We start from the raw sequence: 57,671 nt of genomic DNA on the forward strand, positions 1-57,671 counted from the left end.
GAAAAATGTAATACCTCGGTAACACTGGGTACGCGTTACGCCAAAAAACCGATCGTCTTGGATATTCCGGTGACGATTGCCGGTATGAGTTTTGGTGCGTTGTCGGCCAATGCCAAAGAAGCGCTTGGCCGTGGTGCATCCTTGATGGGTACTTCTACAACGACCGGTGACGGCGGTATGACCCCGGAAGAGCGTGGCCAATCGACCAAACTGGTCTATCAGTATCTGCCATCCCGTTACGGTATGAACCCTGATGATCTGCGTAAAGCGGATGCGATTGAAGTGGTACTCGGTCAGGGCGCTAAACCTGGCGGCGGCGGTATGTTGTTAGGTCAGAAAATTACCGATCGCGTAGCGAAAATGCGGACCTTGCCAATGGGCGTGGATCAGCGTTCAGCTTGTCGTCACCCCGATTGGACCGGTCCTGACGATTTGGCGATTAAGATTCAGGAACTGCGTGAAATTACCGATTGGCAGGTGCCTATCTATATCAAAGTGGGTGCTACCCGTACTTACTATGACGTTAAGTTAGCGGTTAAAGCGGGCGCGGATGTGATCGTGGTCGATGGTATGCAAGGCGGTACGGCAGCTACTCAAGAAGTATTTATCGAGCATGTTGGTATTCCAACACTGGCGGCGATTCCTCAAGCGGTTCGCGCACTGCAAGAGATGGGTATGCACCGCAAGGTTCAGCTGATCGTGTCCGGTGGTATTCGCAACGGTGCCGATGTGGCTAAGTGTATGGCACTCGGTGCTGATGCGGTAGCGATCGGTACAGCGGCACTGGTCGCGTTGGGTTGTAACCATCCTAAGTATGAAGAAGAGTTTAAAAAGATCGGTTCTGCGGCTGGCTTTTATGATGACTATCATGAAGGCAAAGACCCTGCCGGTATCTCTACTCAAGATCCTGAGTTGATGAAGCGTTTAGACCCAGTGGCTGCCGGTCGTCATTTGGCTAACTACCTTAACGTGCTAACCCTTGAAGCTCAGACCCTGGCCCGCGCCTGTGGTAAGAACGACCTGCGCAACCTAGAACCTGAAGATTTGGTGGCCTTGACCGTTGAATCAGCAGCGATGGCCAACGTTCCGTTAGCCGGTACTAGCTGGATTCCTGGTAAGGGGTTCTAAGCAAGAGATAACTCACTAAATAATAATGGAGGCCTCACGGGTTACGAGCGTATCCCGTGATGGTTATCCATTAATCTGAATAAAATAAAACGGAGACTATGGAGTCGCCATCATGAGTAAACACGAAGCAGATAATGAGATTGTATTAAGAGCCAGTTGTGTCGCGGGAAGCGGCATTGTGGCTAAAGTTACCACCTTTCTGGCGGAACGTGGCTGTTATATCAGCGAACTGGCACAGTTTGATGATGAAGGCAGCGGCAACTTCTTTATGCGAGCCCGCTTCCATGTTGAAAGCGGCGGCTATTTGATCAGTGATTTGCAACAGGAGTTTCCTGAAGTCGCTGAGAGCTTCGGCATGACTTGGGAGATGGTTTCCGTTAAGGCGCCGATGAAAACCCTGATCATGGTGAGCAAGTTTGATCACTGTCTTGATGATCTGTTGTATCGGTTACATAAGGGTGAAATCAATATGGAAGTCACGGCGATCGTGTCTAACCATAAAGATTTACGGTCGATGGCTGAACGGGAAGGTATCCGCTTTGTCCACTTGCCAGTCACTAAAGATAACAAGTTAGAGCAGGAAGCGGCGCTGATGGATATCGTCGAAGAGACCGGCTCTGAGTTGATCGTGCTAGCACGTTACATGCAGATTCTCAGTGATGGACTGTGTAAGCAACTGAGTGGTCGTGCGATCAATATTCACCACTCATTCCTGCCAGGCTTTAAAGGCGCAAAACCTTACCATCAGGCCCATGCTCGTGGGGTTAAACTGATCGGTGCAACCGCCCACTACGTTACTTCAGATCTAGATGAAGGTCCTATCATCGAGCAGTCCGTACAGCCGGTTGATCATACCTTTAAAGCGGATGCGCTGGTGGCCATGGGTCGTGATACTGAAACTGTGGCACTGGCTCGGGCAGTTAAGCTGCACACCGAGCATCGTGTTTTCCAAGATGGTAACCGAACTGTTGTATTCAAATAGGTATTGATCATGAACCGTTTAATCGATGGCAAGAAAATTTCAGCCGCAGTGGTTGAACAGTTGGCACTCGATACCCGTGAATTTATTGCCACATCGGGTGTAACACCCGGTCTGGCAGTAGTACTGGTGGGGGAAGACCCTGCCAGTCAGGTATATGTGCGCAATAAAGTGAAACAGGCAACGGCGGCGGGTTTTAACTCCACCGAGCACCGTTTGTCAGCGGATACCACTCAGGCCGATCTGAACGCGCTAGTTGAACAACTGAATAACGACCCCTCTGTGCATGGCATCCTCGTGCAACTGCCATTACCGGCACAACTGAGTGAGCCGGATATCATCCGTTTAATCGCTCCTCACAAAGATGTTGATGGTTTCCATCCGCTCAATGTTGGCGCGCTGGCTTCCGGTGGTGCCGATCTTATTCCCTGCACACCGATGGGCTGCATGATCATGCTTGAGCAAACATTGGGTGATCTATCCGGTAAGCATGCGGTGGTCGTTGGCCGCTCTAATATCGTGGGTAAGCCGATGGCGGCATTGCTGTTACAGGCAAACTGTACGGTGACCATTGTCCATTCTCGTACGCAAGATATTGAAGCGATCTGTCGTGAGGCGGATATCTTAGTGGCGGCGGTTGGCCGGCCTGAGATGATCAAGGGTAGCTGGGTTAAGCCGGGTGCAACCGTGATCGATGTGGGTATCAATGCGGTTGAGAAAGAGGGTAAACGGCGACTCGTTGGCGATGTCGACTTTAGCGAAGCGGTCGATGTGGCCGGAGCCATCTCTCCAGTACCGGGTGGTGTTGGGCCGATGACAATAGCCTGCCTGATGAAGAATACCCTGACGGCTGCGCGCCAACAGATGTCTGTCTAATCCCTAGGACTCGTCTTAGGGTAATACAGAACATGTGACATTGAATGGAGGAGAGGTTAATGCCTTTCTCATTACTGAAATACGGTCTAAATAAAGACTACCCGTTTGAACAAAATGCGGATCTGCCATCGCCTTCGGCGCTGAAGCCTCACTACGATGTAGTGATTATCGGTGGTGGTGGTCACGGTGTAGCGACCGCGTATTATCTGGCGAAATACCACGGTATTACCAATGTCGCGGTGCTGGAAAAAGGTTATCTCGGCGGGGGTAACACCGCGCGGAACACCGCGGTTATCCGCTCTAACTATCTCACCTCTGAAGGGGTTAAGTTTTACAGCGAATCGGTAAAACTGTTTCAGGGTTTATCCAACGAATTTGATTTCAATATTATGTATTCCAGCCGTGGTCAGTTGACCTTGGCACACACGGATGCCGCGATTCGTGGCTTCCGTCAGCGTACTGAAGTGAATAAGCATTTCGGTGGCAAAACTGAACTGATCGACCCGCAACAGATTCGTGAATTAGTACCGAGTCTTAATATGAATCCCGCGGATCAGCCTGTCTTGGCGGGTCTGTGGCATATCGATGGCGCAACTGCACGCCATGATGCAGTCGCCTGGGGCTATGCGAAAGGCGCGACTCAGCGCGGCGTTGAACTGCATCAGTTGACTGAAGTGACCGGCGTTGATGTCGATAAAGGCAAAGTCACCGGTGTACAAACTAACCGTGGCAAGGTCAGTTGTGGTTGTGTGGTACAGGCGGTAGCTGGTCATAGTTCTATCGTCGGAGCGATGGCGGGCATTCGTATGCCTATCACGACTTATCCGCTACAGGCGATGGTCACGCAACCGGTTAAGCCGTTTCTTAATCCATTGGTTAGCTCACCGGCACTGCACTGTTATGTACAGCAGACGGGTCGTGGCGAACTGGTGTTCGGTGGCGGCTCGGATCCTTACCCCTTGTATAACACCCGTTCGACGATGGAGTTAAAAGAGAGTCTGTTAGCCCATGCGGTAGAGCTGTTTCCCTTTATGGCGAATATGCGCTTGATGCGCCAGTGGGCAGGGTTAACCGATATGACGACCGATTACAGTCCTGTTATGGGTCTTAGCCCCGTCGAAAATTACTACCTTGATGCTGGCTGGGGCACTTGGGGTTTCAAGGCGACACCGATCTGCGGCAAGACGATGGCTGAACTCGTGGCAACCGGTAAGGTGCCGGAACTCATCAAACCGTTCTCTATGGCGCGTTTCGATACCTTCCGCCAGGTTAATGAGATGGGCGCTACGGCGGCCAGTCACTGAGGAATCTGCAATGAAGATTATTAATTGTCCTCTGAATGGACCCCGAAATAGTAGTGAGTTTGTCCACGGTGGCGAGGTTCGGCAGATGCCAGACCCGAATAACTGTACTGATAAAGAGTGGGCAGACTACGTTTTTTATAGTGATAACCAGATCGGCGTGGTAACTGAATGGTGGTTACATGCACCTTCTGGCTATTGGTTTATCGCTGAACGGCATACCGGCAGTGATGAGATTTTACGCACCTATGACCCCTCTGAGATATATACCAGCCGGGTCGAGTTTAAGGCAAAAGTAGAGCCGAGTGCGTCTGAGGAGGTAACCGTATGAACAGCGAGAAGCGCCTTAATGCCCCCGCAGGGCTGCTGATCGACCGGGAAAAACCCCTCTCGTTCAGTTTTGAAGGGCAGCAGTATAGCGGCTTTGAAGGCGATAGCATTGCCAGCGCATTACTGTCTAACCAGCAATGGCTAATGTCCCGTTCGTTTAAATATCACCGTCCTCGTGCGCCATTAACCATGGCCGGTCAGGATGCCAATACCTTAGTGCAGCTTGGTGGTGAGCCCAATGTGTTGGCTGACCGACAGATGGCCGCAGAAGGTATGCGGATCGAAGGGCAAAACTATAAAGGCACCTTGGAAGGGGATAAAGATGCCTATCTGGGTAACTTTGGTCGCTTTATGCCGGTGGGCTTCTACTACCGTAGTTTCTTCAAACCGATGGGTGTGTGGGATAAGTGGGAAGGCTATATCCGTAAGAAAGCCGGATTAGGCAAGATCGATCTGGATTTTAAACCGGAATATTACGATAAAAAATATCTGTTCACCGATGTGGTTGTGATCGGTTCGGGGCCTGCAGGGTTAAGTGCTGCGTTAAAAGCGGCCGATGCCGGCGCCCAGGTGTTGTTGGTTGAAGAGATGCCCCTGTTGGGCGGCGCGCTGACCTATAACCGTTTCGATATCGAGGGCGTTCAGGCCGATAGCCTGCGTCATGAACTGATTGAGAAAGTGACCGCTCACGCCAAGATTGAGGTGATGACGGATACCGTTTGTAACGCGTGGTTTACCGATAATTATCTGCCGCTGATCAAAGGTAAGCGGTTGTATAAGTTACGGGCGAAGGAGTGCATCGTCGCCTCCGGTGCCTATGAGCAGCATGTCGTTTTCCGTAACAATGACCTGCCGGGCATTATGCTCTGTAGTGCAGTCACCCGCTTGATGAAGCTGTATGCGGTTAAGCCGGGCAGTAAAGCGGTGGTGTTGACCGGTAATGATGATGGTTATTTGACCGCGTTGGAACTACTGGATAATGGTGTTGAAGTCTCCGCCATTGTCGATCTGCGCCCACAACATCCTTGGCCTGAACTGCTAGGGATGGTGAAACAGAAGGGTATCAAGGTCATACAGAACAGCACTGTCTATGAAGCGATCCCGAGTAAAGGTAATAAGCATATTTGTGGCGTTGATATTCGCACCATCGTTGCTGAAGGCGAGGTGAGTGCGGCGGGTAGTACGCTCGACTGCGATCTACTCTGTATGTCGGCCGGTTATATGCCAGCTTATCAACTGCTCTGTCAGGCAGGCGCGCAGCTAAGCTATAAAGATGAGTTGGCTGAGTTTCAGCTGTCTGGGATACCTCAAGGGGTTCATATCGCCGGTTCCGTGAATGGTCTGCATACACTGGATGCGGTTGTGACGGATGGTGCCAATGCGGCGCTTCGGGCACTCCGTAATCTGGAACTCAGTGATGAGGCTGAACAGCCGGTGAGCTGTCAGGCGAAACCGAACTTTAGCTGGCCCATCTTTAGCCATCCGAAAGGTAAAGATTTTGTCGATTACGATGAAGATCTACAGGCGAAAGATATTGTTAACGCCACCCGATTGGGCTATCGCGATGTTCAGTTGGTTAAACGTTTCTCTACGGTTGGGATGGGACCCTCACAGGGGCGTCACTCAGCCTTGCCGACCGCGCGTTTAGTTGCAAAATCAACCGATCGTACCGTGACTCAAACCGGTGTGACCACCGCACGACCACCGTTTGCACCGGAAAAACTCGCCCATGTGGCTGGCCGGATCTTTGATCCTCGTCGTCATACGGCGATGCATCATCGTCACCTAGAACTGGGGGCGAAAATGATTGCCGCCGGTAACTGGCGTCGTCCAGCCTATTATGGTGATGCGGCGCAGCGGGATCGCTGGATTCGTGAAGAAGCGGAGCATGTTCGTGCTAAAGTGGGCTTGATCGACGTGAGCACACTCGGTGGCATCGAACTACGTGGCCCCGATGCGGCAGAGTTTATGAATCGCATCTATACCTTTGTGTTCCTTAAACAGCCGGTGGGACGAACCCGTTACGCGGTGCTGACGAACGAGCATGGGGTGGTGATTGACGATGGTGTTGCTTGCCGGATCGCAGAAGATCACTTCTATGTGACTGCGACGACCAGTGGTGTCGATCGTGTCTATCGTGAGATGACTAAGTGGAATGCGCAGTGGCGTTTAGATGTTGATATCTTACATGTAACCTCCGCCTTTGCAGCGGTGAACTTAGCGGGCCCCGATTCCCGTAAAGTGCTTGAACAGTTGGTGAGTGATGTTGATCTGAGCCCTGAAGGCTTTCCCTATCTTGCTTATCGGGAAGGTAAGGTGGCCGATATTCCGGCACGCTTATTACGGGTGGGTTTTGTGGGTGAACTGGGTTATGAGATACATGTGCCTGCTCGCTATGGTGAAGCCCTTTGGGATGCGTTAATGGCGGCCGGCAAGGCGTTTGATATTAAGCCGTTCGGCGTTGAAACACAGCGCCTGTTACGACTGGAAAAAGGCCATGTGATTGTCAGTCAGGACACTGATGGGATGAGTCATCCCGGTGAGCTGGATATGACCTGGGCGGTGAATCGTAAAAAGCCCTTCTTCATCGGTTGTCGTTCAGTGGATATTGTGATGGCGCAACCACAAACCCGTAAGCTGGTGGGCTTTACCTTACCGACGGGTAGTACCAAGCCTGAAGAGGGACATCTGGTATTAAAAGGGGATCGCATTGCCGGCAACGTCACCTCCTGTGAATACTCGTCTGCGCGACAGGCGATTATCGGTTTGGCGTATGCGGATATTACCGATAGTGAACCCGGCTCGAAGATTAGCATTCGTGTAGACGGTGTAGAGATTATAGCCGATGTGGTGACATTGCCTTTCTATGATCCTGAAAACTTAAGGCAGGAGATGTAATCATGAGCCTAATAACCCCTGAACAGTTTGATAGCCGTAGTTTTATCTATCGCAAACATCAGCAGGCTGAGTTTATCGAAGTGGCCGGTGCTGCACAGGTGCTAAGTTATAAAGAACAGAGCCTACAAGGGCAGAGCGGTCCAGACATGGGCTTGACCGATCTGTCCGTTCTACCGCGGTTTGGCTTGCGAGGCCCAGCGGCCGGTGATGCGCTGGTCGCGGCGGGGCTGCTGCAGCCTGAGAAACCCAATACACTGACCCTGTCGGATGAAGGTCTGATGGTGTTGCGTTTGGGTTACAACGAGTACTGGCTGCTTGCAGTGCCCGGTGCCACCGTTGATCTACAGGCGCTCGAGCAGCAACTCACCAGCCCCGGTATTTATCCGGTGTACTGTCATGACAGCTACGCTTGGTTAGTGATGTCCGGTGATCATCTGGCCGATGTGATGGCGAAAGTCTGCGCGGTCGATCTGCGGGAACAAAGCTTTGCCTCGGGTGATTTAGTCATGACGTCACTGGCACGTGTCAGTGGGATTATCTGTCATCATCAAATGGCGGGTAAGAGCGTTTTCTCGATTTTCAGTGATAGTGCTTCAGCCGGCTATCTTTGGGATGCACTGTTGGATGCGATGGGTGAGTTCAATGGCGCTCCCAGCGGTCAACATAGTTTAATTAAATAACCAGTTCCATCACCTAAAAACCGGCTGGTATCTCCTCCGATACCGCTGGTTTTTCTTTATCCCCTATCATATTTAAGCCGCGCTTAAATCATCCCCTCTTTTTTTGGTTTGAAACCCTTCCTATCGTCCGGCTTTCAGGTACAGTGAGCGTTTTGATCGGTGTATCAAAACCTTTAACTGATTCTAGGACCTCCTATGCAGCAGGCAGACACTCAAGCGGCCGCTCAGACATTACTCACGCGACGGTTGAACCGCCGTATCACTGGGCCACTGGCGGCTCAATATCGTCCTGATTCTGTATCTGACGCGTTGGCTATCCAGCGGTGTTTGATTGAATTGATGGCAGAGCAAGGGGATGCTGTTGGTGGCTGGAAATGTGCACTGCCGATCGCCGTGGACGGATTGACCGATGCGCCGGTGGTGGCGCCAATTTTTAGCCGTAGTCTCCATGCTGATTCACCTTGCCCGATACAGTTGGACAAGGGCCTCTGCAAGATCGAACCGGAGATTGCGTTTTGTTTTGGCCAGGATCTACCGCATCGCGAGGCGCCTTATACTGAGTCTGAGATCGTGGCGGCCCTATCGGGTGCGCACTTAGCGTTGGAGTTGATTCTTAGCCGTTACCTGAATCCCGGATCGATTAGCTATATTGAGCATTTGGCGGACTGTTTGTTTAATCAGGGGCTATTTATTGGGCCTGCGATCCCCTTAGAGCAAGCATTTAAGGCAAGCGCGATTGAGTTTAAGTTGACCACCTCACAAGGCACGCAAAGCATTGCCGGTAAACATCCTTGTGGCCTGCCGCAGGCACCACTATTCTGGTTGGTTAATTTTCTCAGCCAGCAGGGTGTCGATATCAAAGCGGGGCAGCAGGTGATTACCAGTTCCTATGCGGGTGTGCTCGATATCGCACCGACAGAGGAGGTTAGCTTAACCTATGAAAAGCTCGGCGAAATCAGATTGCAGTTCAAGAGTGACTGAGTGGTCATTCACCAACGGTAAGATTAATAACAACATAAAAGAGGTGTCACCATGGGTATTTTATCTTGGATTATTTTAGGATTGATCGCCGGTATATTGGCAAAATGGATCATGCCGGGTAAAGATGGCGGTGGTTTTGTTATCACCACGTTACTGGGTATAGCGGGTGCTTTTGTCGGAGGATTTCTGGGCAATCTAATCGGTTTTGGTAGTCTTGATGGCTTGAGTCTCGGCAGCATCGTCACGGCCACCGTTGGGGCGTTTATTCTACTGTTTGCCTATAACAAGCTGAAATAAATCGGCCATCCCTATAGACGATGGCATACAGGCTTAATCAAGATAATGAAGGATAGATCTATGCGACCACTAATCCCTTTCGTACATCAATCGAGCAGTAGCGAGGCACAACAGTGGTGTACCACGCTGAGTGAGCTGCTACCTCAGTGTGATGTGCGTCTCTTTGAGCAACTGAGCGATGAGGATAAGGCTCGGGTAACGATGGCGGTCGTCGCTAACCCTGAGCCGTCTGATGTGGCCCAATTGAGTCAATTGAAATGGGTGCATTCCGTCTGGGCTGGGGTTGAAGGGATGATGGCTAACCTCGCAGAGATGCCGTTTGGAATCGTCCGATTAACCGATCCACACTTAGCGCAGACCATGTCTGAAGCGGTGCTGGCCTGGGCTCTATATCTGCACCGTGAGATGCCCCAATACCGTCAACAGCAATCGAGCGGGCAGTGGCAGTCTCGTGACTATACGGATGCCTGCGATCGGCATATCGTTATTTTGGGGCTGGGGTTACTGGGACAAAAGAGCGCCCTCAGGTTAGTGGATAATGGTTTTAAGGTGTCGGGCTGGAGTCGCTCAGAAAAACAATTGGCCAACGTTGATTGTTATTCTGGTGATGAGGCTTTAACTGAGGTGATAGGAGACGCGGATATTATCGTCAACTTACTTCCCTTGACGCCAGCGACTGAAGGCTTGATGGATCAAGCTTTTTTCCGACAGTTGAAGGGCGCTTCGTTGATCAATTTTGGCCGGGGAGCCACCATTGTGGATGCTGATCTGCTGCAGGCATTAGAGCAAGGGCAAGTGAGCCACGCGGTCCTAGATGTCTTTACGGAGGAGCCGTTGCCGTCGAGCCACGCTTTCTGGCAGCATCCCGATATCACAGTTCTACCTCATATTTCAGCCCCGACCAGTGTGTCGACGGCGAGCCGCATTGTGGCCGACAATATCAGTCGTTTTCTGTTAGAGGGTGTGATCCCGCCGACGGTGGATAAAACTCTCGGTTATTGAACGGTTCGCCACCGTTATATTAATAGGTGGCGAGCGTACTTTTTTGTTAACCCATAGATGACGGATTAGGGGGGGGCACTGGGCCTTAGGCTTACAGTCTTACGATGGTGATTCATTAAAGAATCCAAGATGACGATCGTCTAATTGTGGTAAAGTGCCAGCCTTATTCTTTTCTGTCCGGATTTGTTTGTGACCAATAATGATATTTTGCGCCGTCTGCGCTACACCTTTGATTTCACTGATACCAAAATGATTGGCATCTTTCGTCATGCGAACCTCGCGGTGACTCGGGTACAGCTGAGCGGCTGGCTGAAAAAAGAGGAAGACGCTGAGTTTGTGCGCATCACCGATCAAGAGATGGCAACCTTTCTCAATGGTCTTATCATCGAAAAACGTGGCCGTAAGGAGGGTGATCAGCCAGAGCCGGAAAGGCAGCTGAATAACAATATTATCTTCCGTAAATTGAAGATTGCGCTCAACCTGACCGCCGATGATATTCTTCACCTGTTAAAGCTAGCGGGCGTTAGCCTGAGTAAGCATGAATTGAGTGCGCTGTTCCGTAAGCAGGGACACCAGAACTACCGTGAATGTAAAGATCAGGTATTGCGTAACTTTTTAACCGGTTTGCAGCATCAGTGGCGCGATAAAGAGCCAACGGTTAACACCGATAAGCCACAGCGTGTGACTGCGACGGCAACCGCTACCGCCGATAAGCCGGTGCGCAAACCTGCAGAACGACGGGCTGCTAAAGATGTTCAGTTTGTTGTTGATAAGCCAGCGACTGTGAAATCCGCCTCAAAACCGGTGACAGAGAAACCAAGGTCTAAACCGGCGGCAAAGGCGGCTGATCAGGCAGCAGCAGAGCACGATTCCGTATGGGCCAAAGCGTTGGCTAAAAGTAGCAAAAAGAGCTGATCAGCGATGAAAGAGAAACGGCTGCCACCGACGCGGGAGGAGATCGCTCAGTTTCCACCTTTTCCTGCGATGACGCTGGAACATATCTGTCTGCCCGTCGGCGCTGAAGCATTGGCTGCTGCGTTGGAAGACCTGCTAAGTAGCCCCTTTGTTGGTTTCGATACTGAATCTAAACCGGTGTTTCGTAAAGAACAGGCGTCAACCGGCCCCCATGTGATTCAGCTGTGCACCGCCGATACAGGCTACATTTTTCAGTTACATGATCAAGCTGTCTATCCGGTTATTTGTCAGGTATTACAAGCCAAAAAGGTGGTCAAAGTAGGCTTTGGTTTGCAGTCGGATCGAAGTCATATCCGCCGTAAGTTTGGTGTTGAAATCACCGCTATACTGGATCTCGACGCGGTGTACCGTCAGCTTGGCTATCGTCGTCAACTCGGGGTTAAAGCCGCGATCGCGGTACAGTTTGGGCAAAAGTTTACTAAATCAAAACGGGTTTCCACCTCGAACTGGGCGTTACCGACGCTAAGTGATGCGCAGTTACTCTACGCCGCTAATGATGCCTATGCTGCGTTAAAAATACTTCAGGGCTTACAGCAAGCGGGCCATGAGCGGATGATCAAAGAATTGGTGTTGATGTGATGCCCTTAGGCTCATATCAGGTTGCCTTTATTGTTTACAGGATATCGATAAGATGATTTTAAAACGTTTTGCTGAACTGCCAGCACTGGAAACCGAACCGGGTACCGATTGCTCTTTTATTAGTCATAGCCCCTTTGGTGAGCCATTGCTGACGGTTGTGTATGCCACTAAACGGGATTTTCTGTCGGTGCCTAAAACCTATACCGCCGTCCAGTTTAAAGGTAGCGAGGCGGTTCCTCTGGAGTTTCATTCGGTTTCCCGCAAAGACTATCTAGAACAGATGGAAATGGCGACGAGCTGGTTTAAATCTGGGGTCTATGAAATAGAACAAACCAAAGACTACTCGATCGTGATGTTACTCACCAATGATCGGGCGCTGGAGGTTATTTTTACAGAGTTTAAGCTGTTAGAAGAGGGTTATCATTCGGTGGATTCTCAGGCAGCGTTGATCGCTCGTATCACGGGTTAGAGGCGATGTTAGCCGTTATTTTTTTAGCAAGATGATGTTTGTAAGGCTAAGAATAAAAACGACTTTTGGGGATTTAAGTGGCAAAGGCGAGCGGTTTTTCTGTCGATTGCCTCACACCTAAATCAATAGGGCTGGACGGTTAATGCAATAGAGGATCTATTGTGACACGTAAAAATTATTTGTAACCCGTCGTTTTTTTTGTCATTATTACCCCGTTATTGAAACACGTTAGCCGAGGATGTACACCTAAGGCTGCTGTTGAACCATGATTTTACCGATGTTCAATGGGTGAGAATGAAGTTGCTGATCTTGCTTCTTTCTTAATTTAACCGATGCTCTGGAAGTGTCGCCACTGACAAGGTTGATAAGTTTATTGGACGATCGCTGTTTTTGTTGCGGATCGTTGCAAGGCGCACATAGCAGCAGATGCTATCGCTGTCAGAATAAAAAGTTAGGAACGATTAGCGCTTAATGTAATCCGACCTATTTATCGCGTTGTTAATTCTTATAAGGAAGTAAGATGAAATCATTAGCTATTATTTTAATGGGTCTATGGGCTTCAAGCCAATCAATCGACCTTTATTCCGACGATGCGTTATATAACATGATAGCCCCCGCGGGCCTCGTTATCTGTGTGATTGCATTAACATTTTGGTTAGTTTTGCATGCTGATCTTGTGCTTCATCGTCACCACTCTGATGGCTATCAAAGCGATAACGCTGATTTTAACCGCGACTCTCTAAGCAGTCATCGCGGTGATTAAGCGTACTTAACCAGCTTTTCCTTTTGATAACCCCTATCTTTGATAACACCCTATCTGAGACGACTCACGGGCTCGATAACGGGTGAGTCATGACGCTATTACCGTTATTCTTGTTCAAAATAACGTCCCGGCGTTTTTCCTAATGCTTTTCTAAACATGGTGATAAAAGCGCTCTGGCTGTTGTAACCGAGATCTTGTGCAATATTGGCGACGGCATCTCCCTGTGCAATACGGGTGAGTGCGGCTAATAATCTCGCTTGCTGTCGCCACTGACCAAAGGTCATCCCCGTTTCTTGCCGAAAATGACGCGCTAACGAACGGGCGCTGGTGCCGAGTTGGGCTCCCCAATCATCCATTGAGCGACTATCCGCAGGGTTATTCCTTAACTGATGGGCTATCTCTATCAGTGGTTTGCTCTTTGGATGTGGCAGGTACAAGGGGGCTTCCGGCGTCGCCTTGAGTTGATCAAGAAACACCTGTACTAAGCGTCCCTCGGCGCCAACTTCATCATACAGGGTATCGAAATTCACCATAGCTAATATCAGTTCGCGCAACAGTGGAGTGACATGGATTACCTGACAGTGATTCGGTAGATGTTGTGAGGCGGCCGGAGCGATATAGACGTTGCGCATCTGCACTGGATGGATGGTGCGGGTGTCATGCTCGATATAGGCGGGAATCCAGACCGCTCGTTGAGGCGGTACAACCCAGTAACCAATGTTTTTGGCCGAGACTTGAATCAAACCATCGGCGATAAATAAAAGCTGCCCCCAACCATGACTGTGAAAGGGGGTATAAAAGCCTGCCGTATGGTCTACTTGGCGAATAACTAATTGGCGGGGCACCTGTTCGAGCCGGTTACGGGGTTTCCTATCAGGGCTAAGCCAGTGATTCTGGATTTTAGGGTGTTTTGTCTGTTTTTCGTTATAAGTTGGCATGGTTTATTGTATACGACAGATAAGATGTTTTTTAAAGTAGAACATTAAACTTAATTGAGTAATCGGGTCGGGTAGTAGCCTATGGTTGTGCCCGATTCGCTGGAGTCACTGTGTTGAATTTTATCCGTCGTCCGGAAATGTTTCTGTTTTTACTCGCCGCGGCAATGCCGTTATCAATGGGCGTGTGGATGGCATTACTGAATAACTTTGCTATCGAACAAGCCGCCTTTACCGGGGTTGAGATCGGTATTTTACAGTCATTACGGGAGATCCCAGGATTTCTCTCATTTGGTGCCGTGCTGTTATTGGTGCTGTTACGGGAACAAACTCTAGCGCTGGTGTCGATGTTATTACTCGGCTTGGGCACTGCGATGACCGGCTTTTTTCCAACGGAGATAGGGCTTTACTGTACGACGGTACTGATGTCATTGGGATTCCACTATTACGAAACCATGAATCAGTCCTTATCACTACAGTTATTCAGTAAGGAGGAAGCGCCTTACCGTTTAGGGCAGATGGTGGCGATTGGCTCCTTTGCCAGTTTGTTGGCCTTTGGGTTGGTGTGGCTGGCATTGGATGTCGCAGGTCTATCGATGAAGACCGTCTATCTATTGGGTGGTGGTGCAACCGTGGCGATCACATTATTTTGCTGGTGCTTCTTTCCGCAGATGCCCAGTAAGGTCGAACAGCATAAGCAATTACTGCTGCGCAAACGTTACTGGTTGTACTACGCATTGGTGTTTATGGGCGGTGCGCGGCGGCAAATATTCATGGTGTTTGCTAGCTTCTTGATGGTTGAAAAGTTTGGCTTTTCTGCTGGCGAAATATCTATCATGTTTCTCGTCAATGGCGTTTTGAATATGATTTTTGCACCCAAAATTGGCAAACTGATCGGTTATTGGGGAGAGCGAAAAACCCTGACGGTCGAGTATCTCGGCTTGATTGTTGTTTTCACCGCCTATGCCTTGGTATCAGATCCTTGGATCGCCGTCGGCTTGTATATCGCGGATCACCTGCTGTTTTCGATGGCAATCGCACAGAAAACGTACCTGCAAAAAATAGCAGACCCTAAGGATTTAGCATCCACCGCGGGTGTGTCCTTTACGATTAATCATATCGCGGCGGTTATTCTGCCAGCGGCCTATGGGGTGTTATGGATTATCTCCCCAGCGGCCGTTTTTTTGACCGGTGCGGCGATGGGAGCCGTTTCCTTGGTGTTGGCACGGATGGTGCCGATCAATCCCGCTCCAGGTGCTGAAATCACTTGGAAGAAGAGAGAACAGGTCGCTTAATCAAGAAAAAATGCTGTGTTTATGGGGGGGGTTTAGGCATGGCTAAGCCGTTGATCGTAGCGTGATATAGATGTAAAAAAGGGATCGCATTAATAATGCGATCCCTTTTTTCTGCTTAAATCTAGTTGTTAAACGATGGATAGGACATCTTTCAGACGCACTTACGTGTATATGCAGAGTGTGTCTATTCCGCTAGCTGTGGACGTGGTTTAGCGGCATATTTACCGAAGATAATGGTGCCTAGTGCGATCACACCTAACAGCCAGGTGTATTGGATGTTACCAATGATAACGAGGGGAGATAGCCCTGCTATTGATCCTGCTAATAACACCTGCGCGCCATAGGGTAGTAAACCCTGCACCATGCAGGAGAATATATCCAGTAAGCAAGCACTCCGGCGGGGATCAACATGCTGACGTTCGGCAATATCTCTCGCTAAGCCACCACAGATAATAATAGACACCGTGTTATTGGCGGTACACACGTTGGTGAGTGCGACCGCGGCACTGATCGCAGCTTCGCCCGCCCTTGGGTTAGCTGCACTATTCGCTTTAGAGGTCAGTCGTTCAATCTGACGGGCGAGAAACTCCAGCCCTCCTTGGGCTTTCATTAGCGCGCCTAAGCCACCGATCAGCATCGATAGAATCATGATCTCCTGCATGCCGGTATAACCCGCATAGATATCCTTAGAGTACTGGGCGATGGAATAACTCTCCAGACCAGACAAGCCGATGGCGCCTGCCAGAAGAATACCGCTAAATAGCACGAGAAATACATTAAAACCGGTCAGCGCCATGGTGAGTACCACCAGATAGGGTAAGACTTTCAGCAGTTGGTAATCGGTGTCTTGGGTAATCTCGGCATCGGTGCCCTGTAGGTATAGCCAAACGAGGGTGATCAGGGCTGCGGGCAGGGCGATTTTAAAGTTCATACGAAACTTATCGCGCATGTTACACCCCTGAGAACGGGTGGCGGCAATGGTGGTATCGGAGATGATCGATAGGTTGTCACCAAACATGGCACCGCCGACGACGGCACCGATACATAGAGGCAGTGATAGGTCGCTGACCTCTGTTAGGCCGACGGCAATCGGAGCCATCGCAGCAATAGTACCCATTGAGGTGCCCATCGCGGTGGCGATAAAGGCGGTAATAACAAACAGGCCGGGCAGCACAAACTGTGCTGGGATAAAGCTCAGGCCGAAGTTAACGGTTGCATCAACCCCGCCAACGGCTTTGGCGACACTGGCAAAGGCGCCAGCGAGCAGGTAGATCAAACACATGGTTATGATATTACTGTCACCCACACCCTTGATAAAGGTGTCTAGGCGCGCATGTAGGGCGCCACTGCCTAAGAGTAGCGCAAGCACCACGGCGGGTAGAATCGCGACAGGGGCGGATATTTGATAGAAGGCGTAATCAACATTCACGGACTGATAGTAAACGCCGCTGCCAATAAACAGGGCGAGAAAGAGTAGCAGAGGTAATAGCGCGAGCGGGTTGGCTCTCATGTCGGGCTCCAAGATAGAGAAACGCGTTGCGGCACAGTCGCCTGAGTTGTTCTTTGGCAGAGTACTTCAGGTTTCTGATTATCTTCTGTTAGTAAGCAGAAGCAGCAATAAAAAAACCTAGTATTCTTGTGAAATCTAGGCTGATAAATGGACAGAAGGGAGACCTCATAGGTAACCCTGCTATTTTAAGGCGGGATTATACCTGTTAGCCGTAGCGGATCTAATATTGATTTACTATATGAAAGTTGTTTTGGTTATAAGTAGTTTTTTTTGATAGCTATTGGGAATAACGGTGGATGGTAATAGTCAATGCTTCCAACGCATTGCTTTACTAAGCAGTGTGCTGATCGATTTCTATTGAGCCGTTTTACATGGTTTAAACCGAGGCTGTCGAGAGTTCATCGGCATATTTGAAATGCACATCCTTACTCCGCTTTGCCTCATACATGGCCAGATCTGCTTCATGCAGCAGTGCTTCGAGAGGTTGGCCTTTAAAGTGAATCGCAATGCCGATACTGAGGCTAATATTGATTACCTGACCATTATAGTTAATGGGCTGCTGCATCGAGGCAATGACCCGCTGAGCGATAATGGATAGCTGTCGCCGAGTGCCATGGGAGGGCAGTATCGCGGCAAACTCATCCCCACCCAAGCGGGCGATGCTATCGGTATCACGGAGTACTTCCCGCATCCGCGTTGCGGCTTCTTTTAAAACAAAATCACCGGCTTGATGGCCGTATTGATCATTAATGGGCTTGAAGTGGTCGAGATCCATATAGATGACCGCGAGCGGTTCTTTTTTACGTCTCGATTGGGCTAACTGTAGTTCTAACAGTTCGATAAAGAGGTTGCGGTTATACAGGCCTGTTAATTGATCGAAATGTGCTAGCTGCTCTATTTTTTGTTGCGCGGTGAGGTGTTTTCGCTGAATTCTGAAATAGAGCAGGGTGCCAACACCGGTAATGATGGATGTGAGGATAAAAAACATGATCAGCGGCGGGAGCATATTGCGATATGCGGCGGAAAAGTCTGCATCGCTGGCCAGAGAGATCAGTTTCCACTCGTGCCGATGGGGTTCGCTAGGTGAACGGGTCTGAACGGTATCTAGGATATCGTTATGACTGATTGAGATAGTCTCAAATATAAAATAACCAGCCGGTGAGGTGATATATCCCTGTTGATCTGTTTTGATGGTTGGCCAGATGCCGGGGTAGTATTTATCAATGGTACGGTCTTTATAACGAGGAAACATAAAGGCCCAAGCGGCATCTCGCTCACGACCAAAGAGCCAGTATCCCTCGTCATTGAGTAACATGAGCTCACCGGTAATATTCTTAGCTTCATGCTTTAACTGAGAGAATAGGGCGCTGCTATTGAGGTTGATAATGACAATGCCGCGTTTTTCGCCTTGTTGATCAAACACCGGAGTGGCGAGACGGACAATGGGCTTGAAGGGCAGTTCAATACGGCCATTCTCGATATTAAGGTCCATGCGTGAGATGTAAACCTGCCCCGGGGATAGTTTAAATGCATCGGTAAAGTAGTAGCGTTGATGCTTGTCTTGCATGCGATTTGGCTGAGTGACCACCGGCCCTAGCCTGCCCTGATCCACTCTGATTCTTTCAATCCCTTTCTCATCGATAAAACGAATCTGTTCATAAGAAGGTTTGATGGTCGCCAAGCTCAGGTAGTCATGGGCTAGGCGGGTGGCTGCATCAGGGTCATCGCCAATGAGTAGATGTTGAAGATTATCCTGTAGTGCAAGCATACGTGTATCTAATGCGGCTTTGTCGATATGATCGTTGAGGCCGTTTCTTATCAAGGTTAACTGTTGCTGTTCTTGAGTGATCGATTGCTTAATATTAGTGAGATGTTGCTGCTGATAAATGTTCAGTAATAACAGTAGAAAAAGGCTAAGCGAAAAGAGATAGGCGAGTAACAACACGCCGCGCAAGGCCAACACTTTTTCGATGAGGGAGCGGTGATTAACTTCGGTTATCTCGCTGGTTTGCAGGAGTAGATAGTGGATTAGCACGGTGGTTAGCAGAGCAAAGAGCAGGCCGCAGGTGATGCCTGTTGGGAATCCGGCTGAGGATAACTTTAGCAGTGGCAGCGATAGCGACAATACCGTCTCAACGGCAAAGGCAATTAAGCCTGAACGGAGCAACAGTGACTCTGCATTGAGGCCCACACTCGGTTTAAGCTGCTGGAAATGGATGAGAACGCGCACTGCTAAAATGGTGGCTAGTGCCATAATCGTGGCGTTAAGGAAGGTCTCCAGCCAGAAAAAACTGATGGCGATGTCGAGCGCTTGCATGCCGTAGATGGTCAGCATATCGGCAGTGATTAAGATAATAAAAAGAAGAAGGCGCGCTAGCATTAGAATAAATAGCCTTATTCGGCACGACCTGAATAAGTACCCTAGCGAATGTTAGCCTAAAAATATTCAGATCAATGCGTTATGGTGAGATGTTCGTATAACACAAATATAACCTTATATTAGCAGAGCTTACCCATGTCTGACAGTGATTGGGCTGAGAGGTAAGCATTAAAAAAGCCTCGCAAGGGAGGCTTTGTGTGGGGTTGCGCGAGATTTAAACAACTGTTTAGACTCGTTGGTTCTTTTTAGTCGTTCTAAACAAGGTTAAACCAAGGTTCACGTGAGACTATGCACCGATGATGCCACCATCTTCACGCTGAACAACCATAATGGTTGAGCGGGGTTTGCTGTTGCCACCCGCGGGGAAGTGAGATGCCACTTTTTCGCCGGGATGTTGTACGCCGATGAAAATTGAGCGTTGATCTGGGCTAAAGGTCAGCCCGGTTAGTTCACAAGAGATCGGGCCTGTTGCGAAGCGGCGGATCTCACCGGTATCGGGATCGGCAACCAATACCTGGTTATTACCCATACCGGCAAAATCACCTTTATTGGAATATGAACCATCGGTCATAATCCACAGACGGCCATCGTTATCAAAACCTAAGCCGTCAGGGCTGTTAAACATATTCTCATCGTTAATATTGGCAGAGCCCGCGTAGAAATCCTTATGTACCGTTGGGTTACCAGCTACCACAAACAGATCCCACTTGAAGCTCATAGCACTGTTGTCACCGTGGGCTTCGTTCCAGCGAACAATCTGCCCATAATGGTTTTCGGCCCGAGGGTTAGGCCCACCCACCGGTTGTCCCTCTTTTTTACCACGGTGTTTGTTATTGGTCAGGGTGCAGCAAACGGTTTTTGTTTTAGGGTGTACGGCGACCCATTCAGGACGGTCCATTGTCGTTGCCCCCACAATGGTTGCCGCTTCACGGGCAAAGATCATGACTTCAGCCTGACTGTTGAAACCATTTTCAGGGGTCAGGCCGTTTTTACCCTGAGTGAGTTCAAGCCATTCACCGGTCCCTTTGGCTTCGCCATCGACGGCGTTGAAGCGGGATACGTAAAGTGTTCCCTCTTCTAACAGGATGCGGTTGGCGGCTTTATCAGAAGGGTTATATTTGTGCTTAGAGATAAACTTATAAAGGTGTTCACCCCGCTCATCATCACCTAAATAGACGACAACATGGCCGCTAGTCGCAATGGTCACCGCGGCATTTTCATGCTTGAAACGACCCAGCGCGGTACGTTTTAGTGGTGTTGAAGAGGGGCCCATAGGATCAATTTCGACAACCCAACCGTGACGGTTGGGTTCGTTTGGCTCTTGGTTTACATCAAAGCGAGCATCCGATTTATACCACTGATATTTGCTATCGTCACCGATACCATAGCGTGTCAGGTGCTTGTCTTGTCCACCACCGGGCTTAGCAAAGTAGCCATTAAAGTTTTCTTCGCAGGTGAGGTATGTGCCCCAAGGGGTTTCGCCATTGGCACAGTTATTAAACGTACCGAGCACCTTGGTGCCGCTATGATCAGCACTGGTTTTGAGAAGATCATCGCCGGCAGCGGGGCCGGTTAACCGCATTTCAGTATTGGCGGTAATACGGCGGTTATATTTCGAGTCGTTAATATACTCCCAACCACCGGCGGTGCGTTTGATTTCAAAGACGGATACCCCGTGAGCGGCTTGCGACTTTTTCACATCATCAGCGGTCATTGCCTTACCTTGATGATCAAACAGTAGCTTGTAGTTGGTGTATTCGTTGTTCACCGCTAGCAGTGCACGGTCTTCTGATAATGGGAAGAAGCTCATGCCATCGGTATTATCACCAAACTGACCGGCCTGAGCTGAAGCCGGTTGGCGACCGTTTTCGTCAAAGGCTGGCGTGCCTTTAATAATAGGGTCTCCCCAAGAGATGAGGGGTTTCGCAATATAGCCTTTAGGTACCACAAAGGTATCCGCCGTACTGGTCGGTATTTTGCTAAACCCTAATAGTTTGCTGTCAGGCTGAGTGGCCGCCACCGCTTTTGCAAGCGGATTGGTCGCCAAAAATAAACCCATGGCGGAGGCGCCACCTTGCATGAATCGGCGTCGGCTGATGCTCGCATCAACTATTTTACTGAAATCGGAGTCTTGTTCGCTATGCAACGCTGAATCGGCCTGCAGAAGATCTTTGTTCATGCTCAATGTTCCTAAAAACTGTCGATATAAAGTGAGTGAAGCCATTTATGGCCACAAGAGTAGACGCGATATATGACGCTTAGATGACTGATAGATAACAGGTAGATGACATTAAATCGCGCAGATGTGATGGATTGCCCGGTGAAGATGGTTATCGGCGGCACTTTTGTGGTTAGCTATAGTCCTAATGTACTAGGTTTATTGAATGCACGTATGCAAAGGAACTAACAATGCTGGTTTTAATCTTGGGTTTGATTCTTTTTCTCGGTATCCACTCCGTCTCCATTGTCGCTGAACCATTGCGAAACAGAGCGGTTGCCGTGAGCGAGTTGGGCTGGAAACTCTTTTATGCGGCAGTTTCTTTGCTGGGACTTTGGTTGATTATCAGTGGCTATGCTGCCGCTCGGCTCGACCCTTATCTAATCTATGTCAGCCCTCGCTGGACGCGACATCTGGCGGCGCTGTTATTACTACCGGTGTTTGTGTTTGCTTTGGCGCCCTATTTTCCCGGGCGGATTAAGCGAACATTGGGGCACCCTCAGTTAGTGGCGGTTAAGCTCTGGGCGTTATCCCACCTGTTGGTCAACGGCACCTTAGCTGACTTAGTACTCTTTGGTAGTTTTCTTGCTTGGGCGGTGATTGATCGTATCTCGATGAAAAGACGTCAGCCGCGGCCGGTGCCTGGCGTGCCAGAATCTTGGGTTAACGATGTGATTCTGATCATCCTAGGACTCGCCCTATATGTTGTGACGGTGTTGTGGGCGCATCAGTGGTTGATTGGTGTCGCGCCTTTTGCTTGAAAAGCAGGTTAATGGTGTCGCAATAAGGCGAGTGACAACCTAATAAAATTTACCCCGATAGGGCTTCCAGCCCCGGGGTTTTTTCTAATGCGCGGCTTGGGCTAAGCAGGTGTTGTCGGATCAAGGCACGGGCGCTGTCGCCTTCACCCTTGAGTAACGCATCGATCAGTTGCTGATGTTCTTTTTGATTGGCATCGAAAACGAGACTGTTGGCCATATTCTTTTTCAGCCATAGGTTACGATAACGGGAGGCTTTTTCGTAAAGAGAGCGACGCACCTGTAGCAAGGTAGGGGAGTTACAACCCCGTGCGATCGCCGTATGAAACGCCTGATGACGTCGTTCCCACTCCTGTGGGTCTGTTTCGATCATATCGCTAAACTTCTGCATGGTATGAGCGGCGGCTAAGATGCCCGCTTCCCACTCATCATCCCCTTTTTCTATCGCCAGACCGATACAGAGGGCTTCTATTTCTGCTCGTGTCGCATAGATATCCAACATCTCTTCCCGAGAAACCGGATGCACCTTAAAGCCCCGTTGGTTTTCAACCACCACCAGTTGTTCAATCAATAGCTGAGAAAGTGCTTCACGCAATGGACTCACACCCACTTGATAGCGCTCTTTCAGGCGGTTCATTTTGAGCTTTTCGCCGGGCTCAAAGTAACCAGTCAGAATGTCCTGTTTCAGATCACCTACCACTTTTAGGGCAGAGCTATCGCCATTGTCGGGTATTGTTACGTTGCTGTACGTCATCATTGATAGGGTCTTATTCAGTTGTTTTTAAAAGGCTTATTGATGAATTGCGCCACTCTATACAGCCTATTTTAATTTACCGACATTTAATAGTTAAGATTAATATATGAAAATATTGTTGACGATACGTAAAAACATCGACATTATTGCATTGCGTCGATGTTGGTAGTGATGCAGATCAATATAAAGATTCATTAGCTGCCAAGAAAACACATAGTTTGAGCGTCTTTATCTGAACACTCATCGCCCCGTCTGTATTAAGGGGCCGACAGGCCGTTAGCCAGAACGTTGATCGGCATGTTTGGAGGAAGCGCTCGATAGAGATGTTCGTTAATCAGAATAAATACAGTTTTGGAGAGAATAAGATGACTGCTCTGTTGCGTGAAGTTGAAACGACCCAATCTAATGGTTTTTCCGTTGTTCCCTATGCTGCGAACAAACGTTTGCAGGTTGTGACGTTGACGGCGGAAACCGTGACCGCGTTTGATCAGGCGATCAGTGAATGGCCCGTACAAGCACTAGAATACAAGCCGTTTCTACGTTTTGCCGTGGCGGATAAGCTGGATGCGTTGACCGGACACGCACTGGGTAAGTTTCTCAATGCCACCATGCAGGATCGTGATACTGCTGCTTTCTTGCTTCAGTATGAAGGACAGCCAGAGGCAGCCGAGGGCGAGCTGCGTACAGAGTTTGATATTAAACTATCAACGGCGATCTCTCATCTTATCGGTATGCCAAACCATGATGCGATGTATGGCAAGTACTATGCACGTTTCACCGTACTGAATGATGATAACTCTGATAGTTACCTGCGTCAGGCGCATCGTCGTATGGAGCTGCACAATGATGGCACCTATGTGAACGAGCGTACCGATTTTGTCTTGATGCAAAAACTCGGCGAAGCGCACATGGAAGGCGGTGATTCGTTGCTGTTGCATGTGGATGACTGGGCCGAGTTGGATAAGTTCTATCATCACCCACTGGCAAAACAGGATATTGTCTGGGGCGCGCCTAAATCTAAAAATGTTGAAAACAAAATCAAACACCCGATCTTTTTTGAAGAAGATAAAAATCGTAAGCCGAACATGCTGTTTATCGACCAATTTGCCGAGCCACAGAACATGGCCGAAGGTCTCTATCTGTATGAGATGGGTGCGTCACTAGAAGCCGATGAAAACTTCTTCCGTGTACGTTTGCCGGTTGGTACCATGTTGGTTGCACAAAACCATTGCTGGCTGCATGGCCGTGATAAATTTGTCGCTCATCCTCAACTTAGCCGTGAATTGCTGCGCCAGCGTGGTCATTTCACTAAGTAAAGTAGGGTCGGCTGTCAGGGCGGGGGCGTTTAAGCGCTGCCGCTACTGATGGGCGATGTTTAATCGCGTTTAATGAAGCGTTCCATTGATTCCAGAATAACGGGTGATAACCATGACATACGATTACATTATCATCGGCGGAGGCATCGTCGGTATGTCCACCGGTTGGCAGTTAAAGCAGCGCTTTCCTGACGCTAATATTCTGCTGTTGGAAAAAGAATCCGTTTATTCAAAACATCAAACGGGGCATAACAGCGGAGTGATTCATGCGGGGGTTTACTATGCGCCCGGCAGCCTGAAAGCACAGTTCTGTAAAGCGGGTGTTGCCGCGACGATGAAGTTCTGTGATGACAACGATGTACCCTACAATCAGTGCGGCAAGCTGCTGGTGGCTACCAATGCACTGGAAGCGGAGCGGATGCAAGCGCTGTATCAACGTTGTCATGACAATGGCATCGATGTTGAACTGTTGGATGCTGTACAACTGAAAGCCCGCGAGCCGAATATTATCGGTGTGGGTGGCATGTTGGTTAAAGATACGGCGATCGTTAATTATCAGCAGGTGACCACTAAAATGGCCGAACGCTTCGTCGAGATGGGAGGCGATGCCCGTCTAAACCATCAGGTCGTTGGTTTGCAGGAGACCGCTGATGAGGTGATGGTAGAAGCCATGCATCAAGGTGAAAAGGTTAGCTTTAAGGGCAAATTCCTGATTACCTGTTCCGGCTTAATGGCGGATCGCACCACGAAAATGCTGGGTATCAAAACAGATTTTCAGATTATTCCATTCCGTGGCGAATATTATAAGTTGCCGAGCAAATACAATAGTATTGTGAATCATCTTATCTATCCCATTCCCGATCCTGAGTTGCCATTCCTTGGGGTTCATTTAACGCGGATGATTGATGGGTCCGTCACGGTGGGTCCCAATGCGGTTCAGGGTTGGAAGCGGGAAGGCTATGGCAAAATCAATATCAGCTTGCGGGATATCTGGGATATGGTGACGTTCCCCGGTTTTTGGCGCGTGCTAAAGGCCAATATTGGTACGGGTATTGTGGAGACGAAAAATTCTCTCTGGAAACCGGGCTATTTGAAGCTGGTACAGAAGTACTGTCCGCAGTTGAAAGTTGAAGATCTACAGCCTTATCCAGCAGGCATCCGAGCACAGGCGGTGATGAATGATGGCTCACTGGTGCATGATTTTCTCTTCGCTGAAAGCCCGCGTTCTTTGCATGTGTGCAATGCACCATCACCGGCAGCTACCTCAGCAATACCCATCGGTAACTATATCTGCGATAAGGTTATCGAACAGACTAGTTAATCTTTTAAAGCCTTAATCTTTATCTATAAAACGCACCTTTTGGTGCGTTTTTTCGCTATTGTCACCGTTCGCTATTTGCCTATATCTACTGTAATCTGTCTATTCAAAGCATATTCCTTGTGAAGTAACCGTTGTATTTCAAGCCATCTGCTATTTACCCAATCTAGCAGGAGTCTATATGACAATACGCGTTCGTTACGAAACCCATGAGTTTGATAAAGTTGATATCCATCTGCGCAGTCTGCGCAGTAATCAGGAATTTGAAGACGATAATGGCGAGGCCGAAGCCTTAGGCATTTCATCTGCCACTTGGCCTTTATTTGGTATTGTTTGGCCATCGGGTCAAGTGCTTGCTCACCATCTGTATCACACCGATTTTAAAGGCAAACGCATCCTGGAAGTCGGCTGCGGCATCGGTCTTACCAGTATTCTGTTGAATCACCTCCATGCCGATATCACCGCCACCGATTACCACCCTCGCGCCGAGGGATTTATGCAGCTTAATACCGACCTCAATAATGATTCTCGAGTGCCTTTTGTCCGCACGGGTTGGGCTGACCCTGAAACAGAGTTAGGTAAGTTTGATCTCATTATCGGTAGTGATCTTCTCTATGAAGATGAGCATGTGAAACAGTTGACCAACTTTATCTGTCAGCACAGTAACCCTGAAGGTGAGGTGATATTGGTCGACCCCGGCCGCGGACGCCATGCTCGCTTCAGTAAAGCGATGGAAGAAGAGGGGTTTACATTATCCATAGAACGTCCCGCCCAGCCCGACTTTATGGATAATCCGTTTAAGGGTGTTATTCTCAGCTATTCTCGCTGAGTCGATCATATGTAGGGTGACGGTGAGGAACGAACCGCACCTTATCGCCCCTAGAAGGGGCTCCCAGACAGAACACCCACTATGAATTCAATTCTGTTGTAGGAGCTGCCTCTGGCGGCGATATTGTAAGGCCAAGACATTAACGGCTATGGTGCGGTTCGCAAAGCTCACCAGCCCCCTACGTACGATACAAACAAATATGTAGCGGCTCTATCATATGTAGGGTGACGGTGAGGAACGAGCCGCACCTTATCGCCCCTAGAAGGGGCTCCCACACAGAACAGCAAGCATGTATTCAATTCTGTTGTAGGAGCTGCCTCTGGCGGCGATATTGTAAGGCCAAGACATTAACGCGATCTTATCGCTCCTAACGGATGTTCTTGGTGATTTTTCGCCCACTCAGTCGCTTGACCCTAGCTCATTATCGTTGGATAGTTGACCTTCAAACCTAATATGAATTTGCTATATCGCTGTTGTTGAGCGTTCAACGCTTGGGGCACTCAAGCGGAATGTTACAAACACAATAGGATAGCAAGCAATAGCCGGTTGACGTCTGAGGCATAGCATTCAACCAAGGTTAATATTCACGACTCATGGAGATAAAAGGCGCTATTATTTGTGGTTATATTCAATAAGAAAATCGCTTTAGGAATCGTGCCATTCGTCTGCCTGATGTTGGCCGGTTGTGATCGGTCCGTTACGGCCACTGCGGTGAGTAATAGGAGTGTTCAGCTCGACAGTGATCATGTTTTGATGGTTGAAAAAATGGATCAGAACGAAGTTGAAAAAGGCGTTATTACCGGCCATGTCTATAAAGTATCTGATGTTTTTAAATATGCCATTGAGTTGAAGCCTGAACAGGCTATCTGGTCGAAAAGAGGCGCGGAGCCCAAGCACTTATTGCTATGTGATGAGGGTCTTTATTTGCATTTTATGGAAAAAAGACGCAATCCTTTATATGTTCAGCCTGAGCCAGAGGCTAAAGCAGCGTCAGAAGCATTGAAGTATATTGTCGGGCATCATTATTCACAGTTTGTTGATAAGCGTTATCTGTTTAACTGGCTGGGTGATGCTTACTGGGTTGATATTTCACAGGATCAATATGCATCGGCCGCTGCTCAGTGTGAAGAATACCCGATACCCAATGATAACGAATTTATAATGACCACAGACGACAAGGGTTAACTCTAGGCGAGACTTATGCTCATTAAGGGCGCTCAGTAGGGACGCTCACTAGGGTAGCTAAACTCGTTGCTTTAGCGACAGCCGAATGGGCTGTCCCGTCATAGAAGGCAACTCAATCGAAGCGCTTGAAAATGTCGAACTCATGAGGGGGAACCGGTTTTTGGAATAAATACCCCTGACCATATTGGCAGTTTAGGTTTTTGAGATACTCATAACAGTCTTGGCTTTCGATGCCCTCAGCAATGATTTCCATATTTAGCTCATGCCCCATGGCGATAATGGTGGAGGCAATCGTGGTGTTAGCGGGCATAAAGCTTTTATCAATCTTTAGTACATCAAAGGGTAAATCTTTCAGGTAACTTAAACAGGAATAGCCTGTACCGAAGTCATCGAGTAGCAATCGAGTACCCAGCTCACCTAATTCATATAAAGTGGTTACACTGTTTTGGTCTTCGGTCACGATGCTGTTTTCGGTGATTTCGATATTGATGCATTGTGCCGGTAAGGAGAAGCGGGTTAAAAGATCGGCGAGTCGCTTAGCAAACAGCGGGTCTTTCAGTTGTTGGGATGAGACATTAATGGCCATGGCATGGTTTATGGCGCCGGCATCGTGCCAGATTTTGCACTGTTGAAAGGCTTGTAGGAGAACCCAGTTGCCAATCTCGATAATCTGCCCTGAGTTTTCGGCAATAGGAATAAACTCATCGGGCCCAATGGTTTCATTGTCGGCATTCGTCCAGCGTAGCAGTGCTTCGCTGCCAACGGTGCAGCCATCTGCTAATCTGACCACCGGTTGATAAGCTAGGCTGAATTCATTATTACTAATAGCCTGATGAAGCTGGTTGACGATATTGAGTCTACGGTTCTGCTTATGCGAAGTTTGTTTGTCGTAGGCTTGATGCTGATTTTTACCCGCATTCTTAGCTTGATACATGGCGGTATCTGCATGCTTTAGCAGGGTGGTGGCATTGATGCCATTTTGTGGGTAGCAGGCAATGCCGATACTGGCCGTGATATAGGATTCAATGTTAGTTAATTTTACTGGCTCGCGAATGGCATCGATAATGCGCTGAGCAATTAAATCGGTGATTTCCGTGGAATCAAAGCAATCTGTCACCGCGACAAACTCGTCGCCACCAAAGCGTACCACTGAATCGTTTTCCCGCAAGGTATCGTCAATACGTTTACCCATTTCCATGAGTAGTTCATCACCCACGGTGTGGCCTAAGCTGTCGTTGATATCTTTGAATTGGTCGAGGTCGATAAACATCACCGCAAACTGTGATTTGCTACGGTTCGATCTCGCAATCGCGGTGTTGATTGTATGTTCTAGTGAATTTCTATTGGGTAAGCCGGTTAAGGTGTCATTGTAGGCGAGCTGTTTGTTGCGTTCCTCACTCTGCGCGAGGGCCGTCATAGCCTCTTCTCGCTTAGTGAGTACGAGGGAAACGGCGCGGGATAACCATATGGTAAAAAATAATACCACGGTTGACGATAAAATGATTAAGGCGATGGTAATGTTGGCTATAAAGTTAGCGGTTTTTTCAACCGGTCTTTCAAATTGGATGGAATTAGCTTTGAATTCAGCAAGGACCTTAGTTAACTGATTTTGTAATACCTGTATATCGACTTCGCCATGCTCATAACGTGTTAATATATCGAGTGTTTCATCGGCGCTTTTGACATCACGTTGACAAATGTTAATGACGGAATCAGTGCCAATGAGATGCATGAGTAGCCTATCAGAGGTACCGATAATGGATAGACACTCGTTGGGCTGAGCACGAATATTATTGATAACGGTACGGATTTGGTTGAGGTCGATGGGGTTATCGGTCGAAAATAATCGTGTGGGTTCGTACACCAGTCCCGTTAACTCAGCAGTGTGTTTGAAGTGACGCATATTGAGTTGATGAAAATAATTACTGTGATTGAGCGTCAAAAACCCCCATATCAATAGCAACGAAAACAAGAAGAAAATAACGGTTAACAAGGGAAGTGCTTTTTTTATTCTACTGTTTTTTAATATCATTTAGTCTTGGGCTCGTTGATATGTGCATGAATAGATTGACTGCTGCTCTTTTGGGAGCTTACTTTTCAAGATTTTTTCAAAACTAACTGGTTAGCGTTTATATTTTATAAAAATCTACCCAGTGAATTTTGCTGCAGTTATAACGAACTCACCTATTATTTATAGCACAGTATACGGTAAAAGCGAGGAGGGCGTTTGAGACATTAGGATGAGAATAACGGGCTAGAAGCCTATGATCACTGACTGCATGGATAGCGTATTTTAAGCGAGCGATATAGCTCTGGTGTGCGTACTTTTTAGTCGGGTAGTAGGTCTTTAGGGCCTCAATTGACGAACGATGGCTGCCTTAGCGGGTTAACGCTAAGGCAGGTTGCGTACTCTTATTGTATTTCGTTTAGCTGCCAATCATATTGGTCATCTGAGATCTGTTGTATGGTGGCGAGTTGTTGTTTAAGCGGTGCGTTGGCGTACTGCTTTAAGTGTTGGATAATCTGTGTATCACTGTCACCAAAATCCTCTTTAAACCAGTTATAGATACTCGATACGATTAACTTACCGTTGCTGACGTTAGCGCCGCGTGGGTGGTTGATAAAGGCGCTTGCTGCCTGCTCGAGCTGTTGTTCCATATTTTCTGCGGTGTAAGCCTGGGTGCTTAGGTTTGGGCAGCCAAGAGATGCACAGTTGACCGCGTAATGGGTTCTGGGATCGTTCCAGATAGGTCGCAGAATACGGTGCTCTATATCATTAAGGCTGACAGGCTGCTGTTCTATCGTCACCAGTTTTTCTTCCCATGGCCCGCGGGTGAAAAAGCCTGAGAGTTTTATATCCATAATGGATTTAACCGGGTAGTGATCGAGTACTACATCAATGGTTAACGCATTATAAAGGTTGATCCAATACGCCCGTTGTTGATCTCGGTTATATTCACTAATGGGCAGTGCCGTGAGTTTAGCAATGTAAGACTTTAAAGCCTGCTTGTCGGTAGGCGTCACCTGAGCGTAGTTAAGTGTGTTGATTCCCCGCAGGGCTGTGTCGCTATCGTCATTTACTACGACATAGGTTGAGAGAAAGTGATCCCATTCACTATGGGTAATAACAGCGGCGCTCTGCGGGTCGTTTTGCACCCAGTGATCCCAGCGTTCTGACTTGGGTGCAGCATAGCTATTAAGTGAAACGAGGGCTGTAAGGTACAGGATGCATAGTGCGAGGCGTTTCATTAATTTCATTTAAAATAGCTCTTGTTTTAATAATCAGATGAAAATGGGTTATACCAGAAGACATCACTCGGTGGATTAAATTCAACTTTTAGGTGCTGTTTACGGTGTAAATCGATGTTTGTGGAATAAGGCGGCCTTTATGGATGATCTATGTCGCTGAGATAACAGTATTAAGTGGTAGCGGCATTGTTAGGCAGGCACTGCCACACTGTCCTGATCGTTTATATGAGATCAGCTGAGCGGATCTATCTATTGTTACGTTTTTCCAGCAGAATTCAGCGATGATTAAATCTGTGAGTATTGTTAGAAAAATATGAAAAGCTTAAAAGAGCAAACAGAAGCAAAGATCGAAGCGGGACGGCAAGCGAATCCTGAATTTATGCAACGGGTCGATGAGATCATTGCGCAGGCAAAAGCTTTTCAGCAGGGAAACGGTGCGATCGATATTGGCGACAAAGCGCCTGAATTCTCGCTGCCGGATGCCGATGGTCAATCGGTCTCGTTAGCCGACTTACTCAAACATGGTCCGTTGATCGTGACTTTTTACCGGGGCAGCTGGTGCCCGTATTGTAACTTGCAGCTTAGAGCCTTGAGTGCTCGCTTAGATGAGATTCATGCCTTGGGGGCTCAGTTGGTTGCCATCAGTCCGCAGGTGCCGGATGGCTCAATGACAAAAGACGCCATCAGTGAAATGGATTTCAGTGTATTATCAGATCAAGATGCTCAAGTGGCTGCTGCGTTTGGTGTCGCTTGGGAAGTGCCTGAATTTATGGCTGAGCATATGCGAGTGGATCGCCAGCTTGATCTGGCCGACATTAATAACGGCAATGGTCACGTATTACCGATACCAGCCACCTTTATTATCGGCCGTGATGGCGTTGTCACCTGGCGTTATGTTGATGTGGATTACCGCACACGTTCAGAGCCCGATGATATTATTGCTGCCTTGAAATGATAATGATCATGTAAGGACAGTCTGTGGGTTAGGGTTGTCATCTCAGCAGCCCTCAGCGGTGATGTTAACGGGCAATTTAGCATAACGACACTGGCCTTAAAGACCGATAGGAGTGAAATATTCGTCAATTATGGCATTTGATCGAGGTTTAGAAGCAAGACTTTACGAGCATTTTAACAATCGTCACGATCTAGTGGTGAAAAGAATGTTCGGTGGTTTATGTTTTTTGCTTTCTGAACATATGTGCTGCGCCATCATAGGCGATAAGCTGATGGCGCGTATAGGGCCCGATCATTATGAGCGTTGCTTAGCTAAACCCTATGTCACCGACATGGATTTTACCGGCAAGCCTATTCGCAGCATGGTTTATGTTCTTTCCGAGGGATTTGAGTCGGATGAAGACCTTATCTATTGGCTAAATCTCTGTACCGCATTCGTGGATTCTCTGCCGCCTAAAAAACCGAAGCGGCGTCACAAGAAAGAGTGTCAGGACTGAGTCATCGTAACGCCGTTGCCAGCTCGGTAGCGGCTCTCTCAGTGGCTTAAGGCTTATTGGCTGACGCGTTGTTCCAACGTTGTTCTAGGATTCTTATTGTCTGCACATTTGTACGGCATGATCTACGCTGATTAAGCATAGATGCTGTTTGAAAAGGATATAACTGATGAGTTTAAAGAACCGATTATTGATAGGTGTCATGGCCTTTAGTACGCTCACCTTAGCCGGCTGCTCTCATTTTCATGATCACGGGAACGCCCATAAAGACCATCACAAAGTTGTTAGCGGCGAACAGGCTAAGCCTAAGGGCATAGATCTTTCTTTCTTTGTTTGCTAAGGATGCCTTTACCTAAGCACCGGTCATCGTCGATTGTGAAACCGCAGAAGGTGCGACCTAGCGGCCCGGATGGTCATCCTGAAGGTCGTCCTGACGCCCCTCCAAGAGGAGATGAAACCCAGTCATAGTTTGCGCCGATAGGCCTCGAGAGTCAGGTTATAAATATCGGCTGTCTGCGGTAGGCTAATATCACAGAAGCACTTCGTCATTGGGTCGTACGAGGATTCACTATTGAGACGGTCTCAGCGTTAGGCTGAGCAAGCAATTTGTCAAAAGGTAACGGCTAGCCTGATCGATAGGCTGGAAATCAACCAGAAAGGTATGCCCGTGAGAAGCCGGTTGCTTAGTGGGTCACTTAAGTAGTTGCTTAAACTTTAAATAGGTATTGCGCTTAAGGGGTACGGCTAAGGCTGTCGTGATTGGCAGATCGTTTTTGCCAAGGACGACAGGGGATGACTTAAAACTGCGTTGAAATGAAGATATTTAACTCAATGGTGTTATTCAAACACTACGCGTAATGGCTCGCCAAAATCATCATAGATCACTTTTTTCCGCTGTCGAGTGCTCTTTGGCGGGCTACTTCTTTGCGTCCGCTCTGCTTTACGGGCATCTATTTGGGCGAGAACGCCGTTCAGCGGTGTGCGTTCTTGCCGCTGAGGGTTAAGAATAAAACCTGCGTTACGATAGGAGCCATTGATCAGACCTGTCGCGCCGGTTTCAACTTCCGCTACTTCACCACCTTTTTTGAGAAAGGCCTGTGTTTGCAGCTGCAATTGTTTGCGCAGTTCGGATTTGGTTTGACGCTTGATCATGTTCAATTCCTCCTGATGTGTATAATAAACGATCAATTATGCCCTATTTGATGCTGTAATAGCAAAAGAGATACCTCAGTTTGGGTTGCTAAGTCGTTTATTCCGTTTTGCTGACCGAGTGAAGCAGCTTTTTCTCCAACTCCACGGCCAGAAACAGTATCAGGCCAACAACCAGTATTTTGCCCCAATCCGCGAGACTCAGTGCTTCGGTGTGAAAGAATAACTGCATAATCGGCAGGTAGGTAAATAGCAGTTGGAACGCCATGACGATAGCGATCGCATAGAGCGCATAACGGTTACCTAGTAGCCCATCTCGGCTCAGTACGGAGCGGGTGAGGTAGCGTGAATTCAATAGATAGAACACCTCCAATACCACCAAGGTATTGACCGCAATCGTCCGAGCTGTATCGATATCGGTGCCATTACTGCGTTCCCAGAGGAATAGCCCAAAGGTGGCGCTGACCATCAGTAATGAGACAAAGATAATTCGCCAGATCATAAAGGGCGATAATATCGGGCTGCGGGTATTGCGCGGTGGTCGTAGCATCACGCCCGGTTCGGTTGATTCAAATGTGAGCGACAGGGCGAGTGTCACTGCGGTGATCATATTGACCCAAAGAATCTGGGCAGGGGTCACCGGCAGCATCGTACCGAAGGCAATGGCCGCGATCACGGTGAGTGCTTCACCGCCATTCGTGGGCAGGATAAACAGAATCGATTTTTTGATGTTATCGAAAACCGTACGACCCTCTTCAACGGCATAGGTGATAGAGGCGAAGTTATCATCCGCCAACACCATCTCAGATGCTTCTTTCGCCGCCTCGGTGCCTTTGATGCCCATCGCCGTGCCGACATCAGCCCGTTTTAAGGCGGGGGCATCGTTGACGCCGTCACCGGTCATGGCGACAACATGCTGACAAGCTTGTAACGCTTGAACAATGCGTAATTTGTGTTCAGGGCTCGAGCGGGCAAACACATCAACCTGTTCTACCCGCGCCTGAAGCTCACTATCGCTGAGCTGTTCGACTTCGTTGCCCGTCATCGCACGGGGGCTATCGGTAATACCCATCTGTCGAGCGATGGCAGAGGCGGTTGCAATGTGATCGCCCGTAATCATTTTGACTTGGATGCCGGCGCGGTGACATTCGGCGACGGCTTGAATCGCCTCCTCACGGGGAGGGTCAATAATGCCGACGAGGCCGAGCATGACTAACCCTTTGCTGACATCATCAAAATGGAGAATACGATGGTTTTCATCAACCCTAAGCATCGCCAGTGCGAGCGTTCTTTGGCCTTGATTGGCGATCTGTTCCTGTTGTTGGCTCCAGTAGTCGCTATCTAGTTTTTCTTCATGGCCATGGCTCATCTGCCATTGGCAGCGGGGCAAAATAGCTTCGATGGCGCCTTTGATATAGATAACGCCATTACCGTTATGATCATGGTGAAGGGTAGCCATAAAGCGATGCTCGGATTCGAAGGGAATCAGGTCATCACGGGGCATCTCTAACGGCAGTTCGGTCAGATCAAGGCCCGATTTGGCGCCCAGGACTAAGAGTGCTCCCTCGGTAGGGTCTCCTTCGATGATCCACTCATCGTTTTTTTGACGTAACTGAGCTTCGTTACAGAGTATGCTGGCGCGACAGAGCTGTTGTAGCTCCGGTAGATTGCTGAGATTGAGGTCCTGATGGTTACAGGTGAAGGTGCCATGGGGATTGTACCCTGCGCCACTGATATCCGCGTTGCAGCAGGCCGAGACCACGGTGGTCACAGTCATCTCATTACGGGTAAGGGTGCCGGTTTTATCGGAGCAGATGACCGATACTGAGCCCAATGTCTCTACTGCGGGTAGGCGACGGATAATCGCATGACGGTTAGCCATCCGCTGTACCCCGATGGCCAAGGCAATAGTAATAACGGCGGGCAAGCCTTCTGGAATAGCGGCGACCGCAAGGCCAACCGCGGCGAGAAACATATCTTCCAGTGCGTAACCCCGAACCCAAGAACCAAACAGCATGGTTGCCAGCGCGATCAGTAGAATCGAGCCGGTTAACCAACGCGCAAAGCTATCTAATTGACGGGTGAGTGGGGTGGTGAGGGCGGAAACATCGGCTAGCAGGGTGCTAATACGGCCAATCTCGGTCTGTGCCCCAGTGGCCACCACGGTACCGGTGCCTTGGCCATAAGTGACTAAGGTGCCAGAAAAGGCGATGTTCGTCCGGTCGCCAAGATCAGCATTAGCGGCGACCGGTTGAGTTTGTTTCAGTACCGGTACGGACTCGCCAGTGAGTAGGGCTTCCTCAATATTAAGCTCTTTGACCTTGTGTAGATGTAGGTCTGCCGGTACTCGATCACCGGACTGTATAAAGACAATATCACCGGGGACTAGCGCTTCGGCGGGCACTTCCTGTCGATGCCCATCGCGAATCACCACCGCTTGTTGGGAAAGCATATTACGCACCGCGTCGATGGCTTTCTCGGCTTTACCCTCCTGAATGAAACCGACGAGGGAGTTAATGAGAACGACGGCGATAATAACCCCAGAATCGATACTGTGGCCCAGCAACGCGGTGACGACAGCCGCAACCAGTAGTACATAGATCAGCACGTTATGAAATTGTGCCAGTAAGCGCATCAGGCCACTGCGACGCTTAGCCGGTGGGAGTTGGTTGGCACCATATTGCTGCTGACGTTGGGCGGCCTCTGCCCCGCTGAGTCCTTGAGGGGAGGTGTGTAAACGGTCGTTGACCTGCTGTGCGTCGTAGGTATGCCACACCGGTGTTTCGCTAGTTTCGCTAGCGCTCTGTAATGTCCGTTTTTGGCTGTGAGAATCCATGATATCCACCTTCGATTAAAGCATGGCATTAGCGTAGCAGAAACGGGGTGCAGGCTTAGGGATTCAGATCAAGATTTGGTGTTGAAACGTTTGGCGGTTTTTATGCCACCGAGGGCAGGCTTAAGGGTTATCTCTCAAGCCTGAGATGTTTAGCATATTGTTAAGTGATAGCGTGTAAGCAATAGTGTTCAGTAAATAGCGGTTAATCACCCGCATCAATCCAGTGAAGCGCCTGTAAGAACTGATTCTCGGTGAAATGCTTGGTTTCGCCTTTTATAAAGAGGGCGCCTAATTTGAGTGCCCAATCGAGCCAAGCGCCGTCGCCAACAACCGCTAGGCGGATAAAATCACGGTTGTGTTGTAGGCCTAGTTTCGTATCTTCCCACATTGCACCGACTTCTAAGCCTTTAAAATCGTGATCAAGGTAGATCAAACAGCGTACACCACCGTGGGTAGCAACTTTCTCCTCTAATAAAGGTAAAAATGTATCCTGATAGTCAGCCGTGGTGAGTTTTCCCGTGGCTTGAAGCACCATAATATCACCGGCGGTTTCTGGCAGAATATGAAGCATTGTTGTTTCCTTTAGCGATAGAGAATAATAGGCTGTTGTGTAACGGTGTCGATACCGACGGCAAAACAGATTCATTTACGACAGTATAGCTGAGCGGGCAGGTTTTTATGATGAAATATTGTATGGCGTTGTTATGCCTTTTGAGTTTAGGGGGCTGTGGTACACAGACCTATTATGATGACCCTATCATCACGGACGGGACAGCGCCGATGTTTGATGAAAGTGGTGAAGATATGGCGGTGAGGCAGCGATTACTGCAGCACTATCAGACCTGGCAAGGGGTGCCTTATCGGTTAGGGGGTACCACTAAGCAGGGGGTCGATTGCTCTAGCTTTACGCAGCAAGCTTTTCAACAACAGTTTGGTGTCCAGTTGCCGCGAACCACTGCCGATCAAGCGGCCGAGGGTATGCGGGTAGCGGGCCGGTCGTTACAGCCGGGAGATCTACTGTTTTATCGACCAGGCGCTAAAGGGCGGCACGTGGGTATCTATGTCGGTCGGGGCGAGTTTCTGCATGCCTCAACGAGCCGTGGCGTGATGATTTCTCGTGTCGATAATCCCTACTGGCGTCAGTACTTTTGGCAGGCTCGCCGGTTAGATTATTAAGCCGCTGAGATTAAGCTTACCTTTTATCGGGGAATTTGGTTTTAAAGGCATGGTTCTGATTGTTGCTGAGGTTCATTCTGGTATAGTGACACGCCTTTTATTGAACTTTAAATCATCGAGTTACCATGAGCTATTTGCCGGTTGAGCAATACAAAAGAGCCTGGATTTTCAGGCATAAAGACCTGCCCATCAGTGATGAGGATTTGGCACAGATTAAACCATTGACCGAAGCCCGTGCTGAACAGGTATGGACTCAGCAGATTAGCAACCGGTGCAACCATCCGAGCCTGTTTAATGCGGATGATTGGGCGAGTAAAGCGGACACTTGGCTAGAAACCGACCACTGGCAACAGCGGTGGGAATCCGAAGAAAATGCTTTGCCAGATATCCTCTCAGAACACCTACAGTGGGAAGACGATACGGTTGTCTGGTTTTGTTACAGCAGCGAGCATGTGATTGAAACTTCTTGGGCGATCTTTCGTCAGCATTGGAAAAACTTTCTCTTCTTTGATGATGGCCCGATATTAATTGGCCGTAAGCGTAAACAGGTCGTACAGTTTCATCAGACCGGTAACTACCGTATCGGTAATCGAAAGTAAGCCGGTTATATATCTCCTATATTGCCTATCTTTTTTAAATCCTCGCTAAGGATAGTGAGTTTCAGGGATGGATTTCTGTTGTCGTGGTAAAGAATATTTATGTCCCTGCGCGTTTGGGCTGCACTCGGTGTGTGGCTATTATCTACCTGTGTGGTTGCTGCATCAGGACCGTCTTTCAGTAAGTCAAAACGTCTTCTTGCAAAGATGTATCAGGAACATCCGGTGAGTTTCTATTGCGGTTGTGATTATCAATCGGTGGGTAAAAAACTGGTGCCGGATTGGAATAGCTGTGGCTATACCCCCCGTAAGAATGCCAATAGGGCCAGCCGTATCGAGTGGGAGCATGTCGTACCGGCGTGGGCATTTGGTCACCAACTACAGTGTTGGCAAGACGGTGGGCGTAAGGCCTGTAAAAGGGTCGAAGGTTTTAAGCGAATGGAGTCCGACCTGCATAACCTCGTACCGGCGATCGGCGAAGTGAATGGCGATCGTTCTAATTATAGTTTTGCCCAGCTTGAAGGTGAGCCTCGGGTATATGGTCGCTGTGATATGGAAGTGAACTTTAAAGGCCGCAAGGTAGAGCCCCCGCAAAACCGGCAGGGAGATATCGCCCGTACCTATTTTTATATGCGTGATCAATACGGTCTAAGAATTAGTTCGAAACAGGAAAAGCTGTTTACCGTGTGGAATGCTAGGGATCCGGTTGATGGTTGGGAGATCAAGCGAAATAAGCTGATTACCGCTTTGCAGGGTAACAGCAACCCCTATATTACAGCGCCGCTTCAAGGGGATGGCGTCGCTAAAGTGGATGTTGAAGCGGGTAGCGCAATAGCACCTAAGGGCGCTGATGTCGCTTCTCTGTTGCAGCGTATTTTTATAAAACTTAACGAGTTGTAACGCCGCGGATTCTGATGTGCGATTGAGTCTAATCTTGAACCGCTCAGGTGGCTTGAGTATCGAGACAGATGATCGCTTCAGGGCGCGGCCATAAATCTATTAACGGTCTTTAACCAGAGTGGCTTTTGCCGAGGTATCTGATGATAAAACCATACTACCGTACCGTGTTCATCTATCTGCTATTGGCGTCTGTCTGGGTCTACTTTTCAGACGCGATAGTGGCCACTGTGTTTCATTCACCTGATGCTATTATTTTGGCGCAAAGCCTTAAAGGGTTCGCCTTTGTGGGCTGTACCTCACTCTTATTACTGCTGTTAGTGCGGGCAGATCTACGGCGTATTGGTCAGGTGAATCAGCAGCTACGAAAAAGCTATGATCAGACCCTGCAAGGCTGGGTACAGGTGATGGACGTTCGCCATAAAGAAACCGGTGTGCATAGCTTACGGGTGACGCGAATGACGGTTAAACTCGCCAGTCTTATGGGTATCAGCGGCGATCAACTCACCTATATCGCTCGGGGCGCGATGATGCATGATGCCGGTAAGGTGGGTATTCCCGATTCGGTGTTGATTAAACCGGGCCCACTCAACGCCGATGAGCTAGCGGTGATGCAGCAGCATCCAGTGATTGCTCGCGATTTGATGCAGGATATCGAGTTTCTTCAACCGTCCATCGATATTCCCTATAGCCATCATGAACGTTGGGATGGCAGTGGTTACCCCGAAGGACTACAGGGGGAAGCTATCCCGTTGGCGGCTCGGCTGTTTGCGGTGATTGATGTGTATGATGCGCTACTCGAAGAGCGGGTGTACAAAAAAGGCTGGCCTGAGGACAAAGCGCTGAGTTATATCGATGAGCAATCGGGTATTTTATTTGATCCGCAGGTGGTTCAGTTGTTTTTAGCGAACCACCCCGAGATTAAAAAAGCGGCGAATCATCCCTCTGTGTTTTAATGCCTTATTTCGGGCGCATCGCCGCAGTACTGTTTTTTTGTGGTTGTTTAATGATGTTTCATGACTCAATCATTTATCGGCGGTGAGAGTTTGAAGGTTTTGTGCCACTGTTCGAACTGTTCTGGCGTCATGGCGCTGGCATAGAAAAATCCCTGACTATAGTCACACTCAGCCTGCAGCATCAATTGATGCTGCTCTTGAGTTTCAATCCCTTCGGCGATCACTTTTAATCCCAGTGTATGGGCCATCACGATAATGGCGTTGCAAAGGGTTAGATCCTCTGAGTCCGCGTTTAGGTTGCGAATAAAGGTACGGTCGATTTTGAGATAGTCGATATTCATCCGGCTTAGATGGGCGAGTGAGGAAAAACTGGTGCCAAAGTCATCCAAACCAATCTGTATACCCGCCTCGCGTAATTGATCTATTTTGTCTTGGGTATCAGTGGACGATTCCATCAGTAGGCCTTCGCTGATTTCAACGCTGATGGAGGCCGGTTCCATCTCGGTCTCACGGGCTATATCAATCCAGCGCTGGTGGGCACTGCCACTATCTTTGGTTTCAAAGTGCGCCTGACAGGCGTTGATGCAAATTTGTAAGTGGGGGTTTAACTGATGACGCCACTGCTTAGCCTGTTGAACCGCCGCTTCGAAAACCCAGTCGCCTATGGCTTGGATGGTGCCACTTTGCTCCGCAAGTTGCATGAACTGATGGGGAAACATGAGTCCCTCTTGCGGGTGGTTCCAACGAATCAGCGCTTCGGCTTTGACGACTGACATATCCTCTAACGAGATAACCGGTTGATAATACAATTGGAACTGTTCCCTCTTAATCGCAAGCTGTAGATCTTTGGTTAGCTGGGTACGTTTAAGCGATATGGCCTGCATACCGGGAACGAACAGCTTGAGTCTGCCGCGTCCCGCTTCTTTGGCTGAGTACATCGCCTGATCGGCCATATTGATCAGCTGTTCGGCATCTTGACTGTCTTGCGGGTAAAGGGCTGCGCCAATACTGGCGGAGATGTAGCGTAATTGATGGTCTAGCTTAAAGGGTTGTTTTAGAACGTTAAGTATTTTATCACCGACCTGTTTTACCTGAGCGGGGCCGTCGATCTGGGGTAAAATGAGGGTGAACTCATCGCCTCCGAGTCGGCAGACGGTATCGCTCCCGCGAATCAGTTGGGTAAAGCGGGCGGCGACCTCGATTAATAGTTGGTCCCCGACACCGTGGCCGAGTGTATCGTTTATCTGTTTAAAGTTGTCGAGATCTAAAAATAGCAGCGCAAGGGTTGTTTTTGAGCGGGCGGCCAGACGTATTTCATGGGTTAGGCGCTCCATAAACATGCGTCGATTGGGCAGATTGGTTAAGGGATCGAAGTTAGCCTGTTTCCAGATGAGCTCTTCGGTACGCTTCTTTTCGGTGATGTCGGCGAAGGTGACGATGCGTTGATACACCGAGTTGTCATCGTTAAACAGAGTATTAATACTCACTTGGGCGATATAGATAGAACCGTCTTTATGACGATACCAGATCTCGCCCTTCCATTTACCCGTTTGGTTTAAACTGTCGAGCAGTGCCTCGTAAAAAGGTCTTTTATGAACGCCCGAATGAAGCAGTGTATAGCGCTGGCCGATGGCTTCTTTGGCGCTATAGCCTGTGATCTGGCTGAAGGCATTATTCACCTTGATGATGCTATGTTCAGCATTGATGATCATTATGGCGTCGTTACTTTCAAAGGCGGCCGCGGCGAGTCGCATCTGCTCGGTTTGTTTCTGCTGCTCAAAGTCCATATGGGTGCCCGCGACCACCAATGGCTGATGAGTCTCACTGAAGCGGATCGGTTTACCTCGGCTTTTCACCCAGTGCCAGCGGTTGTCATGGGTCAGTAAACGGAACTGCATTTCAGCCGAATCGTTGTTGAGTAACTGAGGCAGAAAGCTGCTGAAAAAATGGACTTGATCATCAGGGTGCATCAATTTACGCAGTAGGGTTGTGTCGAGCTGAAAGGCTTGATCCTGATAACCGATCATCTGATAACACTGATTGTCCCAATGAATGGAATTATCGCGCAGATCCCAACTCCACAGGCCTGTTTGGGTCGCTTCGAGGGTGAGCCGGTAACGTTCTTCGGATTCTTTTAGCGCCTGCTGGTAGCGATTTTGATTGCGGTTGAGCTGATTAAAAGCCGCTAATAATTGACCCACCTCATCATGGCCATTGATGGTGAGCTCTTGTGTTTGCAGCGTGCCTTCCGCCATCTTTTGGATATCTCTTGTGGCCGTGGTCAGCGGCCTTAATAACTTTTTTAAGAGATAGGCGATGATGCCGGCCATCAATAAACTGGTAATGAAAATCACCCAGATGATTTTTTCACTCAAATGGTTGATGGTCTGCATCGCTTTATGCAGTGGATAGTTACGAATAACAATCCAACCCATGTGATTTAATTTGGCGGAGGTGAAGATGACGGGCTCGCCCTCGATACTGTCTGTGATACCTGAAGTGATGCCTCTTTCTAACAGTTCAATACAGTCGCAGTGTTGTTCATGGCGGTAACTCTCCAGTGCCACGCCTTTATCGGTATCGGTAACATAGATGCCCAAGTTGGGGTCGATAATCAGTGTTCGGCCACTGTCATTGAGGGTTGGCTGTGAGAGGCTTTTTAATAGATTGTCTTGGGCTAGAAGGTTGACGCCAAACAGGAATCCGAGAATCTCGCCAGAAGCAGAGAGAATCGGTGTGTTGATCGCAAACAGTGGGCTATTCAAGCCTTTGCCCAGTAGTGGTTCGGTAACCACCGAGGCTTTGAGTTGTCGTGCCTGTTGTAGGTGCAGTCGGTCGGAATAGTCTAAGCCGGTACGGTTGGGCACGGTGGGGTAGTCGGCTAATGAAATGCCTTGGCTACTGGTCACGACCACGCCACCACTGAAGAGGCTTTGTAGATGCGTATCGAGTTTCAGCGCTGTTTGGATTCGGTCATTGGGGTAAAGCGTATTTTTACTGTGCAGGGTTTCTGCAAAGGCTTCTAGGTAGTCGATGCGTGTTTGCAACGCTGAATCGATCTGTTTGACCACCATATCGACCATCACCTGCTGTTGTTCGACCAATAGCTCGGTTGAGTCATCTTGTAGATAGCGGAAAACCAACAACGCCACGGTAATCGTGGAGAATAGAAAGCCAACGAGTGTTAGCATTAAGACTCGGTTATGCAACGATGTCGGCGAAAAACGCTTTAAAACCATTTATGCATATCCGTTATGACTGTAAATGGGAGTCAGACCGTAAAGTAGGTGCCAATAGTCGACTGTATCTGTCGATAATCATTAAAGCTTAGACCAGAAAAATGAAATTTAAAGGTTTTCGGCTGTTTAATAGGGATCTATTGATCATGGGGCGGCTGCGGCCTGCACCGAAGAAGGTTATCGGCTAAATAGGGTTTAATATGTTTTACCCGTTAGGGTTAGGGTATGCTTTGCGGCCTTTTATCGAATATGCCTCGTTTGGATTTTATTGATGTTGCGATTTTTTGAACGCCTGACCAACCCTTTTCCTGAGCCTGAACCGGGCCAGCCGCCTAAAGGACTATATGCTTTTTGCCGTTACTATATGCGGGGGATGGAGTGGCCTCTGTTATCCATGGCGCTATGTTCAGCTCTGTTGGCGGTGCTTGAGGTATCACTGTTTGGTTTTCTGGGACAACTGGTCGATTGGCTCGGCACCAAGCAGCCAGAGACGTTTTGGCAGGAGGAGGGCGACACACTGACGCTGGTGGGTATTTTGCTGCTGGTGGGGTTGCCGTTGTTAGTAGCGTTACATTCGGTCATCGTGCATCAGGTATTGTTGGGAAACTTCCCTATGTCGATTCGCTGGCTAGCGCACCGTTATCTACTACGCCAGAGTTTAGCGTTTTATCAGAATGATTTTGCCGGACGCATTGCCACGAAGGTGATGCAAACATCGCTGGCCGTCCGTGAAGCGGTGATGAAACTGCTGGATGTTTTGGTCTATATTGCCGTTTATTTTCTTTCTATGTTGGTGCTGGTGGCGCAATCGGATATTCGTTTGATGCTGCCTCTGCTGGGCTGGTTGATCCTCTATTGTTTAGTGATGCGTTATTTCGTGCCGCGGTTGCGGGATATCTCGGCCACTCAAGCGAATGCTCGTTCTTCCATGACCGGCCGTATTGTCGATAGCTATACCAATATTGCGACGGTCAAACTATTTTCCCACAGTCAGCGTGAATCAGACTATGCCCGTGAAAGCATGGACGGTTTCCTTGTCACCGTCTATCGGCAGATGCGTCTGGCCACCCGCCTCAATGTGTTGGTGCAATGTCTTAATTATCTGTTGGTGTTTGTGATATCCGCGGTGGCGATCTATCTGTGGAGTTTTAGCTTGGTGAGTGTGGGGGCCATCGCCATCGCGATTAGCTTGGCGCTTCGGCTTAACGGTATGTCGCAGTGGATTATGTGGGAGATCAGTGCGCTGTTTGAAAATATCGGTACCGTAAATGATGGCATGAATACCCTTGCACAGCCGTTAGAAGTAACCGATCAGGCGGATGCAAAACCGTTAACGATAACGGAAGGTGAGATTCACTTTAACGACGTATCATTCCATTATGATAAAACCGAAGGCGTGATTGAACACCTTAACCTTTTGATTAAACCGGGCGAGAAAGTGGGGTTGGTGGGCCGTTCGGGGGCGGGGAAATCAACCTTGGTGAATCTGTTGCTGCGTTTTCATGATTTAGCAGCCGGTCAGCTGTTGATCGATGGGCAAGATATTAGTCAGGTGCAGCAGGAGAGTCTACGTCATCAGATCGGCATGGTGACCCAGGATACCTCGTTACTGCATCGCAGTGTGCGGGATAATATTTTGTATGGTCACCCCGACGCGACCGATGCCGAGATGATCGCCGCTGCCAAACGGGCAGAGGCCCATGAATTTATTCTTGGTTTAAGCGATCCAGAAGGGCGAACCGGCTATGATGCTCAGGTGGGTGAGCGTGGCGTAAAACTCTCCGGAGGACAGCGGCAACGGGTGGCGATTGCTCGGGTTATTCTCAAAGATGCGCCTATTCTCATTATGGATGAAGCCACCTCGGCGCTCGACTCTGAGGTTGAAGCGGATATTCAACGAGGCCTGTCCAGTTTAATGCAGGGTAAAACGGTGATTGCCATTGCCCACCGATTATCGACGATTGCTGCGATGGATCGCTTGATCGTATTGGATCAGGGGCAGATTATTGAGCAGGGTAGCCATCATGAACTGGTGGCAAAAGGGGGTGTTTATGGACAACTGTGGACCCATCAATCGGGTGGTTTTATCGGTTTAGAGGCCGATTAAGCCTAATGGCGAGACGGTGCGGTGCAGACTGCCGATGAAAACTGAGGATAGTACAGGGGAGTTCGGATGCATGTGATTTCATGGGGCTCGCTTGCCTGGTGTGCGCTACCGGTGGTATTGATTTCGATTGTCTATGCCCGTTGGTCAGGCAAAGCATCAGAAGTGTTGCTATCCGCCGCGCGTATGACGTTGCAATTGGTGGCGGTCGGTTATGTGCTGGTGGCGCTGTTTAACAATCCCTCTCCCTGGATTACGGTCACGGTGTTAACCCTGATGGTCGGTATTGCCAGTTGGATCGCCTTACGTCCTGTTGCTCACCAACGGGATTATCTTAAGCCGGCGCTGATTGCCCTAAGCTGTTCAGCCGGATTGCATCTCTTTATTTCACTGTTTTTGGTGATTGGGGTGGAGACCTGGTACGAGCCGCGGGTGGTGATACCGCTAGCGGGTATGTACTTTGCCAATACCATGAATGCGATCAGTCTGGCGGCAGAACGTTATCACTCTGAATTGAAAGAGGGTAAACCGGAATCGGCTGCGCGCCTTACCGCATTTCAGGCGGCGATGATCCCTCAGATCAATAGCTTGCTGGCGGTTGGCTTAGTCTCGTTGCCGGGGATGATGACTGGGCAGATTTTATCGGGGGTGTCACCGCTGATCGCGGTGCGCTATCAAATCATGATTATGACCATGGTGTTAGGTAGTGGTGGCTGTGGTGCGGCATTGCTGTTGTGGCAACTGGGGCGAGCGTATCGTCAACATCCTAATAATCCAACTGAGATCGATCAGCCGAGAAATACGGAATGAATCTACGATTACATCTATCGACGATACTGTATACCACCTTTGCTCTGGTGGCCTTTGCGGGTAATTCGGTGTTATGCCGCTTAGCCCTCGGTGAAGAAGCGCTCGATGCGGGTAGTTTTACCCTGATTCGATTGTTCTCCGGTATTGTCGTTTTGTTACTGCTTTGGTATCTCACCCAAGGGCGCCGCGGGTCAGATGAGCCGCATCGACAGGGAAGCTGGTTGGCGGCCACCATGCTGTTTGTTTACGCGCTTGGCTTCTCCTATGCCTATATCAGTTTAGATACCGGCACCGGTGCATTAATTCTGTTTGGCGCGGTACAGATTACCATGGTGTTGGTGAGCCTCTTTCGCGGTACTCGATTGTTGATCGTCGAATGGCTAGGCTTAGTTTTGGCCTTTTTCGGTTTTGTCTACTTGATGCTGCCGGTACTCAATACCCCGTCGTTGTGGGGCTTTATTCTGATGACCTTGGCGGGGATTGCTTGGGGTGTTTATACCCTCATCGGTCGAGGTTCGGTTAATCCATTATCCGATACCCATTACAATTTTTTGAAAACGCTGCCGCTGATGATAGCGACACTGGTGATTCTTCTGTTGTTAGGCGACATCTCTCTATCTGTCGATGGCGTTATTCTTGCCATGGTTTCCGGAGGAGTAGCGTCGGGGATTGGCTATGCGGTGTGGTATCGTGCGTTGCGCGGTTTGTCGGCGGTGCAAGCGGCGGCGCTACAACTGTTGGTGCCGGTCATTGCGGCTGCGGGTGGTGTGTTGTTTGCCGATGAGGTGATTACTCTACGTCTGATGATCTCCGCGCTGCTGGTGTTAGGCGGGATTTTGTTGATTGTGATAGGTCGTTATTATGTAATACAACGCCAGCTACGTCAGGTATAGTCGGCTGTATATGGATTACACCTAAATCAATAGCGTTATTACGCCGTCGAATCACCCATGCTTATGCAATGATGTAATGATTCAAGGTTGACCGGAGTATTGATCTCTTGGTCACTAACGCGCCTTTATTCAACCTGATGATATGTCATTAATATCGATTTGTGATGGAGTTTGTGCTGATGATTGATAGCCAATTGTTTGTGACTTTTTTAATTGCGATTACCCTGTTAACGGTGGCGCCGGGTGTCGATACCATGGTCACGATTCGTAATAGTGCTCGCGGTGGTTGGAAAGATGGCTTTGCTACCAGTACGGGTATCTGTTTTGGGCTGTTTCTGCATGCCACGGTCTCGGCGCTGGGCATATCGGTGATCTTGTTGCAATCGGCCAATGCCTTTCATGCGTTAAAGTTGATCGGCGCCTGCTATTTGATCTGGCTGGGTATCAGCAGTCTACGTGGCGTTTTTAAAGGCGAGAGCATCTTTACGCTGCCTGAGGGCGGCGTGCGGCCATTTCTACTGTGGCGCTCGTTACGCGAGGGCTTTCTTTCGAATGCGTTGAATCCCAAAACCGCGCTCTTCTATATGGCTTTTTTACCGCAGTTTATTGATCCACAAGGCTCTGCACTGATGCAGTCCTTGTTCTTGGCGGCGGTTCATTTTGTTATTGCCATGCTGTGGCAGTGTGGTTTGGCATTGGCGGTGAATAGTGCCCGTCGGTGGTTACAAAACAAGATGGTGGGACATAGTGTCAATACGATTAGTGGTGCTGTCTTGATCTATCTCGGGGCGCGGTTAGCACTGGCGGAGGATTAATGATGCGGCTAGAACAACTGTTTGGTATTGAACTGCCTCTGATTCAGGCACCGATGGCCGGCGCCCAAGATGCGGCGTTAACGATAGCGGTTAGCGAGGCGGGAGGGTTAGGCTCACTCCCCTGTGCGATGTTAACGCCGCAGAAACTGGCGAGTGAACTCGAGGTGATCAACGCGGCGACGGATAAACCGATCAATCTGAATTTTTTTGCCCATAAATCACCAACACCCGACCCTGTTCAAGAGCAGGAGTGGCGAACCGCTTTGAGTCGCTATTATCGTGATTACGGGTTAGATCCCAATGCTATTCCTTCCGCTCCTGCGCGTCAGCCGTTTAATCATGAGATGGCGGCGGTGGTCGAAAAGTTTCGGCCCTCGGTGGTGAGTTTCCATTTTGGTTTACCAGACGCCGCACTGCTCGAACGGGTCCGCCGGGCTGGCTGTAAAGTGCTCTCTAGTGCCACCACGGTGGCAGAGGCGCTGTGGTTAGAGCAACAAGGGGTGGATGGAATTATCGCTCAGGGTGTCGAAGCTGGTGGTCATCGGGGCTTTTTCCTCGACCGAGATCTCAATAGCCAGCTAGGTACCATGGCGTTGGTGCCGCAGATTTTGGCGGTGAGTCAGCTGCCGGTAATCGCTGCCGGCGGTATTGCGGATAGCGCGGGTATCCGTGGTGCTCTGGCGATGGGGGCGGCGGGTGTACAGCTAGGGACGGCCTTTTTGCTCTGTGATGAAGCGCGTATTAGCGAGATTCACCGTCAGGCGTTAGCCGATATGGATGCACCCACGGCGCTGACCAATATCTTTTCCGGTGGGCCGGCCCGAGGTATAGTGAATCGGGTTATGCGGGAACTCGGTCCTATGACCCAGGCGCCGGCTTTCCCCTTAGCAGGCGGGACGGTAGGCCCCTTGCGGCAGGCCGCTGAACAGCAAGGGTCGGGCGATTTTTCACCGCTCTGGAGTGGTCAGAACCGTCGAGGCTGTCGCTCGGTTAGTGCCCGTGAACTGATTCAAACACTCTTTGAATCGGTTTAGGAAACATCATCCCGAACAGATAAAATTAAGCATAGGGGTTGATATATTGTTACTCACCCCCAGATTAGAAAAATACACTAATCCGGGCCTCTGTCAGCGATGCTGTTCATGTCTACACCTATTGAGGTCTGAACAATGCAGATAGCCGACAATAAGATTGTCCTAATTCACTACACCCTGTCTAACCTAGATGATGAGGTCATGGATTCCTCTGTCGGCGCAGAGCCTTTGGCCTATCTGCACGGCACTGGAAACATTGTCCCTGGACTCGAAAAAGCACTGGCGGGTAAGAAAGCGGGCGATCAGGTAAAAGTTGAAGTCTCTCCTGAAGAGGGTTACGGCGAACTGAATCCTGAACTGATCCAAGAAGTTGAACGTGCTGCTTTTGATGGCGTTGATGATATCGAAGTGGGTATGCGTTTTATGGCGCAAACTTCTTGGGGTCAGCAACCTGTTGTTGTAACCGCGGTAACCGAAGAAAACGTAATTGTTGATGGTAACCATCCACTAGCCGATCAGACACTCAAATTTGATGTTGAAGTGGTTGAAGTACGGGATGCTACGGCTGAAGAGATGGAGCATGGTCATGCCCATGGCGACGGCGGTCATCAGCACTAGTCACTAGTGTTAGCACAATGATTTAAAAAAGGCGCTCGGCGCCTTTTTTATTGGGTCTGATTTTGGGTACTCTAGTGGGTGTTTACTGATTTATCAGAGCTGACTATCGCTATAATGGCCATTGTTTTAAGGCTAACGTTAAGGCTAAGAGTGAGTTTTAGCCGTTTAGCGGCGCATGTTTTGCATCTATTGTCTTAAAGAATAAGGCCTGTCTTAAATTAAGGCGTTACGGCGCTAACGATGATCAACCGGTTTAACGCAGTGGTTTAATACAACGGTTTAACTCAGTAGTTTAATACGGCGGTTTAATAAAAAGGGTCGAACATGATTTACCGAAGCCATCAGTTGGAGAGCCAATGAGAGACCAGATTGAAGCGGCCATCAAAGAGGTGTCCAGTGTTCTCTACGGTAAAGAGGAAGCGATCAAGCTGGCGTTAACCTGCCTTTTGAGTCAGGGCCACTTGTTGATTGAAGATTTGCCGGGGATGGGGAAAACGACCCTCGCCCATGCATTGGCGAAGGTGCTGGGGTTAGATTATCAGCGCTTGCAGTTCACCAGTGATATGTTGCCGGCGGATATTCTCGGGGTGAGTATTTTTGATCCGGCCCAGAACCGATTCGAATTCCATCCGGGGCCGGTATTTACACAGTTATTGCTGGCCGATGAGGTCAACCGTACCACGCCGAAAACACAGTCTGCACTGCTCGAAGCGATGGAAGAGGGGCGGGTGAGTCTCGATGGTCAGACACATCAGCTGCCTGCGCCATTCTTTGTGATAGCGACACAAAACCCGATTACCCAGCAGGGGACATTTCCACTACCTGAGTCTCAGTTAGATCGCTTTTTGATGCGGATTGAGCTGGGTTATCCCGATGTTCAGGCCGAACGGGAACTTCTCAAAGGCGGAGATCCTCGACAACGGCTCGAGACGATGGCCGCGGTGATCTCACCGGCTCAACTACAGGCGATCTCGCAAGCCTGTGCGGCGGTAAAAGTTTCTGACAGTCTGCTGGATTATCTGCAACGACTGATCGCACATAGTCGACAGGCCCCAGAATTCAGTTTTGGTATCTCTCCCCGCGGGGCGTTGGCGTTGCTGCGTGCCTGTCGTAGTTGGGCCTATATTCAGGGGCGGGATTATGTGATTCCTGAAGATCTGCAACAGTTACTCGGTCCTGTGACCGGTCACCGCTTGCGGGCAGCCGAGGATATTGGCTTGACGGCCAATGGATTGGTGCAGCAATTACTCAGTCGCGTGGATGTGGTGGCCTAATTGTTTCGTTAGGGATCTTTAGACATGTTACAGAGGCCTCGATGATAGTATCGATACGACAACGCTTAGCAGATGCGGCGTATGAGTGGAGCTTAAAGCGTAGCCCGCGATTAAAAAAACTGACATTGAGCCAGCGGCGTATCTATATCGTGCCGTCGCGCAGCGGGTTTCTGTTTCTGCTGCTGTTATTGGTGATGTTGGTCTTGGCCATTAACTTTCAAAATAACCTGATGTTTGCCGTCACCTTTCTGTTAGCCAGTCTCTTTGTGGTGACGATTCTACATACCTATGCCAACCTGTCGGGGTTAACGATACAGTTCCTCCGTGGGCACCCCTGTTTTGCGGGTGAGCAGGCCGCCTTCGATCTACTATTGACGCCGCAGGGCCAGCGACAATATGAAAGTATTCAGCTGCGTCTAGGCCAAGAATCCGGTAGCGCTGTCGATCTCTTAGATGATCAACCGGTGAGTCTGACCCTGTATCAGACACCTCCTCGGCGGGGCATGTTTCAGGCGGGTCCGCTATTGATTGAAACTTATTATCCTCTGGGGCTGTTTCGTGCCTGGACCTGGGTGCAGGTGGACCTTACTACGCCGGTGTACCCGCGACCGGTGAAAGGAGGGCAGTTATCCGACCTGAATTCCGTGGGGAGTGGCGATCAATCTTCAACAGATCAGAGTGAACGTCCTGGCGGTGAAGAGTTTAACGGTTTGGTGAACTATCAGCCTGGAATGTCGCTGAAACGGGTCGCCTGGAAGCATTATGCTCGGGGGCAGGGGATGCACGCTAAGGAGTATGTGGAATTGAGCGACCACCACCGCTGGCTCAGTTGGGCGCTTTGGCCTGAGCTGAGTCCCGAAGCGCGCTTGTCTCGCCTGACTTGGTGGTTATTGCAGTTACACCATGGCGATGAGGCCTATGGCTTGGATATTCCCGGCTGTCATATCCCACCGAATCGGGGAGAGGCCCATCGGCTTAAGATTTTAGCGGCACTGGCCTGTTTCGGTTTGGATGGGGTTAGCCGTGAATCAGACTTGGCTCCTTCAGCGAAGCCCGCCTCTCAGGTTGGTGTAAGATGAAACCATTATTTCAGCTAGCCCGTAGCAGTATGATCTGGTTGCTGGTGAGCATCCTGATGGTGATGGCCCCTTATATCAGTATCGTGCCCAGTTGGTTATTTGTGTTGGCGTTGCTGGCGGTGGGTTGGCGTCTAATGGTTTACCGTGGACGCTGGAGCTTTCCCCATTGGGGCGTCCGTGTCGGGGTGATGTTACTGGTCTTGGCTGGGCTGGTTGCGGAGCTGCGGCATAGCTCGGTGATGGTGGTGACGGTGGGGTTGTTGATTGCCGCGTTTGTGCTCAAACTGACCGAGATGTACCGACGCCGAGATGCCTTGGTAATACTCTATGTCGCGTTTTTATTGATTGTGTGTAGCTTCCTCTTTTATCAGTCGATTCCGATGGCGCTTTACAGTCTGTTATCACTGATCGTGGTGACGGCCTGTTTGAACACGGTGTATCGCAGCCAGCAAAACAACGATATCTGGCGGCCGTTAAAACGCTCCGCGGTGCTGTATATGCAAGCGTTGCCGATGATGTTGATACTGTTTTTGATTTTTCCCCGTATCGGCCCGCTCTGGCAGGTGGATATGAATTCAGGCCAGAGTTTTACCGGTCTGTCGGATTCGATGTCACCGGGGGATGTGAGTCGCTTGACGCGCTCCGCCGAGATCGCTTTTAGGGCGCGTTTTGATGATCCGTTACCGCCGGAGAATCGGCGTTATTGGCGTGGGTTAACCTATGATCAGTTTGATGGCCGAGCTTGGCGCCGCTCGGATGTGCTGGTGGCGCAGAGCCGAGCAGCGGTTAAGAGTAAGCCCAAGCCCCAACAAACGGTGCTGGGTGATTTAGCGCCCAACTCTCAGACCTATCATTATCAGGTAGTAATGGAGCCCACCGGGCAGCGTTGGCGCTATGGGCTCGATACGCCGCTGCGTTACCCTGCCAAATTTCGGCAGATTGAGGATTGGACGTTACAGGAAGCGCAGCCGCTGATGCAGCGCACACAGTATTCGTTAGCCTCTCGTATCGGCGCGGTGCGCGAAGCCTTGTCTACCGCTCAGATAGATCATTATTTACAGTTGCCGTCCACGGGAAACGCTAAGGCGCGCCAGCTAGCGCAACGTTGGGTCGCAGAGCAATCTGACATTAAAGGGTTTACGGCGCAGATGATGAGCTTTTTCGCCCGTGATTTCCGTTACACCCTTGAGCCACCTTTACTGCAACAGAATGATTCGATTGATCAGTTTTTGTTTCAGAGTCAGCAGGGTTTCTGTGGTCACTTTGCCAGTGCTGGGGTGCTGTTACTGCGAGCGGCGGGTATTCCTGCACGGGTGGTCGGCGGTTATCTTGGCGGGGAGATGAATCCAGTGGATGGGGTGCTCACGGTGCGTCAATATGAGGCGCATGCTTGGCTGGAGTATTGGGATAAAGAGGATTTAAGCTGGCATCGGCTTGATCCTACCTCGGTCGTGGCTCCGCTTCGGTTGGAGCAGTCCGCGGCACAGCTTTTTAGTAACGAACCTTCGTTTCTGGCCGATTCGATGCTGATGCGTAACGGTTTTCTCAGCGGCGCTTTTTTAAAGCAGTTGCGGCAGCGTTATGAGGCGATTAACTACGATTGGCACCGCTGGGTGCTGAATTTTCATGAGCGCCAATCGGGTCTGTTACAGCGGTGGTTAGGTGATATCTCCGTGGTTAACCTTTTATTGATGATTATGCTCCCCGGGGCTTTGGTGCTGTCTCTGGTGGCGGTGAGCCTGTTACGGCGCCGAGGAGCGCCTAAAGATGATGTGATGAAAGCGTTGGCACAGTTAGATCGCTGTTTAGGGCCTAAGCAGCAACGCCGTCCGGGGGAAACCGTAGGGCAGTTCTTTGATCGGTTAAGTTTGGCTTTCCCAACATTAACCGAGGAGTTTGAGACACTGTCCCGCTGCTATGAGCAGATTCGTTATGCGGAAGACTTAAACCCTGAACTACCGCAACAGTTCAAAGCTATTATTGTGCGCTGCTGTCCATTGATCCTTAAGGCTAGCCCTATAGATGCTGCGCGGCCTGCGTTATAGTGGCCGTTTATTGGCAGGGATGGCCGGCGCAAGGATTCAGGGTTAGCGAGATCATCATGTCATGTATATAACAACGAGTTATTCCCTTTACCGATGAACGATTCTATAACATTGCCCGACTACACGCTGCGGCGTAGCGCTCGCCGGCGTACCATTGAGATTCAGGTGCGTCCTGATAGTGTTCGTGTGTTAGCGCCGACTCGGGTGTCGCGTGAGAGGATTGATCGCTTCGTCGCTGAAAAAAAAGCGTGGATCAAGGATCGACAGCAAGCGTTGCGTCTGCGAGTACCGCTTGTCTCCATACCGGTGCCGCTCGATCAGGGCAGCGAGCTACTGTGGTTAGGGCAACGTCTCCGCCTTGAGGTCAATGTAGGTCAGCAGGCAACCCATGTTAGTCGTCACGGGGAGAGCCTGCAGTTGTCCCTTTCCCACCGTATAAGAAAACCCCGAGCAGAGGCGATCAGCGAACAGCTAGAAGGGTGGTATCGGGCAGAAGCCGTTAACTACTTTCAAAAGCGGGTTGGTTTTTGGAGCGAGCAGATGCGACTGACGCCCTCGGAAGTAAGGGTACGGAGTTATCGGCGCAAATGGGGTTGCTGTACCAGTCGCGGGGTGGTGAGTTTTAATTGGCTGCTGATCATGGCACCGGTGCATATTATCGATTATGTCATCGTGCATGAACTAAGCCACTTGCGGCATATGAATCATTCCGCCGCTTTTTGGTCCACGGTAGCACAGTACTATCAGGATTATCGAGGGGCTAAAGGCTGGTTGAATCAGCAGTCAGATCTGCACTGGCCACCGAGACTGATCGCTGCTGGATAAGCGTGCTGCTATCTGCGGTTCATTGAGCCTTGTTTGTTGCGCGTTACATTAGTCTTTAGTTATATAAGGTGCAAATACCTGAAATGGGTAGTCTTTTTCGTTTCCCCCTGTGTTATTTTGTTTAAATGAGGATAAAGACTATTCAATAATAATGATAATAAAACGAGAAGTGGACGAGTATGGCGCTCTATGACGCAGTAGAACGAAAGTTTTTTAATTCACTAACCCGCAAAATTGTGGGTAATGTGTTGTTCCTATTAATACCATCATTGCTGTTTATCGGGCTAAACGGGATTGGCTTGGGGCAGCTTGAACAGCAGATCGTTCAGGACACGAATAACCCCGCGTTATTGGCGCAACTCGATCGGTTGCAATTACTGAGTTGGTTGATTCTCGCCTTTTCGTTAGCGGCAACCCTCTTCACCATCTTTTTTATGCGCCATATCTTTTTACGGCCTATCCATAAAATGGTCGATATCCTGAGTGATATAAAGGATAAAGATGGCGATATCTCTGCAACCCTACCCGATACGACCCATGATGAAATCTCCGCCATGGCGAGCAGCTATAACGGTTTCTCGACGAGTCTGAAAAAGATTATTGCCGAAACCCGTAACCATAGTGTCAAAGTCGCTTTGAGTGCCACCCAGCTGAGCCAAGTGTTACAGGAGGTGCATCAATCGACCAGTGAACAGGAAGAGCAGGCGCAACATGTACTGCAGTCGAGTCAGGAATCGACTACCGCCATACAAGAGGTCGCGGGGAATACCTTAAAAATATCCGAGTACACCCGCAATAATTTGGATGAGATTAGAAGCTCAAGTCATGAGCTTGAACAGGTGTTAGGCCAGGTACGCACCATTTCTGAGTTGGCGTCCGGGTTTCAACAAACGGTTGAGAAACTCAGTGCCAGCTCGGAAACCATCACTGAAATATTGTCGATGGTGAAACGCTTCTCTGATCAGACCAACCTGCTGGCCCTCAATGCGTCTATCGAGGCGGCTCGGGCGGGTGAGGCTGGCAGAGGGTTTGCGGTAGTCGCAGATGAGGTGCGTAATCTGTCGCAACAGGTTCAGAATGCCACCTCTGAGATCGACCAGAATATATCGGTGATGGCTGATCTCGTCAGCGATACGCGCACTAATTCGGCCAATATTCTGGAATACACACAGAATACGGAAAGTTTTATCAGTGATACCAGTGCTCAATTCACCCGTTTAGTACGGGATTTTGATGGCGTTAATAGTCAACTCACCACCATCAGCTCAACCCTAGATGAGTTGACCTATACCAATCAAGAATCTCATTCGCATGTCGAGCGCATTGCCGGTATTAGCGCTGAGATGCGGGATGAAATGGAACGCTCGCAGGTCTTTTCCAGTGAGCTGGAAACTTCGATGGAAGAGACGCAAGAGCTCTTATCACGCTTTATCATTGGCTATGGTAGTTTCGAAAATATTATTCAGGCTGGCCGAGAATGGGCGCGGCAAATGCAGGAAGAGCTGGAGCAGATGTACCATGGGGGCTACGATATCTTCGATCGTCATTATCGCCGCACCAACGAAGGGGTATTACCGGAAAAGTTTGATGTTAGTTATGCGGATGCCTTTGAACAACGCATGCGGCCAGTGTTCGACGGCTACCTGATTGAAAAGCCTGATCTGATCTATGCGCTACCGATCTGTCTCGATGGTTATGCGCCCGCGCATCATCAAAAAGTGTCCGAGCCTCTGACGGGCGACTTTGAGGTCGATAATGTGAAAAGCCGCCATCGTCGTTTCTTTGCTGGTAGTCGTGCAGAAGTACGCCGGACAAGCAACACCTCGCCGTTTTTACTGCAAACGTATGTCCGTGATACCGGTGAAGTACTCAATGACCTTACCTTTCCTATCTATGTTAACGGTCGGCACTGGGGCTGCTTCGCACTGGGCTTTAAGCCTCAACTGCTGCTGGATGATCAAACGGATAACTAAGCCTGCTTTGTTAAAAAAATATACTTTCTAGGCCCGTGATCCCAGTGTTTGCGGGCTTTTTTTTGCCAAATCGTTCCGCTGTCTTAAGTCATTAGGCTTGGCGTTCATGCGAGTAAAAGTGGTCATTTAAGTATCGCGCTAAAGAGGCGTTATTGGCCGACGGTCAGTTGTTTCCTCTGTCTACTCAGTGGGTTTCTACGACTTTAGTGCTGGATTTGAAAGATAAATATATTTAAAAACAATATGTTAGATTTTATTATCCGTTTTCTATTATTATGCCGGTACTCAAGTACACTGTTTTCATAGTAGCTTCCCTTTTACACTTAAAGGTCATTTTCAACTGTCGGGGTGATGGGTGTGACGAATAGATTGTCGGAAAATATTTGCCAGCCAGAATTGCGAACGGCTTTTTCAACAGAGCGGGATGAGCAACAGGCGGTCGATCAGCTATATCAGCAGCTCAACTGGCCGGGTCTCCATTTTGTTTTGTTCTTCTGTTCAGCGGAGTATCAGTTAGATATCTTGGCGCCGATGTTACAGCAGCGTTTTCAAGGTGTCTTGGTGGCGGGTTGTACCACCGCCGGTGAGATTACGGCGATGGGTTATGATCAGGGCAGTATCTCGGCGATGGGTTTTTCCGGTGATGCCTTTGCGGTCAGTGGTCAGCTGATAGAACAGCTGGATCAATTTAATTTTCATGATGCTCAAAACTTAATCGAGCAGCTCTCTGAGCAGTGCCTGATGCAACAGGTCGCGCCGATTAAAGACCATAGCTTTGCCTTGACGCTGTTTGATGGTTTATCGACACAAGAGGAACAGGTACTTGTCACGATTGATTCAGCCCTCGGAAGTATTCCCCATTTTGGCGGTTCTGCCGGTGATGATATCTGTTTGTCGAA

Annotated in this window: 50 protein-coding genes (2 of these 50 cut by a window edge); 39 read left to right on the forward strand and 11 right to left on the reverse strand. The window is 49.3% G+C overall.

The annotated features are described in order from the left end of the window. The 14 genes from EH243_RS00250 to EH243_RS00315 form a co-directional block, all read left to right on the forward strand. A protein-coding gene (locus tag EH243_RS00250) for an FMN-binding glutamate synthase family protein (RefSeq protein WP_126156630.1) crosses the window boundary here: on the forward strand, positions 1 to 1,128 show its 3' portion. 201 nt of this gene lie to the left of the window's left edge; the window shows 1,128 of its 1,329 coding nt (coding positions 202-1,329); its start codon lies beyond the left edge, outside the window; it ends in the stop codon at positions 1,126 to 1,128. Positions 1,129 to 1,240: 112 nt separating this feature from the next. Beyond that, positions 1,241 to 2,110: a formyltetrahydrofolate deformylase gene (gene purU, locus EH243_RS00255; protein ID WP_126156631.1), complete on the forward strand. Its 870-nt coding sequence runs from the start codon at positions 1,241 to 1,243 to the stop codon at positions 2,108 to 2,110. A 9-nt stretch (positions 2,111 to 2,119) separates the two neighbouring features. Next, positions 2,120 to 2,983, forward strand: coding sequence for a bifunctional methylenetetrahydrofolate dehydrogenase/methenyltetrahydrofolate cyclohydrolase FolD (gene folD, locus EH243_RS00260; RefSeq protein ID WP_126156632.1), 864 nt, complete (start codon positions 2,120 to 2,122; stop codon positions 2,981 to 2,983). 59 nt (positions 2,984 to 3,042) lie between these two features. Continuing rightward, complete coding sequence (locus EH243_RS00265; protein WP_126156633.1) at positions 3,043 to 4,287, forward strand: FAD-dependent oxidoreductase; 1,245 nt, start codon at positions 3,043 to 3,045, stop codon at positions 4,285 to 4,287. A 10-nt stretch (positions 4,288 to 4,297) separates the two neighbouring features. Next, positions 4,298 to 4,615 carry a sarcosine oxidase subunit delta gene (locus EH243_RS00270; protein ID WP_126156634.1) on the forward strand — a complete coding sequence of 106 codons (318 nt, stop codon included), beginning with the start codon at positions 4,298 to 4,300 and terminating at the stop codon, positions 4,613 to 4,615. After that, positions 4,612 to 7,512 carry a 2Fe-2S iron-sulfur cluster-binding protein gene (locus EH243_RS18745; RefSeq protein WP_126156635.1) on the forward strand — a complete coding sequence of 967 codons (2,901 nt, stop codon included), beginning with the start codon at positions 4,612 to 4,614 and terminating at the stop codon, positions 7,510 to 7,512. Before EH243_RS00270 ends, EH243_RS18745 begins: the two co-directional genes overlap by 4 nt. Before the next feature lie 2 nt (positions 7,513 to 7,514). Then, positions 7,515 to 8,192 (forward strand): sarcosine oxidase subunit gamma, encoded by a 678-nt coding sequence (locus EH243_RS00280; RefSeq protein WP_126156636.1) that lies wholly within the window; start codon positions 7,515 to 7,517, stop codon positions 8,190 to 8,192. 195 nt (positions 8,193 to 8,387) lie between these two features. Then, positions 8,388 to 9,173 (forward strand): hydratase, encoded by a 786-nt coding sequence (locus EH243_RS00285; RefSeq protein WP_126156637.1) that lies wholly within the window; start codon positions 8,388 to 8,390, stop codon positions 9,171 to 9,173. Positions 9,174 to 9,224: 51 nt separating this feature from the next. Beyond that, positions 9,225 to 9,470, forward strand: coding sequence for a GlsB/YeaQ/YmgE family stress response membrane protein (locus EH243_RS00290; RefSeq protein WP_126156638.1), 246 nt, complete (start codon positions 9,225 to 9,227; stop codon positions 9,468 to 9,470). Between the two features lie 60 nt (positions 9,471 to 9,530). Then, on the forward strand, positions 9,531 to 10,472 hold the full coding sequence (locus tag EH243_RS00295) for a 2-hydroxyacid dehydrogenase (RefSeq protein WP_126156639.1): 942 nt from the start codon (positions 9,531 to 9,533) through the stop codon (positions 10,470 to 10,472). Positions 10,473 to 10,661: 189 nt separating this feature from the next. Continuing rightward, positions 10,662 to 11,387: a YehS family protein gene (locus EH243_RS18800; protein ID WP_126156640.1), complete on the forward strand. Its 726-nt coding sequence runs from the start codon at positions 10,662 to 10,664 to the stop codon at positions 11,385 to 11,387. A 6-nt stretch (positions 11,388 to 11,393) separates the two neighbouring features. Beyond that, on the forward strand, positions 11,394 to 12,026 hold the full coding sequence (locus tag EH243_RS00305; RefSeq protein ID WP_126156641.1) for a 3'-5' exonuclease: 633 nt from the start codon (positions 11,394 to 11,396) through the stop codon (positions 12,024 to 12,026). A gap of 52 nt (positions 12,027 to 12,078) precedes the next feature. Beyond that, positions 12,079 to 12,495, forward strand: a complete 417-nt coding sequence (locus EH243_RS00310; RefSeq protein ID WP_126156642.1) for a hypothetical protein — start codon at positions 12,079 to 12,081, stop codon at positions 12,493 to 12,495. A gap of 520 nt (positions 12,496 to 13,015) precedes the next feature. Continuing rightward, complete coding sequence (locus EH243_RS00315) at positions 13,016 to 13,258, forward strand: hypothetical protein (protein WP_126156643.1); 243 nt, start codon at positions 13,016 to 13,018, stop codon at positions 13,256 to 13,258. 104 nt (positions 13,259 to 13,362) lie between these two features. Here the strand turns inward: EH243_RS00315 and EH243_RS00320 are convergent, their stop codons facing one another. Continuing rightward, positions 13,363 to 14,103 (reverse strand): AraC family transcriptional regulator, encoded by a 741-nt coding sequence (locus tag EH243_RS00320; RefSeq protein WP_241234951.1) that lies wholly within the window; start codon positions 14,101 to 14,103, stop codon positions 13,363 to 13,365. A gap of 203 nt (positions 14,104 to 14,306) precedes the next feature. Between EH243_RS00320 and EH243_RS00325 the strand changes: the two genes are divergently transcribed. Then, positions 14,307 to 15,488, forward strand: a complete 1,182-nt coding sequence (locus EH243_RS00325) for an MFS transporter (RefSeq protein WP_241234952.1) — start codon at positions 14,307 to 14,309, stop codon at positions 15,486 to 15,488. A 184-nt stretch (positions 15,489 to 15,672) separates the two neighbouring features. Here EH243_RS00325 and EH243_RS00330 read toward each other — a convergent pair whose 3' ends face one another. From EH243_RS00330 to EH243_RS00340, 3 genes are all read right to left on the reverse strand, one after another. After that, positions 15,673 to 16,998, reverse strand: coding sequence for a Na+/H+ antiporter NhaC family protein (locus EH243_RS00330; protein ID WP_126156645.1), 1,326 nt, complete (start codon positions 16,996 to 16,998; stop codon positions 15,673 to 15,675). Positions 16,999 to 17,374: 376 nt separating this feature from the next. After that, complete coding sequence (locus EH243_RS00335; protein ID WP_126156646.1) at positions 17,375 to 19,378, reverse strand: sensor domain-containing diguanylate cyclase; 2,004 nt, start codon at positions 19,376 to 19,378, stop codon at positions 17,375 to 17,377. Positions 19,379 to 19,664: 286 nt separating this feature from the next. Then, a complete protein-coding gene (locus EH243_RS00340; protein WP_126156647.1) occupies positions 19,665 to 21,557 on the reverse strand; it encodes a PhoX family protein in 1,893 nt (630 codons plus the stop codon). Between the two features lie 230 nt (positions 21,558 to 21,787). Between EH243_RS00340 and EH243_RS00345 the strand changes: the two genes are divergently transcribed. Further along, entirely contained in the window at positions 21,788 to 22,357 is a 570-nt protein-coding gene (locus tag EH243_RS00345; RefSeq protein ID WP_126156648.1) for an NnrU family protein, read from the forward strand. A 49-nt stretch (positions 22,358 to 22,406) separates the two neighbouring features. On the opposite strand, the gene csiR is transcribed toward EH243_RS00345, so the two are convergent. Further along, a complete protein-coding gene (gene csiR, locus EH243_RS00350; protein WP_338142337.1) occupies positions 22,407 to 23,111 on the reverse strand; it encodes a DNA-binding transcriptional regulator CsiR in 705 nt (234 codons plus the stop codon). Between the two features lie 362 nt (positions 23,112 to 23,473). Between csiR and glaH the strand changes: the two genes are divergently transcribed. The 4 genes from glaH (at position 23,474) to EH243_RS00370 (ending at position 27,756) form a co-directional block, all read left to right on the forward strand. Next, positions 23,474 to 24,424, forward strand: a complete 951-nt coding sequence (gene glaH / locus EH243_RS00355; protein ID WP_126156649.1) for a glutarate dioxygenase GlaH — start codon at positions 23,474 to 23,476, stop codon at positions 24,422 to 24,424. Between the two features lie 112 nt (positions 24,425 to 24,536). Next, complete coding sequence (gene lhgO / locus EH243_RS00360; RefSeq protein ID WP_126156650.1) at positions 24,537 to 25,745, forward strand: L-2-hydroxyglutarate oxidase; 1,209 nt, start codon at positions 24,537 to 24,539, stop codon at positions 25,743 to 25,745. A 178-nt stretch (positions 25,746 to 25,923) separates the two neighbouring features. Beyond that, entirely contained in the window at positions 25,924 to 26,571 is a 648-nt protein-coding gene (locus EH243_RS00365; RefSeq protein ID WP_126156651.1) for a class I SAM-dependent methyltransferase, read from the forward strand. Positions 26,572 to 27,189: 618 nt separating this feature from the next. Continuing rightward, positions 27,190 to 27,756 carry a hypothetical protein gene (locus tag EH243_RS00370; RefSeq protein WP_126156652.1) on the forward strand — a complete coding sequence of 189 codons (567 nt, stop codon included), beginning with the start codon at positions 27,190 to 27,192 and terminating at the stop codon, positions 27,754 to 27,756. Positions 27,757 to 27,868: 112 nt separating this feature from the next. Here the strand turns inward: EH243_RS00370 and EH243_RS00375 are convergent, their stop codons facing one another. Next, positions 27,869 to 29,698, reverse strand: coding sequence for a putative bifunctional diguanylate cyclase/phosphodiesterase (locus tag EH243_RS00375; protein ID WP_164549006.1), 1,830 nt, complete (start codon positions 29,696 to 29,698; stop codon positions 27,869 to 27,871). Positions 29,699 to 30,168: 470 nt separating this feature from the next. Beyond that, positions 30,169 to 31,014 carry a DUF547 domain-containing protein gene (locus tag EH243_RS00380; RefSeq protein WP_126156654.1) on the reverse strand — a complete coding sequence of 282 codons (846 nt, stop codon included), beginning with the start codon at positions 31,012 to 31,014 and terminating at the stop codon, positions 30,169 to 30,171. A gap of 304 nt (positions 31,015 to 31,318) precedes the next feature. Between EH243_RS00380 and EH243_RS00385 the strand changes: the two genes are divergently transcribed. From EH243_RS00385 to EH243_RS18490, 3 genes are all read left to right on the forward strand, one after another. Next, the gene (locus EH243_RS00385) at positions 31,319 to 31,960 is read left to right on the forward strand and encodes a peroxiredoxin-like family protein (RefSeq protein WP_126156655.1); all 642 of its coding nucleotides are present in this window, start codon (positions 31,319 to 31,321) and stop codon (positions 31,958 to 31,960) included. 130 nt (positions 31,961 to 32,090) lie between these two features. Further along, positions 32,091 to 32,456 (forward strand): TfoX/Sxy family protein, encoded by a 366-nt coding sequence (locus EH243_RS00390; RefSeq protein WP_126156656.1) that lies wholly within the window; start codon positions 32,091 to 32,093, stop codon positions 32,454 to 32,456. A 166-nt stretch (positions 32,457 to 32,622) separates the two neighbouring features. Continuing rightward, the gene (locus tag EH243_RS18490) at positions 32,623 to 32,793 is read left to right on the forward strand and encodes a hypothetical protein (protein WP_164549007.1); all 171 of its coding nucleotides are present in this window, start codon (positions 32,623 to 32,625) and stop codon (positions 32,791 to 32,793) included. A 497-nt stretch (positions 32,794 to 33,290) separates the two neighbouring features. On the opposite strand, the gene EH243_RS00395 is transcribed toward EH243_RS18490, so the two are convergent. From EH243_RS00395 to EH243_RS00405, 3 genes are all read right to left on the reverse strand, one after another. Then, positions 33,291 to 33,605 (reverse strand): hypothetical protein, encoded by a 315-nt coding sequence (locus EH243_RS00395; protein ID WP_126156657.1) that lies wholly within the window; start codon positions 33,603 to 33,605, stop codon positions 33,291 to 33,293. A 97-nt stretch (positions 33,606 to 33,702) separates the two neighbouring features. Next, a complete protein-coding gene (locus EH243_RS00400) occupies positions 33,703 to 36,438 on the reverse strand; it encodes a cation-transporting P-type ATPase (protein ID WP_126156658.1) in 2,736 nt (911 codons plus the stop codon). Positions 36,439 to 36,640: 202 nt separating this feature from the next. Next, the gene (locus EH243_RS00405) at positions 36,641 to 37,009 is read right to left on the reverse strand and encodes a SpoIIAA family protein (RefSeq protein WP_126156659.1); all 369 of its coding nucleotides are present in this window, start codon (positions 37,007 to 37,009) and stop codon (positions 36,641 to 36,643) included. A 110-nt stretch (positions 37,010 to 37,119) separates the two neighbouring features. On the opposite strand from EH243_RS00405, the gene EH243_RS00410 reads away from it, so the two are divergent. The 4 genes from EH243_RS00410 to EH243_RS00425 all read left to right on the forward strand — a co-directional run bounded on the left by EH243_RS00410 (position 37,120) and on the right by EH243_RS00425 (position 40,063). After that, positions 37,120 to 37,614, forward strand: a complete 495-nt coding sequence (locus EH243_RS00410) for an NlpC/P60 family protein (protein WP_241234953.1) — start codon at positions 37,120 to 37,122, stop codon at positions 37,612 to 37,614. Between the two features lie 125 nt (positions 37,615 to 37,739). Then, positions 37,740 to 38,213 (forward strand): DUF2947 domain-containing protein, encoded by a 474-nt coding sequence (locus tag EH243_RS00415; protein ID WP_126156660.1) that lies wholly within the window; start codon positions 37,740 to 37,742, stop codon positions 38,211 to 38,213. A 99-nt stretch (positions 38,214 to 38,312) separates the two neighbouring features. Then, positions 38,313 to 39,110, forward strand: coding sequence for an endonuclease (locus tag EH243_RS00420; protein ID WP_126156661.1), 798 nt, complete (start codon positions 38,313 to 38,315; stop codon positions 39,108 to 39,110). Positions 39,111 to 39,250: 140 nt separating this feature from the next. Then, on the forward strand, positions 39,251 to 40,063 hold the full coding sequence (locus EH243_RS00425) for an HD-GYP domain-containing protein (protein ID WP_206441459.1): 813 nt from the start codon (positions 39,251 to 39,253) through the stop codon (positions 40,061 to 40,063). Positions 40,064 to 40,128: 65 nt separating this feature from the next. Here EH243_RS00425 and EH243_RS00430 read toward each other — a convergent pair whose 3' ends face one another. Then, positions 40,129 to 43,302, reverse strand: coding sequence for a bifunctional diguanylate cyclase/phosphodiesterase (locus EH243_RS00430; RefSeq protein WP_126156662.1), 3,174 nt, complete (start codon positions 43,300 to 43,302; stop codon positions 40,129 to 40,131). A gap of 271 nt (positions 43,303 to 43,573) precedes the next feature. Here EH243_RS00430 and EH243_RS00435 point away from each other — a divergent pair, with 271 nt between their 5' ends. From EH243_RS00435 to nosP, 12 genes are all read left to right on the forward strand, one after another. Further along, complete coding sequence (locus EH243_RS00435) at positions 43,574 to 45,409, forward strand: ABC transporter ATP-binding protein (protein WP_126156663.1); 1,836 nt, start codon at positions 43,574 to 43,576, stop codon at positions 45,407 to 45,409. Positions 45,410 to 45,475: 66 nt separating this feature from the next. Then, positions 45,476 to 46,216 carry an ABC transporter permease gene (locus EH243_RS00440; RefSeq protein WP_126156664.1) on the forward strand — a complete coding sequence of 247 codons (741 nt, stop codon included), beginning with the start codon at positions 45,476 to 45,478 and terminating at the stop codon, positions 46,214 to 46,216. After that, on the forward strand, positions 46,213 to 47,109 hold the full coding sequence (locus EH243_RS00445; RefSeq protein ID WP_126156665.1) for a DMT family transporter: 897 nt from the start codon (positions 46,213 to 46,215) through the stop codon (positions 47,107 to 47,109). The genes EH243_RS00440 and EH243_RS00445 overlap by 4 nt, the downstream gene beginning before the upstream one ends. 179 nt (positions 47,110 to 47,288) lie before the next feature. Continuing rightward, positions 47,289 to 47,924: a LysE family translocator gene (locus EH243_RS00450; protein WP_241234954.1), complete on the forward strand. Its 636-nt coding sequence runs from the start codon at positions 47,289 to 47,291 to the stop codon at positions 47,922 to 47,924. Continuing rightward, positions 47,924 to 48,958, forward strand: a complete 1,035-nt coding sequence (locus EH243_RS00455) for an NAD(P)H-dependent flavin oxidoreductase (protein WP_338142338.1) — start codon at positions 47,924 to 47,926, stop codon at positions 48,956 to 48,958. The genes EH243_RS00450 and EH243_RS00455 overlap by 1 nt, the downstream gene beginning before the upstream one ends. A 135-nt stretch (positions 48,959 to 49,093) precedes the next feature. Then, on the forward strand, positions 49,094 to 49,576 hold the full coding sequence (locus EH243_RS00460; protein WP_126156667.1) for an FKBP-type peptidyl-prolyl cis-trans isomerase: 483 nt from the start codon (positions 49,094 to 49,096) through the stop codon (positions 49,574 to 49,576). Between the two features lie 356 nt (positions 49,577 to 49,932). Next, the gene (locus tag EH243_RS00465; protein WP_126156668.1) at positions 49,933 to 50,850 is read left to right on the forward strand and encodes an AAA family ATPase; all 918 of its coding nucleotides are present in this window, start codon (positions 49,933 to 49,935) and stop codon (positions 50,848 to 50,850) included. 41 nt (positions 50,851 to 50,891) lie between these two features. Further along, positions 50,892 to 51,929 (forward strand): DUF58 domain-containing protein, encoded by a 1,038-nt coding sequence (locus EH243_RS00470; protein ID WP_126156669.1) that lies wholly within the window; start codon positions 50,892 to 50,894, stop codon positions 51,927 to 51,929. Then, a complete protein-coding gene (locus tag EH243_RS00475) occupies positions 51,926 to 53,974 on the forward strand; it encodes a transglutaminase TgpA family protein (protein ID WP_126156670.1) in 2,049 nt (682 codons plus the stop codon). The genes EH243_RS00470 and EH243_RS00475 overlap by 4 nt, the downstream gene beginning before the upstream one ends. A gap of 93 nt (positions 53,975 to 54,067) precedes the next feature. Continuing rightward, positions 54,068 to 54,799, forward strand: a complete 732-nt coding sequence (locus EH243_RS00480) for a M48 family metallopeptidase (RefSeq protein WP_126156671.1) — start codon at positions 54,068 to 54,070, stop codon at positions 54,797 to 54,799. Between the two features lie 179 nt (positions 54,800 to 54,978). Continuing rightward, on the forward strand, positions 54,979 to 56,772 hold the full coding sequence (locus EH243_RS00485) for a methyl-accepting chemotaxis protein (protein ID WP_126156672.1): 1,794 nt from the start codon (positions 54,979 to 54,981) through the stop codon (positions 56,770 to 56,772). Between the two features lie 357 nt (positions 56,773 to 57,129). Next, a protein-coding gene (gene nosP / locus EH243_RS00490; RefSeq protein ID WP_241234955.1) for a nitric oxide-sensing protein NosP crosses the window boundary here: on the forward strand, positions 57,130 to 57,671 show its beginning. 622 nt of this gene lie beyond the right edge of the window; only the first 542 of its 1,164 coding nucleotides appear in the window; its start codon is at positions 57,130 to 57,132; the stop codon falls past the right edge of the window.

Source organism: Amphritea opalescens, assembly GCF_003957515.1.
GTDB lineage: Bacteria > Pseudomonadota > Gammaproteobacteria > Pseudomonadales > Balneatricaceae > Amphritea > Amphritea opalescens.

Excerpts from the sequence above, each read along its gene's own strand:
- purU (WP_126156631.1), top strand. The coding sequence starts at position 1,241 with ATGAGTAAACACGAAGCAGATAATGAGATTGTATTAAGAGCCAGTTGT.
- folD (WP_126156632.1), top strand. The coding sequence starts at position 2,120 with ATGAACCGTTTAATCGATGGCAAGAAAATTTCAGCCGCAGTGGTTGAA.
- EH243_RS00265 (WP_126156633.1), top strand. The coding sequence starts at position 3,043 with ATGCCTTTCTCATTACTGAAATACGGTCTAAATAAAGACTACCCGTTT.
- EH243_RS00270 (WP_126156634.1), top strand. The coding sequence starts at position 4,298 with ATGAAGATTATTAATTGTCCTCTGAATGGACCCCGAAATAGTAGTGAG.
- EH243_RS18745 (WP_126156635.1), top strand. The coding sequence starts at position 4,612 with ATGAACAGCGAGAAGCGCCTTAATGCCCCCGCAGGGCTGCTGATCGAC.
- EH243_RS00280 (WP_126156636.1), top strand. The coding sequence starts at position 7,515 with ATGAGCCTAATAACCCCTGAACAGTTTGATAGCCGTAGTTTTATCTAT.
- EH243_RS00285 (WP_126156637.1), top strand. The coding sequence starts at position 8,388 with ATGCAGCAGGCAGACACTCAAGCGGCCGCTCAGACATTACTCACGCGA.
- EH243_RS00290 (WP_126156638.1), top strand. The coding sequence starts at position 9,225 with ATGGGTATTTTATCTTGGATTATTTTAGGATTGATCGCCGGTATATTG.
- EH243_RS00295 (WP_126156639.1), top strand. The coding sequence starts at position 9,531 with ATGCGACCACTAATCCCTTTCGTACATCAATCGAGCAGTAGCGAGGCA.
- EH243_RS00305 (WP_126156641.1), top strand. The coding sequence starts at position 11,394 with ATGAAAGAGAAACGGCTGCCACCGACGCGGGAGGAGATCGCTCAGTTT.
- EH243_RS00310 (WP_126156642.1), top strand. The coding sequence starts at position 12,079 with ATGATTTTAAAACGTTTTGCTGAACTGCCAGCACTGGAAACCGAACCG.
- EH243_RS00315 (WP_126156643.1), top strand. The coding sequence starts at position 13,016 with ATGAAATCATTAGCTATTATTTTAATGGGTCTATGGGCTTCAAGCCAA.
- EH243_RS00330 (WP_126156645.1), bottom strand. The coding sequence starts at position 16,998 with ATGAGAGCCAACCCGCTCGCGCTATTACCTCTGCTACTCTTTCTCGCC.
- EH243_RS00335 (WP_126156646.1), bottom strand. The coding sequence starts at position 19,378 with ATGCTAGCGCGCCTTCTTCTTTTTATTATCTTAATCACTGCCGATATG.
- EH243_RS00340 (WP_126156647.1), bottom strand. The coding sequence starts at position 21,557 with ATGAACAAAGATCTTCTGCAGGCCGATTCAGCGTTGCATAGCGAACAA.
- EH243_RS00345 (WP_126156648.1), top strand. The coding sequence starts at position 21,788 with ATGCTGGTTTTAATCTTGGGTTTGATTCTTTTTCTCGGTATCCACTCC.
- csiR (WP_338142337.1), bottom strand. The coding sequence starts at position 23,111 with ATGATGACGTACAGCAACGTAACAATACCCGACAATGGCGATAGCTCT.
- glaH (WP_126156649.1), top strand. The coding sequence starts at position 23,474 with ATGACTGCTCTGTTGCGTGAAGTTGAAACGACCCAATCTAATGGTTTT.
- lhgO (WP_126156650.1), top strand. The coding sequence starts at position 24,537 with ATGACATACGATTACATTATCATCGGCGGAGGCATCGTCGGTATGTCC.
- EH243_RS00365 (WP_126156651.1), top strand. The coding sequence starts at position 25,924 with ATGACAATACGCGTTCGTTACGAAACCCATGAGTTTGATAAAGTTGAT.
- EH243_RS00380 (WP_126156654.1), bottom strand. The coding sequence starts at position 31,014 with ATGAAATTAATGAAACGCCTCGCACTATGCATCCTGTACCTTACAGCC.
- EH243_RS00385 (WP_126156655.1), top strand. The coding sequence starts at position 31,319 with ATGAAAAGCTTAAAAGAGCAAACAGAAGCAAAGATCGAAGCGGGACGG.
- EH243_RS00390 (WP_126156656.1), top strand. The coding sequence starts at position 32,091 with ATGGCATTTGATCGAGGTTTAGAAGCAAGACTTTACGAGCATTTTAAC.
- EH243_RS18490 (WP_164549007.1), top strand. The coding sequence starts at position 32,623 with ATGAGTTTAAAGAACCGATTATTGATAGGTGTCATGGCCTTTAGTACG.
- EH243_RS00395 (WP_126156657.1), bottom strand. The coding sequence starts at position 33,605 with ATGATCAAGCGTCAAACCAAATCCGAACTGCGCAAACAATTGCAGCTG.
- EH243_RS00400 (WP_126156658.1), bottom strand. The coding sequence starts at position 36,438 with ATGGATTCTCACAGCCAAAAACGGACATTACAGAGCGCTAGCGAAACT.
- EH243_RS00405 (WP_126156659.1), bottom strand. The coding sequence starts at position 37,009 with ATGCTTCATATTCTGCCAGAAACCGCCGGTGATATTATGGTGCTTCAA.
- EH243_RS00410 (WP_241234953.1), top strand. The coding sequence starts at position 37,120 with ATGAAATATTGTATGGCGTTGTTATGCCTTTTGAGTTTAGGGGGCTGT.
- EH243_RS00415 (WP_126156660.1), top strand. The coding sequence starts at position 37,740 with ATGAGCTATTTGCCGGTTGAGCAATACAAAAGAGCCTGGATTTTCAGG.
- EH243_RS00420 (WP_126156661.1), top strand. The coding sequence starts at position 38,313 with ATGTCCCTGCGCGTTTGGGCTGCACTCGGTGTGTGGCTATTATCTACC.
- EH243_RS00425 (WP_206441459.1), top strand. The coding sequence starts at position 39,251 with ATGATAAAACCATACTACCGTACCGTGTTCATCTATCTGCTATTGGCG.
- EH243_RS00430 (WP_126156662.1), bottom strand. The coding sequence starts at position 43,302 with ATGGTTTTAAAGCGTTTTTCGCCGACATCGTTGCATAACCGAGTCTTA.
- EH243_RS00435 (WP_126156663.1), top strand. The coding sequence starts at position 43,574 with ATGTTGCGATTTTTTGAACGCCTGACCAACCCTTTTCCTGAGCCTGAA.
- EH243_RS00440 (WP_126156664.1), top strand. The coding sequence starts at position 45,476 with ATGCATGTGATTTCATGGGGCTCGCTTGCCTGGTGTGCGCTACCGGTG.
- EH243_RS00445 (WP_126156665.1), top strand. The coding sequence starts at position 46,213 with ATGAATCTACGATTACATCTATCGACGATACTGTATACCACCTTTGCT.
- EH243_RS00450 (WP_241234954.1), top strand. The coding sequence starts at position 47,289 with ATGATTGATAGCCAATTGTTTGTGACTTTTTTAATTGCGATTACCCTG.
- EH243_RS00455 (WP_338142338.1), top strand. The coding sequence starts at position 47,924 with ATGATGCGGCTAGAACAACTGTTTGGTATTGAACTGCCTCTGATTCAG.
- EH243_RS00460 (WP_126156667.1), top strand. The coding sequence starts at position 49,094 with ATGCAGATAGCCGACAATAAGATTGTCCTAATTCACTACACCCTGTCT.
- EH243_RS00465 (WP_126156668.1), top strand. The coding sequence starts at position 49,933 with ATGAGAGACCAGATTGAAGCGGCCATCAAAGAGGTGTCCAGTGTTCTC.
- EH243_RS00470 (WP_126156669.1), top strand. The coding sequence starts at position 50,892 with ATGATAGTATCGATACGACAACGCTTAGCAGATGCGGCGTATGAGTGG.
- EH243_RS00475 (WP_126156670.1), top strand. The coding sequence starts at position 51,926 with ATGAAACCATTATTTCAGCTAGCCCGTAGCAGTATGATCTGGTTGCTG.
- EH243_RS00480 (WP_126156671.1), top strand. The coding sequence starts at position 54,068 with ATGAACGATTCTATAACATTGCCCGACTACACGCTGCGGCGTAGCGCT.
- EH243_RS00485 (WP_126156672.1), top strand. The coding sequence starts at position 54,979 with ATGGCGCTCTATGACGCAGTAGAACGAAAGTTTTTTAATTCACTAACC.